Here is a 54985-nt window from a genome sequence, read left to right on the forward strand (position 1 = left end):
ATCCCGCGGAGCGGGATATGCCCCGGCAAGCCGGGTCATAGTGAATGAATTGCGCAAGCGCAATTCGAACTCCGGCGCAAGCGCCGGGACGGAATTCCGTAAACGGAATTCCGGGAGGGAATGCAATTCGCGCAAGCGCTCATTGCGGGCACCCGCGCAAGCGTGGTCGCCTGGGCTGGCAGCAAGGGGAGGTGCATCATGCGGGGGCCTGTGTAGGGCTTGGGGTTCCTGACCACCACCCCCGCAACGGATGTGACGGACTGTCGGCTCGATCGGATGCCGGCCTCGCCGCAGTGACGCGATCTGCTGCTCCACCCTGACCACTCCCCCCATCTTCGAAACTGCCCGGTCACACTCACCAATACCCCATCAGCATACAGGACAACCGGCCGCTTCGGGGTAAGATTCGGCCATGTATCACCCTGGGGGTGCAAAGTTGGCGCGTGGGTGATGCATCACGGGTCGCGCCTGTGTAGTGTTTGGGTCCAGACACCACAACCCGGGGGCCACACCATCGCGCCGGGACCTTCCATTCTGATTACGCGCGACATTCCGCGAAAAGGAGAACACGGGGACTGGCCGTGAAGTTGCGTGACCACCAGATCGAAGCCGTTGCCGCCATCGTGCGGGGCTTCGATATCCCGCCGGGCGGTATTCCCGTGAATGGCCTTCGCGGGCAGGTGCACGCCGCGTGTGGCACGGGAAAGACCATCATTGCGGCGACGTCGGCAAAGCGCATTGTGCCCAAGGGCCGCATTCTCGTTCTGGTCCCGACGCTGGACCTGCTGACCCAGACGGTGCAGGCGTGGCGCGAGGCCGGGCACGCGGGGCCGGCGGTTGCGGTGTGCAGCCTCACCGACGACCCGGAGCTGTGGAACCTCAAGGTGCGCTCCACCACGAATCCCGTGCAGTTGGCCCTGTGGCACAGCACCGGGCCGGTCACCATCTTCGGGACGTACGCCTCGTTGGGAGTCCTGGCGGAGGCGTTCGAGGGTGCCTACGGGCAGCAGCTGGCGCCGATGGACCTGACGGTGGTCGATGAGGCGCACAGGACAAGTGGCTCGATGGGTAAGGCGTGGGCCGATGTCCACAGCCAGGGCGTCATCCCGTCGCACCGCCGGCTGTACCTGACGGCGACGCCGCGGATCTGGGAGGAGCGGCTGAACCGCGAGGTCGCGGAGGGAGACGCGCGCCACCCGCTGCCGCGTGAGATGGCGGCCTCCATGGATGACGAGAAGGTCTTCGGGCCGGTCCTCTACAAGCTCTCGTTGGCGTCGGCCGTGTCGCGGAAGCTGCTTGCGCGGTACCAGATCATCGTCCTGGAGCTCCAGGACCCGGTCGTCACACCGGAGCGGCTGATGGGCGAGGAGCGGCACAGCGAGAAGGTGCGCGGGGAGCGCCTGGGGGCGCTCCAGGCCGCGCTGCTGCACACGATGGAGCAGCACAACCTCAGCACCTGCATCACCTTCCACCACCGGACGATAGAGGCACAGGCGTACGCGGAGGGCCTGGAGCGCGTCGCGGCGAAGCTGCACGCTGACCAGCCGGAGAAGTACCCCGCCCGGATCTGGGCGGACTGGCTGTGTGGCGAGCATGTCCCGGAGCGCCGGCGGGGAGTGCTGGGCGGCTTCGGGTCCACGGCGCTGCGGGCGGTGCTCTCGAACTGCCGGGTCCTGGGCGAGGGTGTCGACATCCGCGCGGTGGACTCGGTGGCCCTCCTGGACCCCAAGGGCGCTCCGCACGACATCGTCCAGGCCATCGGCCGGGCGCTGCGTCAGAAGCCCGGACAGGGGCAAGGTGGCCTCTTTGATCGTGCCGGTATTTCTCCAGCCGGGAGAAAAGCCGGGAGACATGTTCACCTCCGGATCGTATAAGCCCCTGGTGAAGGTATTGGAGGGTCTGCGCGCTCACGACGAAGAGGCAATCGAATTGCTCGCGATTCCGCAGGAGCCTCAGAAGGACGTCGTGCAGCCTTCCGAGTACATCGGTTCGCCGCCCGAGGAAGGCGAGGATGAATCCCGTCTGCTGCTTCGTTTTGCGGCTCCCCGTGACCCGGTGATGGTCGCGGACTGGATTTCCTTCAACGTGATCGACACGGAGCGCCAGGACTGGGGGCGCGGCTGGGCGGCGCTCAAGAAGTTCACGGATCGTGAGCTTCACGCCCGGGTTCCGTACGGGCACAAGGAGGGCGCGTACCCGCTGGGGCAGTGGGTCGCGGAGCAGCGACGGGCGTTCGGGGCGGGGCAGATGACCGGCCTGCGCGCCCAGCGGCTGGAGAAGCTGGGCATGGTCTGGAGCCTGACGGACGAACGCTTCCAGGAGAACCTGGAGGCCGCCAAGGCGTACTACGAGCAGCACTGGACGCTGTGTGCGCCCCGGTCCGCGACGATGCTGGACCGGCCGGTGGGGCAGTGGCTTTCGAATTTGCGGCGCGTGGGTGCGCTGGAGGGCCACCCTGAGTGGAAGACGGCGCTGGAGGCCGTGGATGAGCACTGGAACCCGGCGTGGCCGGCGGAGTGGCAGAGGCACTACGCCGCGCTGCGGGAGCTGCTGACGGACGAGGAGGACCACTCCGACGTCCTGCCGGGCTTCACCGTCCACGGCATGGACGTGGGCAAGTGGCTGGCGAAGCAGCGTCAGCACACGGTCTGGGCTGGCCTGATGGACGGGCAGCGCGAGCTCCTGGAGGCGGTGGGCGTCGTGCCGCTGCCCCCGGAGCAGGCGGAGCCCGCCAAGGCCCCCAAGAAGGCTGTGAGCGCCTTCGAGAAGGGCGTGGCGGCCCTGGCGCAGTACAAGGCCCGCGAGGGCTCTGTGACCGTCCCCAGGGCTCATGTGGAGCGGCTGGAGGACGGGAGTGAGGTGAAGCTCGGGGTGTTCCTCAGCAACAGCAAGAGCCGCCGGGCCAAGCTCACCGCAGACAAGCTCGCCACGTTGGCCGGCCTCGGGCTGGAGTGGGCGACGACGGAAGGGGCGGCGGCGTGATGAGCGGTGACCGCGGGGAAGAGCAGCGCGTACGGGAGGCCGTACGGCGGCACGGCCGGGAGAGGGCCTTCGCGGAGGCGGAGGACGTCATCTCGGCTGTGCTGTCCGACCCGGGGGTGCGGGCGGCCCGGGACCGGGTGGAGGCGGTGGAAACGGAGCTGGGCATGGAGCTGTGCGCCCGTCTCCAGCCGTTCCAGGACCGCTACGACCAGGCCGTGGCGGAAGGCGACGCGGACGGGCTCGCCGGGCTCTGTGGGGGCAAGCACGGCCGCTGGGGGCGGATCTGCGTCCTGCCCGACGGGCACGAGACGTCGATGGAGGAACCGCACTGGGGCCGCAACAGTGAGGGCATGCCGATCGCGTGGGTGGGCAGCGCACCTGACGACTGGTGAGTGCACCAGGAGCCGCCCTCGAACCGGAGTTGGGGCGGCGGGGCGGACAGGACCCCGGGCACGCTGGGCGGCCCGCGGTCCTTCGCTGTCCGGGGCCAGCGGCATCACGCCCCAGGCCCTACACGCACTGGAGTGCGATGCCCTGGGGTCCTGAGCGGCGGCATCGCACTGGTGTGCGTGTAGCCCCTGGGGTCTGGGGCCCGCTCCCCCTGTGGGTCAGGCGGGGAGTGCGTCGATCGCGGCCTGCCACGGGTAGGCGTCGAGGTCGCCGCGCTTGGGCTTGTGGGGCACGAATCCGCCTTCCCCGAGCAGCACGGTGACGCCCGCTTCGCGGAGGAAGGCGATGTGGCCGGCCACGGCGGGGTGTGCGGCCTGGGCGTCGTTGAAGTGGGGCAGGGCGGTGATCGGCAGGCCGAGGCCGATGCCCTCGGTGATCAGGCCGAGGGCGAGGGTGTCGCTGATCGCGGTGGCCCATTTGGCGAGCGTGTTGTTGGTGAGCGGGGCCACGAGGATCGCGTCCGGGGCGGGCAGGACGTCCGGCTGCGAGGGCAGCTTGTACTGCCAGCGGACCGGGTGTCCGGTCAGCTCCGTCAGGGCCTCGATCTCGCCTTCGGCGTCCTCGCTGAGCCACCTGTACGCGGACGGCGTGAGGATCACGCACACGTCCCAACCGGCCGCCTGGGCGGCGCGGACGGGTACGTGAAGGCGGCGGGTGGGCGGAGCGGCGCAGGCGATGAGGTACAGGGTGCGTGTGGTCACCGGGGCAGTCCACAACGATCAGCAAGTGCGCGCAAGCGGCTCTCGGCAGAGCCGGTGCCCAACAGGCGCAGGTCTTCCACGAGTTGCTTGGTCCTGGGGCGGCACAGGACTTCCTCGGGGGCCTCTTCCTCCGCTTTGAGGAGCGTGGCGACCGCTTCGGTGCGCAGGCCGGCCTGCTTCTCGCCGATGGCGCGGTCAGTGAGCAGGTGGGCGCGGCGCTCGCGCGGGAGGTCGGCGAGGGCGGCGCCGGGGATGTCCGCTGCGACGGCCACGGCGTCCGCGCCTTCGCTCAGCTGAACGTGGGCAGCAACCCGGTAGAGCTTGCAGTTGGTCGGGCCGAAGCTGGTCCACAGCTCGTTGCCGTCGAAGCCGAGATGGTCGGCGTGTTCGTCGGCCTGGTCCAGGAAGCCGGGCACCGAGCGGGCGAGTGCGGCGGGGCTGTGGTCGTCGGCTTCGGCGGCGGCGGCCTGCGCCATCGCGGCCTTGAGGAACAGCATGCCCAGCACGGAGAGCCCTTCGGGTCCGCGCCGGAGGAGGTCGGGCTCGAGGCGGCGGGCGGCGGCCGTGACGAACGCGACGGCGGCCGCGGCCTGGCCGTGATTGGTCATCGCGTCCGCGAGGTGACGGGCTGCGGACGCCATGATGACGACGTCTTCGGAGCGTTCGGCCGCGGCGACCGCTCGGTGGCCGGCCACGACGGCGAGTTCGGTGTCGCCCCATTTGATGGCGGCGGCCTCGGTCAGCTCCAGCGTCAGCGACAGCTGCCGGTACGCCTCCAGCTGGTCGTCGCCCTCGTGGCGTTCGGCGGCCCGGGTGGCGTCCACGAGCAGCTTGGGGATCTGCACCCCGAGCTGAGCGAAGTGCCCGGCCTGGAAGCCGGTGCGGGCCAGCCACAGATCGCGCTGCAAGGCGGCGACGGGGACCGGCTCGGTGCCGGAGCCATCGCACCGGCCGGTGATGACGTCGTGGCGCTGCAGAGCGCGGCGTACGGCGGCGATCTCCGAGTCGGCGGGACACAGCACCGCCGGGTCGTGCAACAGCCGCTCCAGTGTGATGCCCAGGCGCGCCGCGATCTCGGTGGCCACCGACAGGTTCGGGTCCGCCTGGCGGCGTCCGGCCTCGAGTTCCTCCACCCAGCGCACGGAGCGCTGCATCAGCGCGGCGAACTCCTGCTGAGTGTGGCGCCGGCGGTCTCGCCAGTAGGCGACACGGCGGCCGAACTGGATGCGGTCCATGGGGAGCTCCGGAGTGCGGAGTTGAGAACCCACACACATCGTGTGGGCTGTCTCCGGTATACCGCCCCTACCGTCCCGATATGGCCAACTCCCCAAAGCGGTCCACCCCAACGTGGCACGATCTCGCGCAGCCCAGCACCGACAAGCAGGCGCGGTGGGTGCGAGGGCTGAACCGCACCCGGTGGATCCCCTGCGGCAAGGAGTGGGACGCGGTGGCCATCGCCCCCATGGATCGGGGCCTGGACGTGCTCGCCGCACTGCGGATCGGCCCGCGGCGCGGGGCCCTGGTCCTGGCCGACCACCTGCGCGGCACGCTGTACGTGATGGTGGCCCCCGGCTCCGGCGACGTCCTGGTGGGCCTGCCCGGGGTGCGGGTGCTGTCCAGCGGCAGCGAGCTGCTGATGCCCGCCACGTACGAGGACACCACGGCGGTCGCGGACCTCATCAGCTACCCGCGCGGCGGCGAGCCGCCTGCCCTGCTCCCCGCCGACCGGCTCGCGCAGGGTCTGCGTGGTCTTCCTGTCGACGCACCCGAAGAGGCGCCCGTGTCATGAACGGCTACACCGTGCTGTACGACCCCGAAGGACACCTCGCCGCGGAACTGCCGCTCGATCGCACCACGCACGAGCATGTCGCCCGCGCCGTGCTGACGTGGTCCGATCCCGACGCGCTGGTGCCCGACGACTACGAACAGGTCGGGCTGCTGCTCGCCGGGGCCGCCCGCGCCGTCGCCGACGACGTCCGGGCGCTCGCCGTCACGCTGCCCGAGGACGACGGCCGGCGCCTGTTCGCCGAATTCGTGATGGGCCAGGCTGAGGACTGCCTGGCGCGGCCTTCGCGAGATCTGCTCCGAGTCCGGGACCGGGCCCGTACGCTGCGGGCTCTGTACGAGCGGCTGGACCGGCTCCAAGGCACCGCTCCTGCTGCGGAGACGACCACCACAGCCTCCCCCTGATCGTCGCCCGGCGCCGCCTCCCCCGTCGACGCCGGGCGACTCCCGCGAAAGCCCCCGGCGACCGCTGTACGCCAGCAGCCGCCGGGGGCTTCCCGGTCGGTCAGTCCTTTTCGGTCGCCGTGGCGGCGATCCCGGCGGCGGCTTCGGTGTCGGTCAGGAGCAGCACCTGCGTCGGGTGGGCGGTCCAGCCCTGCACGACGTGGACGTGGCCCGGCTGGGTGTTGGGCTCCGGGGCGGGGCGGAACTGCGGGGCGAGGCGCTTGAAGGTGCGGGTGGTCACCCGTCCCAGAACCACGGTGGAGAAGTTCTCGCGCCACTCACCGAGGACGCCCCTGTCGAGCTGGGCGCCGACGAGAAGGTGGATGCGGACCTCGCGTCCGGCGAAGAGCACGTACTCGAGGGCGTCGACGGCCGGGGACGTCTTGGGGTCTCCCTTCTCCCGGACGGTGTCCCAGTAGCGGGCCAGCTGCCCCAGGGTGGCGTCGGCGGCGTCGAACACCACCGTCAGGCGCGGCAGGTCGTCGATGTCACCGTCCTGGTTGATGAGGTGGAGGCGGCGCTGGAGTTCGGCCCGCAGGCCCATCAGGGCGTTGTGGATGTCGGCGATGTCGCGGCAGTAGGTGACGCCGGGCACGCCGGTGGCCCACCGGTGCGAGATCCGCTTGTGGTCGAGGACCAGGCCGTCGGAGCCGTCGTGCAGGAGCTGGGCGGCCAGGGTGCGCAGGACGGTGGTAGTGCCGCCGCCGGTGCCGGAGCAGACCAGGACGTGCGGCCCTTCGCCGTCCAGGTCGACGCAGACCGGCTGTCCGTCGTCGGCGAGGCCGATCAGGACCTGGGAGGCGGGCAGCGCCTCCATGTGCTCGCGGACGGCGGGGTCAGTCAGGCGCAGCGTCGTGGTCGTCTTCTTCGTCATGGTGCGGTGTTCCTTTTCTGTGCTCTGCCTGGCGAACCGGTTGTTCTTCCAGGCGGGGGGATCGTGTCGTCCGGACCGGACAGGGCCGGTTCGCGGACGTCGGCGGGCCGGGATGGTCAGCCCGGGTCGGTGGTGCCGGCGCGGGGCCGGTTGCGGGCCCACTTCTTGAGGTCGCCGACGCGGTAGAGGAATTCGGCGCCGCGTTTGTCGATCGGGCCGGGGAAGTCCGGGTCGTTCTGTCGGGCCCAGCGCAGGGCCTTGAGGCTGGCGACGATGTCCGACAGGTGGTTCTCGTACGCCTCGCGCAGGCCGACCACCGCTTCGTCCGGGTCGGGTACCGGGCCCGGGGCCGGGTCGGCCGGCGGCGTCACCGCGGTGTCAGCCGCCGGGGCTGGTGGTGTGAGGCTCCAGGCGTCGGCGAGGAAGACCGGATCGGCGGCGGGCGCGGGCGGGAGCTCGGGGGCGTCGGTGAGGAGGTCGACGGCCGGGGCGGTCGTCTTCTGCAGGGTGGGGCCGGTCTTGCCCTTGGCGTGGACGCCGGACATCGCCCACTCGCGGGCCTCCGCGTTCGACAGGTTCAGCACCTGCGTCTCCTGGGCGCGGCCGCGGGTGACGACTTGGACGCGTCCTGGGTGCTCGCTCGCCATCGGGATGGGGCTGACCTCGGGAACGAGCATGCGCCAGGCGTTGAGGGTGTAGCGGACCAGGATCCGGGTGGCGAAGTTCTCGCGCATCGCCGGGCCGCCGACGGCCTGGGCGGTCGCGGACTGGGCGACCAGGAGCACGTGCAGGCGGACCTGGCGGCCCATGAAGAGGATCTCGGCGAGCGCGTCGATGGCCGGGGACGTCTTCGGGTCGCCGCTCTCGCGGATCTTCGCCCAGTACCGCTTGAGCTGCGCCATGGTCGCGTTGACCTCTTCGAGGAGGATCACGATCCTCGGGCCGACCCGCCACGGCTCCTTTTCGAGGACGTCGTCGGCCAGGTCCTCCGCGAGGGCGAGTCGGCGCCGGCCTTCCTGGGCAAGGTGGACCAGGGCGTCGTGGATCTCGCCGATGTCGCGGCAGTAGGTGACGCCGGGCACGCCGCGCGCCCAGGTGTGGGAGATCCGCTTGAAGTCCAGGACGAAGGCGAGCGCGCCGTTGTGGACGAACTGGCAGGTGATGCAGCGCAGGATCGTCGACTTGCCGCCGCCGGTGCCTGCGGAGATCAGGACGTGCGGGGAGTCGGCGTCCAGGTCGACGGAGACCTTCTTCTTGCCCGAGCCCAGCCCGATCAGCGGCGCGGACTCGGGCATCTTCGCGAGGATCTCGCGCACCCCGGGATCGGACAGGCTCAGCTTCTTGGGCGGGGCCTTGCGCTTCTTGACGATGACGTGGGTGTCCTTGCCCGCCCGGCGCCAGGTGAAGGAGACGTTCTCCAGGGCGAGCTTCTTGACGATGAGGTCGGCGACCAGGTCCTCGTTGAAGCGCATGTGGGTGGGCACGTCGATGCGTATCTGGGCGTCGTCGTCGGAGAAGTCCCTGGGTACGTGGAGGTAGCGGCGCGGGTCGGTCAGCTCCGACATGCCCAGCGGCACGGCGAGCGCCTCGTGCAGCGGGGTCACCCACTCGCGCATGAACTCGCGGCGCTTGCGGGTCAGCAGCCCGTACGCGACGCCGCCGACCGCCGCAGCCGAAGCGACGGCGATGCCGCCCGTCTCCGCGGCCGCGATGGCGGGGTCGGGGTTCTCCCAGACGTCGCGCGCCGTGGCGAAGGTGGAGTCCTGGTTCTCCCACAGCGCCCAGTAGCCGGCCCCACCCGTCGCGGCCAGGCCGCTGACGCGGAAGGTCAGGCGCTGCCACCCGGCCCGGTAGGAAGAGCGGGACACCTTGCCTTCGACCTTGGGCAGGACGCGGGTGCCCTTGCGCCAGAACGTCGCGTTGGTCTTCCGCTCCCCGTCCATGGGGCGGCCGGCCAGGAACCGGCCGATGCCGAACGCCACTGATTCGGCGGTCTCTTCCACCTGCTTGTCGAACTTCGTCTGCGCCACGGCTGTCCGCCCTTCGTTCTGGTTGTGCGTGCGGGCGTGACGGTGTCGCGAAAAGCGGACACCGACGCTCAGGCACAGAACTTAGAAAGGTTCACCTGTGGATAAAGGCCGCGAACCCGGAGATAAAACCATCCCGAAGTGGGGCAAGTTGTGACGCCCTGACCTGTCAGGCATCGCGCGGTCCTGAAATTCTTCGCGTTCCGAACCGGCGGAGGTCACGGATCGGGAGTCGCCAACTCACGAAGTGGCTACGGTGGCGGGATGTCCTTTGATGAAGGGTTCGTGTCCGACATGGCGCAGACCGACGCACCGAGCGGAGTGATCGTCAACGCACTGCGCTGGGAGATCCTCAACGACTGGACTGAGTTCCAGCACGACGACAAGTTCGAGGACAAGACCGCCGAGATGTCGTACTGGTGGGGCTTCGTGAAGCGCGACACCGGCTTCGAGTCGCTGAAATGCCTCTGGGCCAAGCACGAAGGCAACTACCCCATGTTTGCCGAGGCCATCTGGCTCCTGCACCGGGAGTTCAGCGAGGGCACCGGGGCAGACCACCACCCGCTCTTCGCGAACGTTCCCCCGATCCCGGCCGAAGTCCTGTTCCAGAAGATCGCCAGCTGCTCCGCTCCGGTGTACCGCTCGCTCACCCAGGAACAAATGGTCGCGATCCTGCGCAAGGCGCCGCAGGACTACAGCCGCATGTCATAGCGCGTCGCTCCCGCCCCACGCTTGCGCGTCGTCCATCGACCCGGCTCGCCCCGGGACAGATCGCGCGAAGCAGCATGAGGCAATGGCCGCCCGAGCACGTGCGGCCGGTCGACGGCGTCGCACCGTCGTTCATCCGACCAGCCGCCCAGCCACCACCGACAGCGCGGCGGGGACGGCGACGGGCCCGGCCTGGGTGAAGGCCGGGCCCGTCGCCGTGGGCGGTACGGCTATCGGGTCTGGAAGGCGCCGCGGTCGATGAGGCCCTGAATGTAGGGCGGCCAGTCCCGTTCCAGGCTGGTGGTGATGGCGGCGTGAACGTCGGCGCGTACCTGCGGGGTGACGTGTTCGACGTCGCCGCCCGGGTAGTACAGGCGCACCCCGTCGCGGCTGGCATCGCACAGGATGGCGTGGGCCTTCTGCACGAGCGTCATGTAGAGCTGCGGGACCGGTGCCTTGACGAGTTCGTCGATGACGGCTTCGTAGTCGGCGCCGAAGTCAGCCCAGTCCTTGCCCTGCTTGTCGAGCCAGAGGGTGACGTCGGAGAAGAACACCGCTTTGCCCGGCCCGTCCTTCGGGTCGCGGGCCAGGGCGCTCGCGAGATCGAGCGCGATGCCGGCGCCCTTGCTGACGAGGTCGCGGGGGATCATCGTCGGGGCGATGGCCACCGCGCACTCGCCCCAGCCGTCTCGGGTCTGCTCCGGCCAGGGCAGTCCCAGTACGAGCCAGCCGTCTGGTGCCAGCAGCTTGTTGCTCACCGTGTTCTTCCCCCTCGGTCGTGGATGGTCCGCATCCGATCTTTCCGTCCCGGCCCGGCAGCGGACAAGACGTCCTCCGGCCGCCGGGCCGCGCGCGGCTACCGGCGGCGGCCGAACAGTCCGCGGTTCCTCTTCGCTTCCGCTTCGGCCGCCTCCCGGGCCGCGGCTTCCTCCGCCTGGCGCTGCGCGGCTCGTTCCGCCTGCACCTGCTCGTGGTGTTCGGTCAGGCACGGTCCGCACAGCTCGTTGAGCCGCTCAGCCCGGTACTGCCGGACCATCTGCCACCGGTCGTCGGTGAACTTCGCTCCGCAGCGCCTGCACACGGGCCGCTCCGCCTCGCGGTCCGCGGCTTCCCGCTCCTTCTGGCGCTTGCGGGCCTGCTCCGCCTGCACTACGTACAGCCGGTCACCGTCGGGGTTGTCCAGGGCGTCGGTCAGCGTCTGCCACTCATCGCGCCCGAGCCTGCGCCACACCTTCCCCGCCGCCCCATCCGGATCGGCCGTGATCCGCTCCAGCTCGGTGACGACCACGGGCAGCGCCTGGTGGTAGTCGACGGCCGTGATGTCACCGCCCGCGTACTTGACGCCGGCGAAGTAGGAACGGGCGGCCTGCTCCAGCCGCCGCATCCTGCTGGCCCGCTGCGCCTTCGTCTTACCCGTGAACACGAACGCCACCGGCACGTAGCCCTCGCGGCCGGTCGCCGGGTAGATCCGCGACCACAGCCGGAAGCCGTGCACCGCCGCCTCACCGGAGTAGCGGGCCGCCTGCGCCTTGACCTTGTCGGCCTTCGGCGCCAGGAGCTCGAACCACTCGGTGTAGCGGCGCACCTTGTCCACCAGGACGTCGACGGGCTCGTTGACGCGGTCGACCTCCAGGAGCATCGCGGGCACGTCGACGTCCGGGGCCCGCATCGTCAGGTCGGCGTACTGGGTGTACCCGTAGGGCAGCTTGTGGCCGATCTCGGTCTGCCAGGACAGCGGGGTGCCGAACCCGGCCCCGGTGAGGACCGCGGCGGTCATCGTGACGGCGGCCGCGTGTTCGTCGAAGCCCTCGCCGGCGACCGGCTCGCCGTCGTCGTCGACCTCGAGCTTGCGCAGCGCGGAGACCCGGACGTTCTCCGGCAGCAGCTGCTTGGCTTCCTTGTGTCCTCGCTCGGTGAGCACCCACAGCTGATGGTTCGACTCCAGGCGCGTCTCCACCCGGACCTTCCCCTCGCCCTTGAGGGCGTTGAGGGTGTCCCTCGTGCACCGGTCGTGCGAGTCGCCGGGGCGCAGCATCCGCCACAGGTGTTCAGCGGTAGCCCTCTGGAAGATCCCGAGAGCCTTCAGCACTTCCTTCTTCCTGGTGTGGGTTGGCTTCCATGTCTGCTTCGAAGACTTAGAAGGGTTGTCGAACGTGCCAGGGGCCCTGTTCTGCCGGGGCTGACCTGCGGATACGCGCCCGGCGGGCGAAGTAGCCGTGGAGGGGGCAATGGAGGGGCCCGTGGAGGGGGCCTGCGGGACCTGGTCGACGTCGCCGGCGGGCGCCTGGTCGTGGGTGTCGTGCGGTTCGCGGGCGGGGTCGGGCGTGAAGTCGGCGGGCACGGTGTCCTCGATTCCTCCGGCCTGCGGGCCGGGTCGGTGAGCGTCCGGCCCGCACGCGGAGGTGCGCACGAGCCGGGGCCACCGTCGGAAAGCACCCCTTGTCCGCTGTCTGACGCTCACCCCCGAGAGGTGTCCGTTTCCGCCTTGACTAGGTATTCACTGAGCGGTTTGTCCGTGAGCGACGCCACAGTCAGCCACCCCGTCCCGACAGACGGTTGAGTCGGCACGGAGCGCGGTGCCGGTGTTGCCACCGGTCCGTTTCTCCGTGCCGCTCGCCGAACCCGGCGTGCGCCTCTCAACGCACCGGGCTCTCCACGGAATCTGCCGTTCAGACGTGGTTGAGGGCCATCCAGGGGTTGGGGATCGTGTTGCCTCGGTAGCGGTATCGGGTGACCGAAACCGTTTGAAGGTCGAACAATTCGATCCCGTCCGCCGAGGGTCTGCGCCACCGGCCGTTCTGGTCGGTGAAGCGTCGACGGACGTCCTTCCACCTCCAGCGGTGCAGCACGATCCACCAGCTGATCACCCGGTGCCAGACGAATCTCTGGAGGGATTTCAGGGTGACTTTCGCAACCGCGTGCTTGAAGTAGTTGGCCCAGCCGCGCATGATCTGGTTGAGCCTGATCAGCACTTGACCTGGGTCCTGCTGCGACTTTCTGTTCGTCAGGGCACGGATCTTGCCCTTCAGCTGCCGGATGGGCCGGTCAGCGATGAAGGTGTAGACGTACCACTTGTCCGTTCCTCGCTTGCGGCGCCACTGGATGCGGAACCCCAGGAAGTCGAACCCTTCCGACATGTGCACCACCTGCGTCTTTGCCTCGGAGAGGCGCAGACCCAGAGGCCGGAGCACGTCGGTGATTTCCTCGCGCAGCGCTTCGGTGTCGTCACGGTTGCTGTCTCCGAGTACGACGAAATCGTCCGCGTAGCGGACGATCCGCCAGTTCGGCAGACCCTTGCGACGTCGGCCTTGGCGTCGGGATGCGGTGGACATCTTCCCGCTCGGCTTCCACGGGTCCATCAGGTGCTCATCGAGCGCCGACAGAGCGATGTTCGCCAGCAGCGGGGAGAGGATGCCGCCCTGCGGGGTTCCGGTATAGGAGGTCTCACGGACGGTGCTCTCAGTGAGAACGCCGGCCTTGAGGAACGCCTTGACCAGCAGCAGCACGCGCTTGTCCTTGACCCGTGTTCGCACCCGATCCATCAGGGCCGTGTGGTCGATCGAGTCGAAGCACGCCTCGATGTCCGCGTCCAGGACCCAGCGGTAGCCGTTGGTGCCATAGAAGTGGATCTCAGCGATCGCGTCGTGTGCCCGCCGCAGAGGCCTGAAACCGTAGGAGACCGGCTCGAAGTCGGCCTCGAAGATCGGCTCCAGCACCAGCTTGAGAGCGGCCTGGACCACCCGGTCGGCAATGGTCGGGATGCCGAGCTTGCGCACCTTCCCACTTCCGCCAGGCTTGGGGATCTTGCGTTCGCGCACCGGCAGTGGGCGAAATTCACCCGTCCGGAGTGCGCGACGAAGGTCCTCCAGGAACCCTTGAGTGCCAATTTCGCGCTCCACGTTGACGGTTGTGATGCCGTCGACGCCTGGGGTGTTCGCGCCCTTGTTGCCCGCGACCCGTTCGAACGCCGCAAGCAGCGTCGCCGGGTCGTGCACGAGGTTGAACAGATCGTCGAACCTGCGGCCTTTATCGGCCGCCGCCCAACGGTGAAGTTTGGCCTGCATCCCCGATACCCGCTGGTGAGACCCCATGGGGGCCTCGGGGGCACTGCTGTTCAGCAGTGCGTCTTTCGGCATTGCAGCCTCCTTCCCTTCTCGATTCCGCTGCCGCCCTTCCCCATGTGCCGGGCTTTCCCCGGCTCGGAGTACTACGGCGGCTCCGCCCCGTCCCGGCCCGATCGGCCGACGGTGGGCCCAGCCTCGAACACCACTGGACGTGTTGTCCGAGGTCAGGGCCGGGACGGTTCCCGTGTTCACTCGTTGTTCGATCGACGGATTAGGAGCCCGGCTCTACCCCCGCGGCATCGCCACAGTTACCCCGCAGCACTTCACCGTGGCCTCCCCGAGCCCCAGACCGATGGTTCTCGGGAAGTTTCCCGCCCCCTTATCAAGGCGGAAACGCACCGCATCCAGCCCATATCCACCAGATTCGAGCTGGTGTGGATTGAGGGAGCGTCAGCACCGGTTCCTCTCGTACTCCTTTCCGTCTCGCTTGCCGGACCCGCACCATCTGGCAGTGCTGGTACGTCCCGGCTTTGTCAGGGCCGCTTGCCACCCTCCCCGGCACCTCCCGGGTCGGGCTGCCCTCAGCTTCAAATCCCCTGCTGCGACAGGGGATTGGTGGTGGTCCTTCACCTCCACTCGAACAACGAGCGCCTCACGGCGCACCGGCCTCTGTCCACAGGGCCCGGCTTCGAAGGTGTGATCACCGGCCGGGCGCAGCAGGCGCGCGGCCTGTACGGAGAGGAATCGTCATGGAGACGACGTCGTCGAAGCTGCCCGCGCTCACCCCGGAGCAGATCTGGCGGGCCGCCGACTACGTGGAGCTGGTCTGGCACGACCAGGACACCGAGGAGGCACGGGCCCGCCTGGAGGAGTTCCACCGGGACGGCAAGGAGCTGGCGCATCTGATGGGCGAGTTCGGTGCGCTGCTGCTGGACCAGTACCTCACCGCCGTGCCCGACGAACACGCCGACTGCGAGTCCGCGTACGTCATGGACAAGCTCGCGGCGGTGGCGAGCCGGTACCTCAAGCGGTGGTGCTACTCGGGCGGCGGGGCAGAGGTCGCCTACATCGCGGCGGGGTTCCTGATCGAAGCCATGCAGGAGGTCGACCAGGTGAGCCAGTTCCTGTCCGACGTCCGTGGCGACGCTCCCCGGCGGCCGGCGGCCGTGGCCTCCTGAGCCGAGCGAAAGCCGGGACGGCGCCCGGGGACGGAGACTTCTCCCCCCTCGGGCGCTGTCCTGTTCGGGCGGGATGTCGCACGTAGCGAACCCGGTCAAGGAACGATGCACCCGTCCGGACCGCGCCGGTGTACATCGGATGCTGTGCACTCCCCACCACGATGTCGCGCACTCCCGAGCCGATGCAGGGCACTCCCACCACGATGTCGCGCATCGGATGCAGTGCATCGTCCGGACATCGGATGCGGTGGCGGACATCGGGTGCGGTCCACTCCGCACGGTGGCGTCCACTCCCGGGCCGGTGGTGCGCATCGCGATGCGGTGGTGCGCACCGGTGGTGCGCGCCGCGCGCATCGTCGGTGCGGTGGTGCGCGGCCCGGTGCGGTCGGTGCGCGCACCGTCGGCGCGGCCGCGGGGATGGTGCGCGCACCGACCGTCCCGTGGTGCGCATCGCGGCGCGCGGCGCGCTCCTGGGCAGCACGCGAGGACTCCGCCGCAAGGGCCGGATCAAGCGAAGTCCTCATATCACAGACCCCCTTGACTTCCGTCCCGCCAAAGTCCCAAATGCGCGTTATGGAATGCCTGACTGTGTGGCAGGTCACACAGAATCGGCGCGAGGGCGGTTCTGGTGCGCGCGTTTCGGGGTGGCAGCCGAGTGGTGCGCACCGGCTCGGGCAAGCGGTGCGCACGGTGCGCGCACCGATGATGTGGTGCGCGCACCCGGGTCGGCCGGTGCGCACCATCGTCTCCGTGCGCGCACCGGTGGTGCGGTGGCCGGGGCGGCGGCGCATCACGATGCGCACCGGGTGCGGCGGCCCGGGAGTGCACGACATCGTCGGTGCGCGCGATGGGCGCGATGCCGTACATCGTCGACATCGCGTGCGCGCACCGGATGCCGGGTGGCCCACTCCCCCGTCGGCCAGTGAATGCGGAGTGGGCTCCACTCCCATCCGGTGGACATCGCGGTGGGCTCCACTCCCCACTCGATGCGCGCCACGGTGGAGTCCACTCCCACTGGGTGGCGCACCACGATGGGCTCCACTCTCCGGGCGGTGCATCGCGGGCCGGCCCCGCCTTCGGGTCGACAGACGCGGGCGCCCCACAGACGGCTTGTCCGTGGGGCGCCCGGATGTGGTGGCGGTCAGCTCTCCCAGCCGCTGGCCGATTGGTGTCCTCGTCAGAGGCCCTGGCCCGCTCCCCTGCCCTGCTCGGGCTGCGTCGTGTGGTGCTGCTGCTGGCGGGCGGGGTCGTCCGCGTCCTTGGCCGGCTGCTGCGGCTGCGGTCGGTCCGCGATGAGGCGGGCGCGGGCTTCGGCGGCCTGGGTGTGGGCGGCCAGCCGGGCAAGGTTCTTCGGTGTGTGCAGCCACGTGGCGGGATCGGTCGTCCGGCCCTCCAGGTGCTCTTCGGGCATCGCGGCCTGCTGATGGGCGTGGACGGCGGCGGCCCGCTGCGCCGGGGTGAGGGCGGCGTCCCGGCCGGGGTGGTCGACGGCGTGCGGCGCCGCCTGGTCGTCGTGGTGGTGGTCGTCGGCGGCGTACGCGGTGGCCGACGTGGTCGCGGCCGGCGCTTCGTCCCGCGCGCCCGACAGGATCCGGGCGTCGCGGATCGCGTTCTGCAGGGCGAGGCTGGCGACCCGGGCCCGCTCGTACCGGGACGACTCCCGTGGCGGCTTCCCGTCGATCCCGGCGACCCACCACCGGTGCGGCCAGGCGAAGTCCGCGGTGTAGGTGAGCTGGTCCGGGGCGGGGGCCCGGCGGCCGGGCACGGGGACGGTGAGCTGACGGGCGTGCCGGGACAGGGCCGCATCCGCGATGTAGTCGTCCAGGCCGCGCGTGAAGCCACGGCCGCGCAGCGTCTCCAGCAAGTGCCGGCGCGCTTCGGCCAGGACGTGGCGGCGGGCGAAGGCCCGGCGCACCGTGAAGACGACCGCGGCGACGTCGACGGCGGCGAGCGCGGTGTCCACCACCGGCCTCACCCGGGCCCGGATCGCCTTCCCCGCTGCCTGGCACCGCTCCAGCAGCCCGTCGACCATCTCCTTGCCGAAGCGCAGGATCGCGGACGCACGCCACCACGCGCGCAGCTGCTCCAGCGGCTTCGGAGTCTTCTTCTCCCGGCGGGTGTCCTGCGCCGCCCACCACCCCAGTCCGTTACGGCCGCGCTCGCCGGGCAGCCGACCGTGCTTCTTGACGTACTTGTCGGTGATGCGCTCCAGCACCGGCGCCATCTGCTCGCGGCGAGTGGACGACCAGTCGATGAGGTCCTGCTCCACCCCGGCCACCTCCATCACGGGGCGCAGGCCCGCCGTCACCTCCCGGGGCACGGTCGCCAGACCCAACTCCTCACACACCTCGGTCGTCATGGTGAGCGTGTAGAGCGTCCCGGCCGAAACGAAGTTCTGGAAGAGGCGGCGGGTGTCGAGCGCGCCCCAGGTGCCGTCCGGGCGCTGCGCCCGGTTGAGGATCAGGCAGTGGTCGTGGAGCAGCGGAAAACCGTCGCGGTTGTCGAAGTGCCTCCACCGCGAGACCACCAGGGCCGGCGCCTTCGCACGCTTACGACCCGACGACCACCGGGTCTGTGCGACCTCATCCTCCAGCCACCGCAGCACCGTCTCGATGGCCCTCTCGTGCGCCCGCTCGATGACGCGCCGGGTGCGGTCGTCGCCCAGCGCCCACAGCACGACCAGGGACGCCTGCGGCCGGAAGACGAAGTCGAGCGCGAACAAGGGGGTCGCCTTGCGCCGCTCGATCTCTTCGACCGGCTGCCCCAGGACGGTCGCCAGCCGGGCCGTCTCCGGGTCGGCCCCGTCGTCCAGGAGCTCGCGCTCGATCCGGTCGGCATCCGGGTGCCGGCCTTCCCCGAAGACGAGCTCCATCTGCCGCTCGGTCACCTCCTGTCCGGCGGTGAGCCCGAGCGCGGCCAGGCCGCGCCCCATCCACACCCCGGGCGGTAGCCCGGCTATCTCCTGGGCGTCCTTCAACGCCTGACGGGCCGGACGACGGCCGTCACCGAAGGCGACACCACGTACGTAGTAGCGCCAGGCGTTCCGCTTCTGAACCTTCGCAACACTGAGCATCCCGGCAGCGAACACGGCTCTGACCTGCGAAGAAAGCCCGATCCCGTGAGGCGGGAGGGTTCACCAGAACTTCACCGCCGATCCCGCCGGACGGGCATCTGCGGCGACGCCCCGCCCGTCAGGCGAACACCTCTCAGGGCCAGGCAAATGCTGCGCGACAACCAGTCCCACACGCCTCAGAAACGCCAAGTAACCGACTCCACCGGTATACGGCGCACCTTCACGTGCCGCTCCCCCGGACGACGACCAACGACGCCCCACCCCGCACTACGTCACCGACTCCCTTCCACCCGAGCGAGACACCCACCGCCCCCGGCAACCCCGGGGGCTTCGTGCTTCCTGGAGGACCGACGTGCCGACCTACGAAGCCCTGCCCCGCTTCACCACCGATTTGGACCGCCTCACCCCAGAACAGCGCCGCCGATTCCGCCAGACCGTGATGGCCTTCGTCGAAGACCTGCGCGCCGGAGGACGATTTCGTGCCGGTCTCCGCGTCAAGCGAGTCCAGCGAGCACCGGGCATCTACGAGCTCACCTGGTCCATGGGCACCGGACCCGCAGGACGCGCCACCTGGCAGTACGGTCCGGCGCTCCGCCCCGGCACACCGCACGTGATCTGGCGCCGCATCGGCACCCACGACATCCTCACCGGCCCCTAACCCGAGGTCTCCCGGCTACTTTCACGCGTGAAACCAAGACGGTCCGGCTGAGGCCAGGGGCGTCTGGCCGCTAGGGTTCGGTCCGACAGGTTGCACCACCTCGGAGGACAAGATGACGACGCCGCTGCCTCGGCCGAAGCGTAAGAAGAAGGGCGAGGGCGGCGGTAGCGGCACTCTGCGAGCCGACCGTGAGAAGGCTGGCCTCACGGGCAGCCAGGACATCCACGCTCTGCCTCCCGAGGACGGCGAGCTCCTGGAGCTCGACCCGGAGACCATCTCGCCCAACCCGATGAACATGCGGCTTGAGCTGCGCGACATGGACGCGATGATCGCGGACGTAGGCGAGCGCGGTGTCCACACGCCGGGCATCGTGATGCACACCAAGGTCTTCGTGGAGTGCTACCCGCAGTGGGCATCCAGGGTGAAACACCCCGACCGGACCTTCATCCTCGGGCCTGGTCACCGGCGGCACGCCGCTGCGCTCGCGACGGGGCGCGTCATGCCTGCGGTCCTTCGCGATGATCTCGCCCGAGATCGCCGCGTCGAGGAAGAGCTGGTCTCCGAGAACAACAGCCGCGCCGGTCTTTCCCCGATCGAGCAGGCCCTGGCGATCGACCTGCTGCGCCAGCGCGTCCACGAGGACGAAGACCGGGCCCTCAGCTTCGACGAGGTCGTCGAGCGAGCCGGATACACCGCGGGGACGGTGTCGAAGTACCTCGCGCTCCTCAAGCTCCCCCAGGACGTTCAGCAGGCGATCCACATCGGGGACCTGTCGATGCGCGCCGGCTACTCGCTCTCGCTGCTCAAGGACGCCGACGGGAAGAAGGAGTCCCCCGAGGCACACACCCTTCAGCTGCGCGGCTGGCAGCTGATGCGAGACGAGAAGCTGTCCGTGGAGGCCGCCAAGAACCGGGTGGCCCTGGAGGGGCAGCAGCAGTTTCACGCGGGAAAGTCGCCCGCGGCCCCGGTGGCTGTACCGGAGCCGCGGGAGGAAAGCAGCGCCCAGACCCGGGAGGACCAGGCTCCTTCCGGTGCGACGCCGAAGGCGGTGACGTCCCCCAGCGATGGCGGCGAGACGGGACAGGGCGAGACCGCTGCCGCCCCGGCCGCCGTCGCGGTCATCGAGACGGCCGATGGGGCCGCGCCCGCAGCTTCGCCGGCCCCGGTCGTAGATCCCGAGGTGCTCCGCAAGGCTGCGGCGGACCAGCGGGACTTGGCGTGCCGACTGCTGCTCGCTGAGGAGCGGTTCGCGAAGGGGGCGGAGTCGAACGCCCGTCTCGTCACTGTGGTGCTCAACCCGAACGAGTGGAAGCAGGCGGCGGCCAAGGCCCACGGATGGCTGGTGGAGCTGAAGAAGGGGCCGTCCAGCAAGAAGCGCCCCACCGACTACTTCGCGGCTGTCGCCGTATCCGAGGACTCCGGACTGATGCACCGTGCCGCCTTCGCCATCGGCTTGGCCGCCGACGAAGTGCGGGCCGCACAGCCGGACCGGGCGTGGGACGCTCGCGACGTCGCGCACGTTCAGTTCCTCGCCACCAGCCGCGCCTCGTACCAGCTCAGCGAGTGGGAGCAGCAGCAGGTGGAGCTACTTTCACGCGGGAAACAGTGACCGCCCGCCCCCGACAGGACGGCTCAGCCTCCACGGAGACCAGATGACCAGCACACTCGCGAAGACCAGGGCGCAGAACGTCAGGCGCGCCTACAAGGTGTTCATCTTCGCCCTCAAGGCCGGCGGCACGGCCAAGACGTCCACCACCACGGCCCTCGCCGTGCAGCTGGGCCTGCGCGGCTACCGCGTCCTCGTCATCGACCTTGACCCACAGTGCAACGCCACCCGAGTGCTGGGCCGCCGTGTGTTCAAGCCGGGACAGAAGAGCCTCACCGACGTGATGGCGGACAAGGCGCAGCTCAAGGACATCATCGTCCAGGCCCGGTACCGCACCGACCCGGACGGCGACGGCGACGACTCGTTCACCGAGATCCCGAACGTCTGGATCGCTCCCGGCGACCTCGATCACCCGGACATCGACGACGCAGAGCGGATCCTCAACGCTGAGGACGGGAACGTCTTCTGGCTCAAGGACGGCCTGGACGACCTGGCGGAAGAGTTCGATGTCGACGTCGTCCTCATCGACCCGCCGGCCACGTACGGACGCCTGACGGTCACGGCCCTCGTGCTCCTGGACGAAGAGACCGAGGGCGCGGTCATCCCGCCGGTGCTGTGCACCTACAAGGAGGCCGACGCGCTGGTCCGGCTGGAGAAGAAGCTCAAGGAGATCAGCGAGCGCCGCATGTACCAGCGGCGCGGGATCCGGCCGCAGATGAAATACGTGATGGCCTGCGCCGCTCCCACAGCCTCGTTCGGGACCGAGGAGCACTGGGAGACGTTCAACGAGCTCAAGGAGGAGTACGGCGACATACTGCTGCCGCCAGTGCACTGGTCCGGCGTCGCCACCAAGATCTACCGCAACGAGTGCGCGGTGCCGCTCCTCTCGCCGAACTCCCGACCGGCTCAGGACTACGCGAAGGTCGCTACAGCTCTGGGATTTCCGCAGCGCTGAAATCCACTTTCACGCGTGAAAGTACCGACCAGCTAGGCCCGGAAACGCACGAAGGCCCGTACCCCCTGCGGCATTCACAGGGAGTACGGGCCTTCGTGTTGGACGGGCTCAGGCGGCAGTCGCGCGTGGGGCTCGGGCGGAGCGCCGCAGCCTCCGGGCCTTCCGCTTCCAGCGGTCCCAGAGGGTGGGGTGGGTGTGTCGCCAGGCGACGCGGTCCAGGGCCACGGGGTCCGTGTGGCGCTGGGAGAAGCCGCAGGTGCACTCCAGGCCGTAGGGGATCGGCTGTGCGCCGTCCCGGGTGGTGGTGACGACGACGCGCTCCCCGTCGTGAGCGCCGTGGTAGGTGCCGACCCAGAGCTGTGTGAGCATCGCGATTCCGTTCTGTGAGGTGAGTGGCGCCGGGGCGGCCGGGCTCGTGGCCGGCGGCCGCCCCGGGCCTGTCTGCGGGCGGGGCGTTCAGGACTTGGTGGGGGCGTGGTCGGTGACCACGAGGAACTGGTCGGTGGCCAGGTCCATCACGACCTGGGCGTCGATGCCCTGGGCGCGCTGGGCGGCGGCGTAGTCGTCGGCGGGCCAGGAGCCGCGGGGGTGACCGGCGGGGAAGCGCTCCAGGACGGTGCGCGGCACGGTGGCGGTCGTCATCGCGTGTCACCGCCGTCCTCGTACGCGTCGATCAGGTCGAGGATCGTGTCGGGGCTGGTGGCCTCGCCGACCCAGGCCCCGTCCGTGGTGAAGACCGGCACGGTGTCCCGGTCCGCGTCGAATATGGCCGCGTAGCCGCCCCAGCGCTCCAGAACCAGGTCGTAGAGGACCGGGGCGGGGGCGGCCTCGATGACTTCCATGGCGTGGACGGTGAGCAGGGCCGGGTCGGTCGGGTCGTCGGGCTGGACGACGGTGCCGGTGACGCGCAGGAGGTCGCCGGGCTGGATCTCGTTCAGCAGGGCGTGGGCGATGCGCGGGTCGCCGGTGGTGCAGGCGTAGACGGTGTCCGGGGTGTCGGGCGCGATCCGGTCCGCGTTGTTGGGGGAGTGGACCAGGTCGAACGTCGCGGTGCCCCAGCGGGTGCCGGGGGCCGGGATGGCGTCGACGTAGCCGTCTATGGCGAGGTGCGTCTGAGAGGTCATGAGCGGGCCTCCGCCCGGGTCTTGGGGGTGCGCGGGGTGCGGGGTCGGGGGGTGTGCTGCGCGAGGAGCAGGAGTTCGTAGTTGCGCCGCCGCTGCTCGGGGGTGAGCGGCCGGGCCTTGGTGTCGTGCCGGTGCCAGAGCGGCGAGGCCGGCGGTTCGGGGTAGGCCAGGGCGCGGTCGACGTCGTGGGGCGGGGTGCTGTTCACGGGAGCCTCCAGGGGGAGGGATTCAGGCGTGGTCGTCGTCGCGCCGGCGCTTGGGCTGGACGTCGGAGGCGAACCTGCCGAGGCGGGCCTCGGTGGGGTGCTCGGAAATCCAGCGTTCGGCGCACGCCTTGTGGGAGGGCTCCCCGTAGTGGGAGCGCATCGGCGTGGGCTGCTCGCACAGCGCGCAGGGGCGGTCCTGCCAGCGGTCGAAGTGCTGGTTGTCGCGCCAGTCCAGTAAGCCGCCGGGGACCGGGATCAGGCCCGGCTCCCACAGCGGCTTCTTGCTGCTCCTGCGGGTCACGGCCGCAGATGGGGCAGCTGCTGGAAGACTTGGTCCACGAGGTCCTGTGTCGGCTTCCAGGCCGGGAGCGCGCCCGTGGCGTGCACGGGCAACGGCAGTTCGTGGACGTCGGCGAGGACCAGGTGGTGAACGCCGCGCTGCGCCCACGGGCTGATACAGCGCTCGGGCCCCCGGTCCAGGTGGCAGTCGATGAGCCGGGCGACGCCGATGACCGCGCCGCGGTGGAGCTCGCGGCCGTGGATCGCGGTGGCCACCAGCGGATCGCGCAGCACGGCGGGCTCCGGCTTCGCTTTCCCGGCGTGCAGGAGGACCCAGCCACGCCAAGGCCAGTTGACCGGCCTGTTCTCCGTGCGCTTCCCGGCGAGGATGCAGGTTGCCCAGGGCTGGCGGATGGTGATGCCGCGGATCCAGTCGCCGCCCTCGAGTTCGGCGGCGCTCACGCGGCACGCGCCAGAAGGTGCGTCCCACGGCGGCCGGCGCGGCGGCCGTTGACCGTCTTCATGTAGGCGTCGGCCCGCGTCGCGAAGTACGGGAACGTCGCCTCGCCCTCCTTGACCTTGTACATCGCGGCGTCCGCGCCGCGCAGGATGCGGCTCATGTCCTCGCCGGGCAGGTCCGCTGCGCGGGCGATGCCGATCGAGACGTCCAGGCGAAGCGTGTGGCCTTCGTACTGGAGGGGCTGTTGCAGCTGCTCGCGCAGCGCGGTGATCTCCGTGAGGGCGGCTGACGGCGGGAACACGGCGCAGACGGCGAATTCGTCGCCGCCCAGCCGGGCCGTGAGCGCCGTACGGTTCGCGCTCCAGCGGGCGAGGCGTCGGCCGATGGTCTGGATGACGGTGTCGCCCGCGGCGTGCCCGTAGGTGTCGTTGACGGCCTTGAAGTCGACCCCGTCCAGCATCAGGACGTGCACGGCGTCCCGGCGGCGGGTGCGCAGGAGCCGTTCGCCGTACGCGATGAACTCCGGCCGGCACGGCAAGCCGGTGAGCAGGTCCTTGCGGGCGTCGGCCAGGCGCCGGTGGAGCGTCAGGGCGTGGACGGTCCAGCCGGTCAGCGGGAGAGCGGCGGTCGTCAGTAAGAGGGTGCGCTGCCCGATCCGGGCCTGAAAGCGCAGGAGGGAGGACATACTTGGGTTCTCCGTCTCGTCTCGTACGGGATGGATGGGCCCGGGGCAGTCGTCAGCCGGTCAAGCAGGGCGGCTGTCCCGGGGCGGAGCTACTGCGTGCTGACGGGGTTGCGCCAGGGGCCGGCCTTCGCGGCGGGCCACTCCAGCGCCCATCCGGGCCGCAGCCCGCGCGCTCCCCAGCTGTCCGGCTGCTTGCCGGGGATCTCGAGTCCGGCCGTGTGCGCGGTGAGCGCGGCGTCGTACACCTCGTGGGCGCGGCGCAGGGCCGTGGTGGGGGAGTCCGCCTCGCCGGTGAAGACGTGCAGCCCCCGCAGGTCCGGGTTGGCGGCGTTGTGTATCGGGACGTCTACCTCGAAGAACCTGTGGTTCGGCATGACGCCCATCTCCTTCCGTGCCTGGTGTGTGAGGGGCCACCGCGCCGTCCTGTCCTCGGGGGCAGGGCGGCGGGGAAGCCCGTCATGTCGCCGTGGGGCGCAGACGGTGGAGCCGTCCCGGCCCGGCAGGGCAGCGGGGCCGGAACAGCTCCTGGAGGTTCAGTCGTTGGTGGCGGGCTGGTCGGCGGACCGGTAGCGCTTGGTCTGCCTCAAGATTTGGTTGCGCTTGACGTCCAGGGCGTCGGCGATGTCCTGCTGGGCGCCGTGGTAGCGGCTTTGCAGGGCGTCGATCGTCTGCCAGAACTCGGTCTCCACGCGCTCGTGCTCGGTGTCGCGGTGCTCGCTGGCCTGGGCGACCAGGTCCCGCAGTTCGGCGCGGGCCTGGTCATCGGGGCGGGGGGTCATGGCGTGCTCCAGGTGGGATACGAGGGACGATGTCTCTGCCCCCTGCTCCTCGTGGAGCGGGTTGGGAGGCCCGGGGCGGCCGGTGAAGGTTGGTCGCCAGAGGCGGCCGCCCCGGGGCGTCACCGGCTGCGGTGCTTGCCGGAGACGGTGCCCACGCGCTCGCGCAGGTGGCTGGTGCCGCGCGTGGTGACGTTGCCGGAGACCGTGTTGGCGTCGATCGAGCCGTTGGCGGCCGGGGTCGCGCTGACGTCGATGTCGCCGCTGACGGTGTTGGCGCGGAACTCGGTGCCGTTGTACGCGCCGATCTCGATGTCGCCGGAGACGGAGTTGACGTCGACGCGGGCGTCGACGCGGTCCACCTCGAAGTCGCCGCTGGTGGTGTTGCCGCGCAGGGTGTGCACGCCGCGGGCTTCGACGTCGCCGGAGATCGAGTGGACGTCCAGGACCTGGAGGTCGCCGTGGACGGTGAGGTCGGCGCTGGTGGTCTCCAGGCGGACCGAGGACTGGTCGCTGGGCAGCTTCACGTCGACGGTGATGGTGCCCATTCCGCCGCCGCTGACGACGGTGCCCTGCTCGGCGACGACGCGGCCGTTCGAGACGACCTTGCGGCCGCCGATGATGACGTCGCCGTTGCTGATGGTCATGCCGGTCACGGAGCCGGTGACGACGCCGAAGTTCTGGCCGACCACCATGTTGCCGCCGTTGAAGCTGAAGCGGGAGTTGCCCATCGTCATCGTGTTGCCCTGGACCTCGGGGACGCGGACGGTGAGGCAGTTGAGGCTCTGGTGCGTGCTCTCCTTCTTCGTGGTGCCGCGCACCGCGTCGGCGAGGGGGCCCTCGTCGTCGCCGGTGCTGACCGTGACGACCGCGTTCTTCAGGGTCGGGTCGATGGTGACGTTGACCGTGCCGACGTGGCTGATGACGTCGGTCCAGATGGCGCCGGCGGCGGTGGCGGTGAAGGTCTGAGTGGTGGTCAAGGCAGGCTCCTTGGTCGGAGAGTGCGGGGGCCGGGTGGCCCCCGCACAGCCAATAATGCATCCTTAGAGGATGCGTTTCAAGCATTTGGCATCTTTCGAGGATGCCTTTTCTGTTCGTGCAGATCAGGCGGCCACGGCCGGGACGGGGAGTCGAGGCCGACGCCGCGCAACGCGTCCAGGACGTACAGCTCGAAGCGGGCCTGGTGCTGGGCGGCGACCGCGCAGCCGGTGGCGCGGCCGTAGGCGTAGCAGCGCGCCATCATGCTGGCGTCGGTGTCGGCGAGGGCCTGGTCGACGGCGTTGCGCGCGAGGTGCTCGATCCAGCTCTGGGCGGCCGACTCGCGGCGGTTGTGCGAGACCGCCACGGCGAGGGAGTCCGCCCACCGGCCGCTGCCGCAAGTGGGGCCGCCGCACTGCTCCCAGTTCCACTTCCGGTCGCGCATGCCCTTGGGGTCGGCGTCCCAGTCCGCAGCCCAGCGCGCGGCCCGCTCGGGGATCTCCTGCTGGATGACGTTCAGGACGTCGCAGCCGGCGGGACCGAGCGCGCGGTGGGCGTCGGTCTCCTCGAGGACGCGGATCTGGTGGGAGAGCAGCCGGTAGGGGTAGTAGCGCTGGCTCCAGTTACCGGTCTCGCCCAGCGGCTCCACGCTCCACAGCCGCACGGGCCAGGTGACGGGCCACATGCCGGTGTCCTCCAGCGCCTCACCGACGCGCTTGACCATCCGGAAGTAGGAGAAGCGGCTCTCGTCGTACCACCTGTTGCGGCAGGGGTTGGGGTGGTCGATGACCTTGCCGACGTTGGTGGAGAGGTTCACCGGGGTCCCGGCCTCGCGTGACATCTCGATGATGCCGTCGGCGGGGGTGGCGATGTACCAAGTGACGGGCTTGCGGGCCATGCGGGCCTCCGTGATGGGGTGAGAGCGGCCGGGCCGCTCATAACTGGATGTTGATCTGGCGGCGCGGGTCGCCCGCGCTGGTGTGGACGGTGCGGCGGTGCGCGGCGAGGCCGGCGCTTCCGCCCTGGATCGGGAGGTGGCAGTCCGGGCACCCGTGCGCCCACTCATCCCCGGCCGGGAGATCGGCCGGGGTGAGCGGGTGCGGGTGCGGACCGTCGGCGGCGCGGCTCACTCGCGGACCGCGGCCGCGAACTGCTCTTCCAGGTCCGCGCGGCCCTCGGGGTCGTCGTCCTGGTCGTGGTCGTCGGCCTCCTGGTCGACGTCGTCGGGGCCTCCGTGGACGGGGCAGACGGCGTCCGGGTGCGGCCGGTCGCTGGTGTGCGCGACCAGCAGGTCCGTCACCGAGTACACGGGCTGCCAGGCGCGGGCGTCACACTCGTCGTCGTACGGGCAGCACACGAGCAGGTCGAAGCCGATGTCACCCTCGCCGTCGACGTTCGTGCGCAGGGCGAGCACGAGCCGGTCCTTGCCGAGGCGGATCTCACCGACGCGGTCGCCGCCCGCCAAGTCGCTGCCTTCGCGCCAGGTCCACAGCGGCAGCACGTCCGGGCCGAAGACGCGGCGCACCAGGAGCAGAGAGCCGAGGCCGACGCCGCCGTCCCAGCCCATGTCGCGGCGGCGGGCGTCGCTGGCCCGCTTGAGGAGCGGCTCCAGGCGGTGGATGTTGTCGGCGAAGACGACGTGGTCGAAGCCCTCGCCGCGCAGCTGCGGGAACGCGGCGACGGCATCGGCATGCTGGCGGCGTACGACGTCCTCGGGCACGGCGCGGTCCGGGACGCGGACGGCCTGACGCCGCACGCAGACGTCGGCCGGGGTCGCCACGAGCAGCGCGACGACGGGTACGCCGTGGGCGCGGGCGGTGTCGATCAGGCTTTTGCGGACGCGGGCGTCGGTGTTCGTGTCGCTGATGACCGTGGTGAGCCGGCGGGCCATGCGGGCCTTGAGCGCGGCGTGCATGACGGTGACCGCGGCCTCGGTGGAGGACTGGTCGCCGACCTGGTCCGAGACCATCGCCCGGAAGGCGTCGAGCTCCAGGACCTGGGTGGCGGGCCAGCTGCTCGCCAGCGTGCTCTTGCCGCTGCCGCTCGCCCCGATCATCACGATGAGCGACGGGTCGGGGATGGTCGTGTCGAGCGGCTGCATGGTGCCGGTGAAGGTGGTCTTCATGCGCGTTCTCCTTGCGGGTGGAGGGTGGAGGTGGCCAGGTGCAGGCGCATCCCGGCGGAGTCGCCGATGTAGGCGGCGGCCTCTTCGATCGCGCAGGCCGCGGATTCGGCGTCCTCGCCGTCCAGCGGCGTGAGCGCGGCGGCGCGGGAGGCCATCGTCAGGAGCTGGTTGAGCGAGCCGAGGACGCCGTCCTGCGGGAAGGCTTCGTCGAACAGCTCGCGCAGCAGCCCGGCGAGGAACTCGGCGTCGGCCGGACCGCCCAGTTCGTCCTCGATCTGCTGGACGGCGAGCTTCGCGATCCCGGCCGAAGCGCGCACGCGCTCCAGCCGGATGCGGGCGGCGGGGGTCACCGGCGGTCACCCTTGCGCAGGGTGATCCAGGTGGTGACCAGGGCGGCGGCCACCCCGATCAGGCGGTGGGCCGACTGGTCCAGCTCCATCAGCGCCGTGCCGGGACCGGAGACGTCCTGGACCGGCTCGGGGTACGCGGTGCCCTCGCCGCCCTGCTTGCGTACGACCGTGGCGTGCTTGATGTAGCCGGTCCTGCCCGCCTTCTCGGCAAGCCACAGGAGCGGGTCGCGCCTGTCCAGGATTCCGTGGGTGATCGCATTGATCGCGGCGCCGGTGAGGAGCGCGGCTGCGGGAACGCGGTAACCGACGGTGCGGGTGACGGCGAGCATCGAAGCGAGCTGCACGGCGCTGTAGCTGGCGACATGTCGGCTCACCGAGCGGCGGCCGTACGCGCTGGCGGTGCAGCTGCGGCCGTCCTTGCCGTGGCGCCACGGGTTCTCCTCAACCGGGGAGCCGTCGTTCTTGTAGACCAGGTGGGAGCCGTGCATGCCCTTGGTCAGTGCGTCGTGCTCCCGCTGCACGAACTGGTCCCCGAAACTGTGGACGCCGTCGAAGACGGCGGTCAGCGCGGCGGTCAGCGCGAGGCCCTCGATGGCGCGGAGGCGATCGGTCATGCTGGGTGTGCTCCTCATCTCGGATTCGGGGTGGGTGTGGGGCGGCCGGCCTCTTTGCCGATGCTGCGGGCGCCCCGTGATGCGCCGCCGCCCCCGGCCGGAGTCCGGCCGGGGGCGGTGGCGTTCAGAACGGCGCTGGTCAGAGCCATTCGAGTTCGTCGTCGTGGCACAGGACGTTGCCGATGAACAGTCCGAGCCCGGCCACGGTCCAGCGGAAGTCGGTCAGTTCGCCGGGCGGGACTTCGTCCAGGACGTAGCCGACGCGGCCTTCGGCACGGGGGTCGTCCTCGCAGGCGAGGACCAGGACCTCGTTGTCGCGGGCGCTCACGTCAGCGGGATGGCGCGGCAGGCGGCGGCGTGGTCGTTGGCGTCCGGCCGGATGCGGAACAGGTAGTCCCGCTCCGGGCTGCGGGAGGCGTCGCCGCAGCCGTGGCAGTTCCAGCGGTTCTTGTCGGAGTGCTCGCCAGAGCCGGTCACGTCGACGTAGCTGCCACCGGTGGTGACGAACCGGATCAGCAGGCCCTTGGGCCGGTCGGGCTCGGTGAAGGCGGAGGCGCGGACGGCGGTGGTCATGGGGCGGGTGTCCTCTCGGTTCATGCGGCCAGCAGGTGCTTGGCCAGGGGAGAGACGTAGCTGGCGGGGTCGGCGGGCGTGCCGTCGTAGCACTCCAGGCAGGACCCCAAGGTCTTGAGCGGGAGGCAGTGGAAATAGCGCCGGCCGCAGGGGCCGGGGCAGGTCTGGCGCGCGGCCATCGCCTTGTCGAGCGCGACTTCCTTCGCGAAGGTCATCGGGATCTTCGGCTTCGCCAGGTCGATCCGGTACAGCCACGCAAAGCGTTTGCCGCCACGGCATTCGATCCGGGCGACGGGCTCCTGGCCCCCGGGGCGCAGCCCCATGTCCCGCAGTTGGCGGCGGGTCGCGAGCTCCGTACGTCCGGCCTGCTTCCACCGGAAGACCGGTAGCGAGCCGTCGCCGGGGTCGTTCGGGTCGACGTCGACCAGGTCCTGGTCCTGGTCGGCCATCACCTGCTCCAGGAACCGGGGAGCCGACGCTGGGGCAGCGGGTAGCGGGGGCCGGGGATGGTGGGCCGCGGGCGGCCGATCCTGCGGCGGGGCCGGGGGATGAGCACGATGAACCCTTCCGTGTCGGTGACGTGGATGCGCCCGCCGCCTCGAGTTCGGGGCGGCGGGCGCGGGTTGAGCGTGTAGGCCGGTCGGCCTGCCCGGTCACCGGCAGCCGGCCGCCCGGGTGCGGGCGGCGGCGGCCGGTGGCCAGGCGGAGCGACCGGATCAGCGACCGAGCTGGCGGACGTTGTCCGGTGTGCCGCCGTCGGGCTGGGCGGGGACGTGGATCTGGGGCTGGACGGTGATCTGCGGGGCGCCGGTGGTGACGTGCGAGAACACGCGCGGGCGCAGGTTCAGCCCGCGCATCGCGAAGGCCGAACCGACCGTCCACGCGAGGACGGCGATGGCGGTGGCGACGGTGCGCGAGGCATCCGGAGTGGTCGTCCAGACCATCGCGATGCCCGCGAACCCCCAGCACGACCAGGTGAGCCGGATCCCGTTGCTGCGGGTGATGAACCCGCCGATCAGGGAGAACAGGCCGGTGACCTGCCACAGGGTGTAGACGGTGGAGGCGCTGATCGGCAGGCCCGCGGAGTGGGCGGCGATGTAGGAGCGGACCGGGTTGTCGATCGTGGCCCACACGCCGGTGGAGGTGTTGTCGCCGACCTGGACGTCCGGCACCGCGGTGAGGATGCGGTGCGTGGCGTCCAGCAGGACGTCGACGGCGCCGTTGAAGAGGAGGACGACGAACGAGAACACGGCGATGGCGGCGACGGCCTTGATCCAGTTGGCCATGCCGTGCCATCCGGCGTCCGGCGCGCGCCGTACGTCCTCCCACATCTCGTGGAGGGTGCCGCCTTCTTCCCACGCCTCGGTCCACCAGGCGCGGGCTTCGGCGAACCGGGCCTGCTTCGGCTTCGTCGTCGGGCGGTCGTTCTCTGCGGTCGGGGTGGGGTCGTTGGGTGCCAAGGTGATGCTGCTCCTTGTCGAGACGGGGCGGTTGGTGCGGGCCGGGCGGCCTGCCCCGTCCCCGGCGCCGGTGGGCGGGGCGGGGGCGAGGCAGGCAGCCCGGCTCATCCGTGGAACTTGTTGCGCCGGAAGACCGCCTTGCGGATGTTGACCGTGGTGCCGCCCCCGGCGCTGCCGCGCGAGGCACCGCGTACGGCGAGCGCGAGGAAGACCAGCACGAACAGCCCGGCCACACTCATCACGGCCTGGCCGGTCGCGGTGAGGATGGCGGGCAGCTGCGCGAGGGTCGGGGCGGCGGCGCCGACGCCGACTCCGGCCAGTGCGATGCCGCCGCCGGTGGAGAGGGCGATCGCGCTGTACTTCCACACGAAGGCCGGCACCGCGCGCTGCGGGGCGGCCGGAACGGCGGGCGGCAGCGCCGGGGCGGGAGCCGGGGCCACGATCTGGGAGTAGACCGGGACCGGGGCGAGCGCGGCCTGCTGGTACTGGGCGCGGATGTAGTTGAGGGCTTCCTCCCTGCGCACCAGGTCGTAGACCCGGGCCATGTACGCCTCATCCGTGGGCAGTCCGGCGGCGGCGTGCGGGGCCGGGGCGGGAAGGCCGCCGGGACGGGCTTCGGGGAACAGCTCCCAGATCTTCTCCAGGCCCTCGTACGGCAGGTCGACGGTCGGCATGCCGGTGGCGGGCGGGGTGGGCGGGGCTTGCTGGTACTCGGTGAGGGTGAGGTCGCGGGGGTCCACGGGTGCTCCTTGGCGGGGAGGAAGAGGGTGGGTGGGGAACGCGAAGGACCCGCCCTGCCGGATGGCGGGGCGGGTCCTTGGTGGCCCGGGTCGGGCCGAAGGCGGGGCGGTGAGGGGTCAGCCGAGGCTGTAGAAGGCGAGGAACGCGGCGAGCAGGACGCAGCCGACCTTCGCCCACCACGGGCCGATCTCCCAGGCGCCCCACAGCAGGGCGAGGGAGGCGCCGCGCAGGCCCCAGCGGGCGAAGAACCCCAGCGGCTGGTGCTGCTGGAGTTCCTGGATCCGGGCGGTGCGCCGGTCCATCTCCGACTGGAGGTGCGCGCGGGTGACAGCGTCGGTCTCGGAGGTGTTCCGGAACGTCTCGCTGTAGGAGTGCCGTTCGGCCTCCAGGCGCTCGATCTCCTCATCCGCGGTCTCGACCATGGTCACTGTCACTCCTTGGTGTGCGAAGCGGCGGCAGCCGCGAGGCCCATCGCGCCCAAGTCTCGGGCGGTGTAGCCGAGTTCGTCGGCCAGCCTCATCATTGTCGCCTCGAGGTCGTCCGTCGAGACCAGGATTTCGCGTGCCTTGGAGCCGTCGGAGGGTCCGACGATGCCCAGCTGGTGGAGGAAGTCCATCAGGTTCTGGGCGAGGGCGAAGCCGATGCGCAGCTTGCGCTGGAGCATCGACGCCGACCCGAACTGGGTGGACACGATCAGGTCGATGGCCTGGAGGACCAGGGCCGCGTCGATGCCCTCGGGCAAGGCTGCGGTCCCCGGTCCGGCCATGGCGGCCGGGGCGGTGCTGGGCTGCTGGGCGGCGGCCTCGCGGACGATGTAGCGGGTGTACTGCCCGGAGTCGTCCTTGATGGCCTTGTCGTCCTCCGCCCACTTGGTGAGCCAGCCGCCGACAGTGCGGGGCGCCGGGGCCTTGCCGATCTCCCGCTTGAGCATCTCCGCTTCGAGGGCTTCGTGCAGGAGCTTGGGCGTGTAGCCGGTCGCCCCGGCGGCGACCAGGAGCTCCCAGCCCAGCTCGCGCGGATCGACCGGGCGGGTGGGGCGGGGGAGCGGTGCCGCCTGCGGGGCGGCGGCCTGTGCCGGGACCGCGGGAACGGCGCCCGGCACGATGCTCGGGTCCAGCTGCGCGGTGACGGCGGCGAACAGCTCCGCCGCACCGCCGAAGCCCTCGAAGCCCGCAGGCACCACAGCCGCGGCGGCCGGGGCCGCCGCCCCGGTGCCGGCCGGGACCGGGTCGGAGGCGAGCAGCGTCGCGGCGGCGATGATCTCACCGGCGTTGTCGACGGCGTGCTGTGCGGACTCGGTGAGCTTCTGCCCCTTGTACAGGTCGGGCAGGGTGCGCGCCCACCGCTGCGGGTAGTGCTCGCCGATGTCGACGCCGGCGGACAGGTCATCGAGCTTGGGGCGCCGTCCGGCCGTGGCCGCGCAGATCGTGTCCATCAGCTCGTCGACCAGGCGCCAGACCTTCATCGCGGTGGGCTTCTTCGGTCCGAGTCGGGTGTGCATGTTCCACCCGGACCCGGCGACGGGCGCGTCCTTCGGGTCGATCTTGATGTAGCCGGGGAAGAGGTAGGCGAGCTCTTCCGGGTCGGAGACCGTCATGCCGACGCGCCACTTCGACATCAGCTTCATCATCGCGGTGATGGCGTCCTGCGTGGCGCGCAGCGCGGCAACGAGCATCCGCACGCGCATCGCGCGGCCCTCCTGCTCGATCTTGTCGATCATCTCCTTGATGTCGTACGGCAGGGAGGCGGTCTCGTCGGTGATGATGACGATGCCGGGGATCTCCGCGCTGATGGGGAGCTTGTTGTCGGACTTCTTCTCGCGCATCAGCTGCTGGTAGCCGGCCTTTCGGGCGGCGATGATCTCGGCGGCCATCTTGAGCATGAGGCGGGCTTCGTCATCGGTGTGCGCGATCCAGTCGACGATCGGCGCGGACGCCAGGCCCTCGGTGGCCCACGGGGTGATCCAGGGGAGGGCGACGCCGCCGCCGGTGGTGTCGATGGCCCAGATGATGGCGTCGGGCATCCGGGAGAGCTGGGCCGTGACCACGCGCAGGGTGTTGGTCTTGCCCGCGTCGGTCTCGCCGACCAGGATGCCGCAGTCGTTGCAGAGGCTGCCGAGCGCGAACTCGCCGTTGCGGTAGAGGCCGAACGGGAACCGCTCGGTGAGGCTGATCTCGGAGTAGTCCTCGGGGTAGGGGATGTCGGCGGTGATGACGTCCTTGAGGGTGACCTCGATCAGGATCGTGCCGCGGTTGGCGCCGGGGAAGACCTCCACGCCGCAGCCGTCGGCCAGGCGCAGGTCGGCGGCGAACTTCGGGCCGTAGCCGTTGAGGTCGTCCACGGAGGTGCCGCCGGAGGGCAGGTCCAGTTCCACGGTGTAGCCGACCCTGCCGGGCCAGTGCTGCACGTCCTTGCCCTGGCAGTTCTCGATCCGGGCGACGCGGGCCATGCGGTCTTCCCAGTCGCGCAGGATGCCGACGGACTCGCGGCGCAGCTTGAGGAGCTTCTTGCGCTCGGAGCGGGTGGACTCGGTGCGGTTCGCCGACGCGTTCGCGGCGATGCCGATGGTGGCCAGGCCCACGCCGGTCGCCCAGCCGGTGGAGGTCAGCGGCGCGGTCGCCAGCGCCCAGGACGCCCATGCGGACGCGGTCAGCCAGGAGACGGCGCGGGTGGTGAGGGTGCCCACCGTGGTGCCCACGCGCAGGTCGTGGACGGTCCCGGCCGCGGCCGCGCCGCCCAGGGTGAGGGCGGCGGCCTGCCAGGGCAGTCCGGTGATCGGGGCGAGCGCCACCGTGGAAATGGCGGTCTCAGTGGCGTATCCGAGGAAGGTGGTGTGGCCGCTGGGCAGCGACCAGTCCCAGTGACGCATCGACATGGGGAAGGTCTCCTGTTCGGTGAGGCGAGGGGCGGGTCAGCAAGGCGATAGGCAGCAAGGGAGCCGGTGGCCGGCCCCGGGTTCGGGGTCGGCCACCGGCTCCTGGTGGTGCGGGTCCGCTTTGGTCAGCGGGGGGTGTTCCACATGGACTCGGCAGCCGGGCCCTTGCGGGGGTTGACGTTGTGGCTGATCTCGCGGCTGTGGTCCTCCACGAACAGCTTCGCGGCCATGTCGGCGTCGTCGGACGCCGCCCGGATCATCGACACGAGCTTGCCGATCTCGTCCGTGACCCGGTCGTCGACCGGGTACAGCGCGTTGGTGCGCTCGTAGAGGACCTGGACGCAGTCGGCCAGGGCGGTCAGCCCGTAGGCGATGCCCTGGAACTCGGATCCGACCTGCATCATGTGGACCGGCTCGAACGTGCGGTAGAGCACGGCCATCAGGACGCACCCGGACTCGATGCGGCCGGGCATGAACATCGCGCCCTCGGGGGCGTCGGCCCCGTTCGGGGTGACGTTCCACATCCACTCGTTCGTCCTCGGGGCGACGATCCGCTCGATGTCGAACGCGTGGACCATGCGGAAGAAGGCGACCATGCCGTCCGCGCGGGCGGCGGCGGCGACCAGCTTCGCGCATGCCTCGCTCAGCTTGGCCAGCGCCTTCTTGCTGCACGGGTACTTCTGGTCGGCGTTGACGGCCATCTGCTGCACGGCCAGCGCCGCGGCCCGGATGCCGTTGGGCAGGCCCGCGTACTCGGCAGCGACCTCCATCATGCTGCGCGGGCTGTAGCCGGTGTAGGCGGAGTGCGCGGCGCGCATGGCCATCGCGAACTTGCTGGTGTTGCCGTCAAGCACCGTGGTGCCAGCGGTCAGAGAGGGTCCGGTCACGGGATCGGTGTCCTTCCTCGGGTTGTTGACCTTGAGGGTGAGCGTGTCCGCCTTGGCTTCCTTGTCATGGCGGGCCTTGGAGCGGCGGAAGAAGAACCGCCAGATCCGTCCGGCGGTCCGGAACGGGTACGCGAACCCGTGGAGCGGGTCGCGGTGCCGGGTGAGCAGACGCCAGGCGCCCCACAGGAGTCCGAGGGGCAGCGTGAGCAGCCCTCCGAGTCCGGCGAGGAATCCGGCGCCGGCGCAGCGCGCCCAGTGCCCGAGCTTGCGGGCGGCGACGCGGCGCATCCGGTAGAGACGGCCCGTGGTCGGGCTGCCGCTGCCGGAGCTGGTGGAGCCGCTCTTCTTCTTCGAGCGGCGCAGCTTGCCCGCCCAGCCGCGCATCTTCTGCAGCGCGCGCCCGAGGCGGGTCTTGGCGGGGGTCTTGGTCCCGGAGCCGGAGCCGCTCCCGCCGGTGCCCGAGCCCGAGCCGCCGGAGGAACCGGAGCCGCCCGAGCCGGTGTTCGCGCCGCCGTTGTTGCGGCGCATCTTGTTGCCCCAGCCCTTGAGGGTCTGCCACGCCTTGCCGGTACGGGACTGCTGACCGGCGCCGCCCTTTCCTCCGGGGCTGTTCTTGCCGCCGCCGGTGCCCTTGGGGGTGTTGGCGCCGGGGCTGTTCCCGCCGCCGCCCTTGCCGCGGTTGCCCTTGCCGAGCAGACCGCCCAGGCCGCCGCCGCCCCGGCCGTGCTTGCCGCCGCCCGACCCGCCGGGACCGCGCCCGGCTCCGCCGCCTGCGCCGTGGCGCCCGCCGCCGGGCCGGTTCTTGGTCCCGGCCCCGGTGGAGCCGGTGTTCATCCGGCCGCCGCGTCCGTTCATCCGGCCGCCGCCACCGGCAGCGCCGCCGCCTCCCCGGCCGCGACCACCGCCGCGTCCGAGCAGGCCGCCCTTGCCGGCGCCCCCACCGCCCCGGCCGGAGCCGCCGCCGGAGCGGTTCGCGGCAGCGGCCTTGCGTGCGGCGGAGACCTTCGAGCGCTTCTTCCCGGCCAGCGCGGCGACGCCGACGGCTGCTCCGGCCGCGCCGGCGGCGATGAGTCCGGGCACTCCGGCGACGCCGTAGGCGATGCCTGCGGCGATTCCGGTTGCGTTCGTTCCGTGGACCAGGAGGGGCAGCGCCTGGGGGCGTCCGCGGCTGGTCTTCGGCTTGTCCGGGGCCGGGTCGGTGGTGGCCTCGGGCTCGTTGACGACGGTGTATTCGGCGGTGTCCGTGCCCTCGGTGGTGGTGCTGTCGCTGGTGGCGTCCGGGGGCGCGGTCGCGGTGTCTGCCACGACGGATCTCCTCACAATGCGTAGCGGAGAGGCGAAGCGAGGCGACGCGACGCGGGGGCGGACACCCCCGTCACCCCCCGTATGGAGGGCTCAGCAGGGGGTTGGGAGGGGGTTTCCCCCTCGCGTCGCCTCGCTTCGCCTCGCCTCGCCGCTACTTTCCGTAAACGGCGGGGTCGGGGGTGCAAAAGGTGCTTTCCGGGCCGCTGACCGGGCCGGATGGTGCTGGGTGGAGCGGGTGAAGCGGTCGGCCTGGCGGCCGCGGCCGGCCCCCGCGACCACCCCGTCCGGCGGGTGCCGGAGAGGGTGGCGCGAGGGGCGACCGTGGGTGCCAGGAGGACCCGTTGATCAGGTTCCGTTTCAGGCTGCGGCCTGCTGCGGAGCCTCGGTGCCGCCTCCCTTGAGGAGGTCGACGGCCTTGGTCTTGCGGTCCTGTGCGGAGCCGGTGGAGATGCCCAGCTCGTCGGCGATGACGCGGACGGTGACCGCGCTCTCGCCCCGGGCCTGGATCATCGCGACGACGCGGTGCACGTCCCAGTCGACCTGGGTCATGCGGGCGAGCGCGGCGGCTTCAACCGCGGCCGCCTCGTGTTCAGCCGCACGCGCCCGGCGCTCAGCGGCTTCCTCGATCGCGGCCTCAGTGCGGGCCTTGGAGAGGGCGATCTCCTCGGTGCCGCGCTGTGCCTCCAGGTCCTTGTTCACCGCCGCAGCGCGCTGTTCAGCCTCCCTGCGCTCGTGTTCAGCAGCCTCTTCGAGGGCCTTCTTCTCTCCGGCGAGGGCCAGCGCCAGGCGCTGCTGCTGCTCCGCGAGGCCGGCCTTGCGGGCGACCTCGTCGCGCTGGGCTCGCGCGGCGGAATCGGCCTGGATGCGGCGCTCCTGCTCGGTGGCCTCGGTGGCCATCTGCTGCTGCTCCAGACCCCAACTGGCCTGCACCTTCTCCCGCTCGATCCGGGAGAGCGTGCGGCGCTTCTCGGTCTCATCAGCGAGGTCCTGCGCTTCGGCCGCGGCCTTGTCCTCCGCGAGCTTGAGCGCGTGCTGACGCTTGGCTTCGCGCAGTTGAGCATCGGCCTCGGCACGCTGAATCTCCGCCTGAGCCTCGCGTTCCGCTTCGGCTTTGGCGATCTTCAGCCGACCCTCGGCGCGGATCTTGTCGACCTCCGCTTGAATGCGAGCCTCTCCGAGTTGAACATCGGTCTTGACTCGCTGAATCTCGGCCTCGGCACGCTGAACGGCCGCGTGTGCCGCCCGCTGGATGTGCTTGGTCTCCTCATCCAGCGGCACGCCCAGGGCCCGCTCCACGCTGAACCCGAACGGGGCCAACTTGAACGGCAGCATCTCGTTCGGCGTCGCCGCCTTGCGCCAGGAGCGCCCGTCGCTGTCGTACTTCTGGCGCAGCCCCTCGCGGTAGATCCGCAACTGCTGGTGCTGGGCGGCGACCTCCTTGTACGGGAGGTTGTAGAGCCGCATCCGGCGAGCGAGGCGCGGCGTGGACAGCGGGGCGAGGATCCACCGGGTCAGCGGGACCGACCCGAGCGGGGTTTCGCCGGCCAGCAGGTCGGCCATCCGGCCGATGTAGTGGCGGGCGGCCTCCACGGCGATGATGAACAGCACCGGGATGACGCCGTGCATGGACGCGGCGAGCGGGTCGGCCGACACCGGCCCCGGCGGCGCGGCCGCGTTGAACGCCACGGTGGCGACGGTCAGGCCGTGCGCGGTCCAGCGCAGGATCGGCCAGGGCATCCGCTTGCGCATCATGTAGAGATCGAGGGCGAGCAACACGAGGATGCCCGCGTCGATCCCGATCGGGAACGCGTACGAGAAGGCGCCGAAGCCCTTGCTCTCCGCGAGGTGGCGCAGGGTGTTGTACGAGCCGGTGAAGCCGATCCCGGCGAGCACCAGGCCGCCGACACCGGCGACGATGGCGAGCAGCCGCATGGTGCGCGGGTCGCCGTCCGGCTCGGGGCCGGCCTCCGGGGCGGTGTCCTGCTCCGGCTCCTGGTCCTCGTAGTGGTCGTGGTCGGTGTGGTCGGCCGGGCCGGGGACGTTCCAGGAGTGCTGGTCGTCGTCGCCGTCCGGGCGGATCACGTCGGGCTTGCGGAAGTCGACGGCGGTCATGTGCTGCTCTCCGGGTCGTCGGTCGGGAAGAACGGGGTCAGGGCCAGGCCCACGCACAGCCGGACCGCGCCGAACACGGCGAGGCCGACGGCCAGGTGCAGGCAGGTGGGCCACAGGCCGTTCGCGAACAGGTCGAACAGGGCGAGGACGGTGGCGGCGACGGCGATGACCGTGGCCAGCAGCGCCGCGAGCGGGCTGTGCGCCGCGTACGTGTCGTCCGGTGTCGTCTTGTCGGGGGCCGGGGCTGTGGTCGTACTCACCGGGCACCCCCGCTGGTAGCGTTGGCCATGCGAATCGCTCCTTGTCAGCGGATCGCGAGAACAAAGGAGAGGCCCCCTGATCCGGGGCCTTTCTGCTTTGCCGAGCCGTTCCGGCTCTCCGACTCCGCCACGGCCTGGTCGGTCGTGGCGGAGCGGGAGAACCGCCGGCCCCGGCGCGGAGGTTGTCTCCGGCCGGGGCCGCGGCGTATCGGGCGGGCACCGGATCACGCGTCGCGGTGCTCCTTGAGGTACTGGGCGATCTGCACCTTCACCGTGGCCATGCCGGTGTAGGCGGTCATCGCGGGCCAGACACCGTGGTTCTTCTCGGCTTCCTTGAGCAGCCAGTACGCCTCCTCGACCAGCTTGTCGGGGTCAGCGTCTATGCGCCGCAACGGGCTGATGAGGCGCTGGAGGAACGGCATGGGGACTCCCTTGGAGCTCTGGCTCCTGGACTGTCGCCAGGAGTGGAAGGTGATGCAACGGGTCGGCCCGCGGTGCGGGCGCCCGAAGTACGGCGGTGCTGTGAGGCGGGCGGCGAACTTGCGGGCGCTCCCGCCGGGCGGGCGCGGTCAGGCCGCGCTGCGGACGACCAGGCGCCGCATGGCGCGGCGGTCACGTTCGTCCGTGCCGCCCCACACGCCGAACTCCTCGCCGCGCTCGAAGGCGCCCTCGAGGCAGGAGATCTGGAGCGGGCAGCCACGGCAGATGGCCTTGGCCGTCGCGGCCTGGAAGAGGGCGCGTGCACCGTCACCGACCGGGAAGAACAGGTCGGGGTCCTGGTCCTCACAGGCCGGGCGGGGCTTCGCGGGCCCGGCCGCCGTGGAGACCGAGTTGTAGTTCGCCGTGCGTACGATGGATCCGCGATTCATCAGGGCCTCCCAGAAGGTCCGAAGCGAAGAAGCAGCCCCGGGGCGGCCACCCCGGGGCTGTTGCGTGTGTGGCGGCCGGACGGCCGGAGCGGGCGGGAGTTCCCGGCGCTCTCCGCCGGCCCCGCCCGGGAAGGCGCGGGGACGACGGGCAGGGCCGGGTTCAGCGCTGCTTGGTCGTGCGAGCGGTCAGCGCCGGTTGTTCTCCGAGCGCTTGTTCTGCTCCTGGTTCTTGCGCGACAGCTCGTCGCGTTCGGCGTCGGTGAGGCTGGTGATCACGCCGCCACCCCCCAACCGGCCGGTACCGCAGCGGCGTTGGGGACGACCCACAGGACGACGTCGGGCCGGACGAAGTCCTCGGGCTCGTAGCCCTTGGAGTCGTCCTCGCGCTCGATGTCGTCGATGATCCCGGCGGTCGGCCGCGCCGCGCCGCGTGTCATGCTGTGCTGCATCAGGTCCTCCAGACAGGTCCTGGACAGCCCCGGGGCCCTAATCCCTGGGGCTGTCGTCGTTCTGGCTGCCGTACGAGCAGCCACGGCCCCGGCCTTCCCGCGCGGGGCGGGATGGCCGGGGCCGTGGGCGTTCGTCGCGGTGTCCTACCGGGTGAGCTGCTCTTCCTGCGTCGCGAGGAGCGTGATCGCGCTCATGAGGTCGGCGCGCTCCCAGTCGGTGAGCTGCGGGGCGTCGGCCTTGCGCGGGTTGAGCGTCTGGATCAGCGCGGCCAGGGTGTCGCGGACGCGCCGGAGGTCGGCGTCGGCGACCGGCTCGGAGACGTTCTGCCACTGCTGCTCGTGCAGCAGGCGCAGGCCCCACGCGCGGCGGTCGTTGAAGTCCTCGCGGTCCATCTGCGCCTTGCGGCGGGAGGGGGCGAGGCGCTTGGTGTGCGCGGCGAGCTGGGCGAGGCGGCGGCCGTCGGTGCACCGGGAGGTGAGGTCGGCGGCGCGCAGGAGGTTGCCCTTGTCGTCCCTGATGGAGCAGGTGGAGCAGCCGCGGACGTGGGCTTCGTCCAGCTTGCGGGCCGTCTTGTCGTCGACGGTGCCGCCGACGATCTGCATGACGGCGGGGGCCGAACCGGCCTTCGGCTTGCGGATCACGCGGGTGGAGCGGCGTCCGTTGGTCTGGGTCAGGCCCTCTTCCAGCCGCTGGAACCACTGGTCGGGGGTGAGGTTGACGGTGACCAGGCGGTGGCTGCCGGGGCAGCGGATCGGGTCGTCGGTGCCGGCCTTCTCCGTGTGGTGGGGGACCAGCTTGGGCCGCGAGCTGTGCGGCTCATTGATCGGCACCCAGGTACGGCAGGTGGGGCAGACCAGCGCGGAGTAGGCGAGGTCGACCTCGTGCGGCTTGAGGCTGGAGACGACCAGCGGGGGGAGGGTGCTGATGGCGCGGGACCGGGCCCGGCGCGGACGCTTCTGGGCGGTGAGGTCGCGGGTTCGCGTGGACGTAGACATGAGCGCTCCTTCGTACGGAGGGTCAGGGATGCGTCGCGGGTGCTCTCTCCGCCTCTCCAGGCCGCACGGCGAACCGGCGTCCTGAAGGACGGACAACGCATCTGCGCTGCGGGGTGGTACTCGCTGCAGACCATGGGCGGAGGAGTTAGAGGTGCCTCGGGCTCCGGCCACCGAGATGGCTAGGGCTTTGGACTCCGGCCACCGAGGTGGCGATCTGCTGCGTGGTGCGCGAGGGCCTGGGACCTGGCGGTCCGTCACCCCTCGTTGGACACCTATGGTTCCCTATGGTTCCCTAGGGTGTCAAGCGGTACAGTACGGACCCTAGGATTCGATAGACAGAAGGAGGCGATGGAATGGACCGGGCCGACAACAGGCCGCCCTACGCACGCATCGCGGGGCACTACAGAGACCTGATCGAGTCCGGCGCTCTGTCGCCAGGAACTCTGCTGCCAAGCATCAAGGCACTCTCCGAAGAGTGGTCCGTCAGTACCGCCACTGTGGAGAAGGCCTTGCGCAAGCTCCGAGAGGAGCAGCTGGTCAGGGGCATCCACGGAATCGGCACCGAGGTGATCGGCGTACGTGTCCCCATGTCCTCGGGGGCGGAGCGACACGATCGCAGCAGCATGACCCAGTCGTCCTGGGGCACCGGGGAAAAATCCTCCGGACACACTGCCGGCATAGTGCCCGCCCCTGCTGACATCGCAGGTGTATTCGGCATTTCCCCTGGTGAGGACGTCATTCGACGAAGCCGCGTATACCGAGACGCTCATGGGATCGTCTCCCATTCCACGTCCTGGATTCCGGCGGAGTTCGGACAGGCGGTCCCCGACCTGGCGCGCAGCGAGCGCCTCAAGGGCGGCCTCTCCCTGGACCTGATCTCGCGTGCCACGGGACGGCAAGTCGTACGGCGCGTCGACGATGAGGGGGCCCGCATCGCGACCGCTGAGGACTTGAAGCTCCTGGAGCTGCAACCCGACATGGTCGCCGCGATCCTTGTCCTCACCGCGCTCTTCCTCGATGCCGACGGTGAACTGCTGGAATACGGAGTCGACTTGGGAGCGCCCGGACGTACCCGACGCACAACATCCGAGGTTCTGCGGTGACCGGCACCGGAGCGTTCATCTTGGATGACACCCTTGTCCACTGCCTTGAGAGCCGACTCGGTGTGCTCCTGGACGCGGAGCGCCTCGACACGCTGACCTTGGAAGGACGGTTCGAGATCAACCGCATCAGCCAGGCGCTGTCCGGCCGTCCGGGGCCAGCGCCTCGCGCCGTCCTCATGTCCGGCCTTCAAGGGTCGGGCAAGACGACCTTGGCGCGAGCCCTGGTAGATGCCGGGTTCCGGCGACTCTGCCCGGATGAGGAGATGTTCCGGCGCTACGGTCACTACGGCCGCGACTTCCCTCGCGGCGAGTTCCTTGTTCGGGAAGCACCGGTCCTCAAGGACATCGCCCTCGAACTCCAGCGCCTCCTCGCCAAGGGACACGACGTCGTCGTCGACCACGGCTTCTGGACCCCAGAGGAACGTGGCCAGTGGGCGGCAACCGTGATGGAAGCCGGCGGCAAGCCGGTGCTGGTCTACCTGCCTGCACCCCACCAGGTGCGCTGGGAACGGATCCAGAAGCGCAATGAGCAGTCCCTTGTCGATCCGAACAGCATCGAATTCAGCGAAGAGGACCTGCTCCGGCACGCGCGCCGCTTCGAACCTCCTACCAACGACGAACCGCACATCGCCTTCAACGGCCACGTAGAAGACCTCGTGGCCACGCTCCGGCGGAGTCCGAGCAACCACCACGACGACCTCCCTTCCGACTAGCCCCGATACCTTTCTTCGGTTCTAGCTGCGAAGATCCGCGATCTCTAGATCTGCCATGTGGCCGACTCAACTGGCCACATCCGCCACATGATTGGGGGCACGATGGCTCAGCAACCCAGGCAACTCACGCCTTGGGCGTCCCCCCTGCACGAGTGGGGATACCAGCTGCGCGAGCTGCGGAACGCGCGGGGTCTGAGTCTCCGAGCGCTCCAGAAGCGGGCGCACATCGACCACTCCCACCTGGGGCGATTCGAACGGGCGGAGCGCATGCCCGATCGTGCTCAGGCGAGGGTGTTGGACGACGTCCTGGGCGCTGGCGGCATGCTCTTCCGCCTGTGGGATCGCATCGGAGACGAGCGTGGCCATGTGGCCAATTCACCGGTTCATGTGGCCAAGTCGGCAGTCGATCTAGCCCTGGCCGTCACTGACCAGGCAGCGTCGGACGATGAGGGGATCTCGGTCCCGTGTCGTCTCGCTGATGGGTCGGTGGTCTGGGTGGCTATGGATCGGCGCGCTTTGCTGCGCACGGGAATGGGAGTAGGGGCTGCCGCTGCGGTCGGCGCGGGGTCGCCAGCGATGGCGGAGAGCCGTGTGCCCGATCTTGCGCGCACAGCGCGGGCGGCTGCGGCGTACGGATCGACACCCGTAGAGCATCTGCGCCGGGCCCGCCGGCATCTGATCGACGGCGACAACCTGCTCGGTCCGCGTCACTCGCTGCGAACCACGCGCGACTACATCGAGGTCATCAAGCAGCTGCGCCTCGATGCGAAGGGGAGCGACCGTCGCGACCTGATGGAGTTGCAGACGATGTATGCCGAGTTCCTGTCCTGGCTCCACCAGGACTTGGGGAACCCGGAGGCGGCGTCGTCGTGGCTCGACAAGGCGCTCCAGTGGTCGTTCACGGTCGGCGACGACGACCTGACCACCTACGTCATGGCACGCAAGGCACAGCTGGCCGGTGACACCCACGACCTGGTCGACGTCGTCGACCTCGCCGAAGCCGCCCAGCGCAAAGCGCGGCCGCGCAGCCGGCTGGCTGCCGTGGCCCGCACCTACGAGGCGTACGGGCACGCGCTGCGCGGCGACGCCGACGACAGCGAGCGCGCCATCGACTCCGTGCGCAACGCCCTGGACGGCATCGGCTCCGACCCGACCCCCTGGGGCGTGTGGCTGAACGCCTCGTACGTGGAGGTCCACCGCGCGCAGGGCCTGGAGGCCCTCGGCAAGCATGACCAGGCCGTCGACGCCTTCGCCGACGCGATCCGGCTGATGCCCGACGGCTACCACCGCGACCGCGGCGTCTACATGGCGCGGCAGGCCGTGGCCCTGGCCGGCGCCCGCGATCCGGAGCGGGCCGCGACGGTCGGCATGCACGCGCTGACCGTCGCGGCCGACACCGGCTCCGGTCGGATCACCAACGAGCTCGCCCGGCTCGACACGGCCCTGATCCCCTGGCAGCGCGAGGCCCCGGTGGCCGAGTTCCGTGCCGCCTTCGATTCCACCCTCGCCCACGAGACAGAAACGGATGTCTGAGCAGATGACTGCCCGCCCGTACGTCGTGCTGTCGGCCGCCATGTCGGTCGACGGCTACCTGGACGACACCAGCCCCGAGCGGCTGCGCCTGTCCAACGCCCCGGACTTCGACCGCGTCGACCAGGTCCGCGCGGAGTCCGACGCCATCCTGATCGGCGCAAACACCATGCGGCGGGACAACCCGCGCCTGTTGGTCAACAGCGACGAACGCCGTGCTCAGCGCGTCGCCGACGGCAAGTCGGAGTTCCCGCTCAAGGTCACGGTCACCCGCACCGGTGACCTCGCCGCCGACCTGAAGTTCTGGCACCACGGTGGCGACAAGTTGGTCGTCACCGTCGACAGCGCGGTGGAGAAGCTGCGCGCGACGCTCGGGGACCTCGCCGACGTCGTCAGCGTCGGGCCGGACCTCGACTGGGGCCTGGTCCTCGATGAGCTCGGGCGCCGCGGGGTCAAGCAGCTGATGGTGGAGGGCGGCGGCACGATCCACACCCAGCTCATGGCGCAGGACCTCGCCGACGAAGTGCACCTGGCCATCGCGCCGCTGCTGGTCGGTCAGCCGGAGGCCGCCCGGTTCCTCGGGGCCGCCGACTACCCGGGCGGGTCGACCGCGCGGATGCAGGTCCTCGAGGTCCGCGCGATCGACGACGTCGTCTTCGTCCGCTACGCCCCGAAGGGACGCGCCTGATGTACGCGCCCGACCGATGGCAGGACATGCAGTGGATGAGGCGGGCGATCCGACTTGCGGAGATGTGCCCGCCAGCTGCGGGTGCCTACTCGGTCGGCGCGCTCATCATCGACGCGGACGGCGTCGAGATCGCGGCCGGCTACTCCCGGGAGGCCGACCCGCACGAGCACGCGGAAGAGGCCGCGCTCGGGAAGCTGTTGGTGGACGACGCGCGACTCGCCGGGGCGACGATCTACAGCACGCTGGAGCCCTGTTCCCAGCGGCACTCGCCGCGTACCCCGTGCGCTCAGCGCATCCTGGCTGCTGGGATTCCGCGTGTGGTCATCGCCTGGCGGGAACCGTCGCTGTTCGTCGACGACTGTGTCGGCTACGAGCAGCTGGTGGAGGCCGGGGTCGTGGTCGTGGAGCTGCACGAACTGGCGACGGCCGCGAGGGACGTCAACGCGCACTTGGGCGGACTGGCCTGATGGAGCCTCAGCGACTTACCCACTGGGTGACCCACCTCGGTCACGACTTTGCCGTCAAACACCGCAATTCTCCTGGCATTCGCGACTTCTGGGGCACGTTGCGTTTTCGGCCCCGCAATGTGTCGTCACAGGGGGTTAGGGTGATCACAGATGTGATCCATAACGACGAGAACCCCGGGACCGGGCCTGGTCCGCGGGGCCTCGAACGGGGCAGCGCCTCGTTGGGCGACACCTGGAAAGGAGGTGATCGCGGAATGAAGGTTACCCGCGTCTGCGGAACTACATGCGCAGCTACGCCGTTCCACCATCGCGATCACGCCATCGGGTGCGCCTCCGGGCACGCTGACGCCAGCCTCCGTGTTCAGGGGGTTGGGATGACCTAGCTGGCCATCAGCCGCGCGCGCCAAAAAGCGGACTGCAATCCGCTGTGGCCTTGCGCGGCCCGTCTCGCCGCCGCCCAGACTCACTGTCCAGGTCGGCCGCCCAGCCTCCGGTTCGTACCCGGATCTGGGCTCAGCTCATCGAGCTGGTCCTTCTTCTCAATGCAGTACCCCGCCTTTGACAAGCGGGTCGTTCCACTCGGTCTGACAGCCGAGCTGCTCCACCCGGTCCGACAAGACCGAGCTTCACCGCACCACCTGGTCCGCGAGGACCACGCAGTACCGCAGTCGCCCCTTTGACAGGGGGCTTCTGCACGCTCCACCGGCCCTGACAAGGCCGCTGGAACATCCGTTCGACTCACCGAAAGGAAGGAGACCCGCCTCTGGTTCATCGTCCGGCCGCCCGCTCCTCACGGAGGGGGCTCACCAGTACCCGCCACACGCACCAACGAGGTCGGTCCCCGCGAGGGGGCCGGTCCGTGTTGATCCATATGGAAGTTGGTTATCGCCATAGTGCACGAGCTCAGCGCGTCTTGTCTTGTTGACCACGACCTGGGGGAACCCCCCTGTGTCCTCATTGCCGCAGGTTGTGGTGTCCCCTCCATTGCGAACGTGACATACATCACATCCCGAAAGGGTCACGAAGGTGCCGGTGCGCCGGTAAGCCGCTTGACCTGGGGGGTGTCCGTGAGGGCGGGTTCGGCGTCGGCTGCCGCGCTCGTGCACTCTCGCTCGGAGTTCGTCAGCAACTCCGTCGACCAGGTGTCGCGGCGGGACGTCGTCCCGTGCGGCGGGACGGCATTCAAGATCGTTTCTCACGGTGCGGGAGCGCCGGAGGGTGCCGGGGCTTTCCGGCCTCTGTCCACAGGCGGACCGGTGCAGGGTCGGCGGGTGGATGACGAGACGAGGGTCCTGACTGCCCCGGGCGGCGGTGTCCGCTTTGGCGTATACACCGGCCCGATGACGACACAGACGATCTCGGTCCTCGCGGTGTCCACCGCTCCGGTCGGATCGGTGGGCCGATGAGCGCGGGTACGGCGGCCGCCGTGCTGGACCACCCTCTGTGGGACGACGTCGACAACTCCGTCGACGAGGCCGTGCTTCCCGGGCAGCGGAACCGGCTGCGGTCGGTGCCGGCCTCCGGGCAGCCCGACAGTGGCGGCCTGGACGACCCGCTGCGCCTCGGTCGCACGATGCGGCTGCGGCTGCTCGCCGCGGTCCAGGCGCTGCTGGCGGACCCGTCGATCGCCGGGTTGAAGGACGCGCCGAAGCTGGCGGCGGTGGTGCTGTACGCGAAGTCGCGGGCGCCGAAGGGGGAGGAGGACGACCTCCAGACCTCGATCTGGGGCGCGGAGCTCGGCCGGTGGATGGGCATGAAGGAGTCCACGGTCCACCACAAGGTGCTGCCGGTGCTGCGCGGCTCGGACGCGGTGCACACGCAGGTGGTGAGGGACGGGAAGGGGCACCCGACCGGGCTGGACTGCCTGGTCATGCCGCTGTGGCACGCTCACCACGGCGGGGGAGCGGGGCACCCGCTGGCGTTGACGAAGGCGGAGCTGGCAACGCTGCTGCACCTGTGCGAGGCGCTGTTCGGGCACGGCTGGACGCCGAAGGACAAGGAGCCGACGCCGCCGGGGCTGCTCGCCGGCCGGACAGGCAAGGGCGCGGCGACCGACCGGCTCGGGCTGCTGCTGATGGTGCTGAACACGCGGGCGTCGGGCTGGCTGCAGTTGGTCGGCGGCTCGGTGAAGAAGCGCGAGGGGCGCGGGGCGGCGACGCTGGCCCGGCTGTTGGGCTGCTCGCCGTCGGGTGCTCGGAAGGTGCTGGCGCGGCTGACGGAGGCCGGTGTCGTGGCGCGGCAGCACCGGGAGACGTCGACACGGATGCGCGGCCGGGGCCGGGTCATGCTGCTGCCGGTCGCCCGCGCGTATGGCCGCCGCCTGGCCTCTGTGGAGGCTGTTTCGGGGGCCGGGTCGGTGTTTTCGGCGCGTCCTGATGGTGCGTGCGGAGATCATGCTCCGGCCGGTGCCGCTGGTGCCCTTGGTACGTCTGGGATCGGCGGTGTTGAGGGCCCCGGGGATGCGGAGGATCGGGAGCGTCCCGATGGTGCAGAGCTCCACGCAGACCACGCTTCTGGGGTTACTCCCGTCGTTCCTCTGCAGCTTGATTGTGGTTTTTCCGGCGAAGGCCGTGGGGGTGAAGGCCGTCTGCCGGAGCGCGTGTGCGTGCGCGAGGACCAGGCCGTCGACGGCGAGACCGACGCTGCCGGGACCGGGTCGACGGTGGCGGAGGGCGGCCCGCTGCGCGGGGAAAAGCCGAATGAGTCCCCGGTCGATGAGCGGGTGGGGCAGCGCACTGCCGTGGCTGGTGCCGGTAGCCGGCCGAAGGCCGCGGGGTGGGAAAAGGCGCAGCAGCAGAAGCGGGTGGCCCTTCCGGCTGATCTTCGTCTGCGGGTAGCCCTGGGGCCGGTCTCCTGGCTGTGGGAGCAGCTGTCCGGCTGGCAGCAGGACCAGGTGGAAGCCGCCGCGAAGACCGAACTGGCGCAGCTTGCGGGCCTGGGAGTGGCGCCGGAGGGTGCGCCGCGGCTGCTGGCCGACCGGCTGACCGACCGCCTGGCGGAGACCGGCGGCGAGGCCCTGGTCGACAAGCCGTTCCCGTGGCTGATCCGCCGGGGTCTGCCCCAGCGGTCGGCCTGCTCGCACCGCAAGTGCGACGACGGGGTCCGGCTCGACACGGGCGAGGACTGCGAGAACTGCGGCAACGTCATCCACCTGCGCCGTGCCTGGCGTGCCCGGATCGGCGCGGACATCGACCGGGAGCTGCCCGGCCTGGACGACGGCGAGCGCCGGCGCGTCCTCGAGGAGCGGCTGCGTGAGCGGGCCGCCATCGAGGCGGAGGACCTCGCGTGGCGCCAGGAGCAGGCCCGCGCGGAGCGGGCCCGACGCGATGCGGCCCGTGCGGCAGCCGCTGAGCAGGCGGAACACGAGCGCCAGGTTGCGGCCGCCGCCGAAGCGGTCCGCCGGGCGCTGGCGTGCGAGGACTGCGGGCGTGGCCAGGCGGCCGGGCTGTGCGAGGCGTGCGACCACCGCCGTCAGACCGAGGCCCTGACCGGTGAGGCCGGTCTCCTTGCGGCGGCCGGGTCCGCCGATCTGAGCGACCGGGGCAGCATCGCGGCCGCCGTCGCCGGGGCCCGGACGGCCATCGGTGAGAGCATCGCCGCCGCGTGGCAGGAGTTCCTGGAGATCACCGACGTAGCCACCCTGGAGGCCGATCCGGAGGCGGCTGCGGACGCGTACGCGTTCACCGCGTTCCAGACCGCGCAGCAGGCCGTCGGGGAGTTCCAGGACACCGCGCTGGCGATGCTGGGCCGGACCGAGCAGGCGGAAGCGGAGGCCCGGCGGGCGTACAAGACCGAGCAGGGTCGCCCCTGGTTCAAGCACAACCCGACCGGCGCGGACGCCGTCGCGGCGGCGACGAAGGCCGCCGACACCGCCCGGGAGCGCGTGGCCGAGTGCCTGCTCGCGGCACGGCTGGAGCAGCTGCGCGAGCAGCGGGCGGCGCGCACCGAGCAGGCCGCGGCTGCCGCGTGGACGGATCGGCTGCCCCGACTCGCTGCCCGCGCCCTCGATGGCGACGCCACCGGGGTGGTGATCGCATGACCACCGAGCTGAGCGGAGTCGACCTCGCCCGCCAGGCGCTGGTCGCGGCCCGGGAGGCGGCGAAGAAGAACGGCTCCGCCACCAGGAAGCCGAAGCGGCGTACCACCACCGTCGTGTCACGGGACGGGCGTGAGCCGCTCGGCTTGGGCAGCGCGATCAGCCGCATGTTGACCGAGCGCGGCATGGTCGCCCCGGCCGCCGGCGGCAGTGTCCTCGCCCAATTCGACGCCATCCTCGCCGCGGCCGTGCCCGAGCTCGCCGGGCGCGTCCAGGGTGTGGCGTTCGACGCGGAGATCGGCCGCCTGGACGTCGTCCCCGACGCCCCGGCCGTCGGCACGAAGCTGCGCTGGAGCGCGCCGAAGTTGATCGCGGCGGCCAACGAGCGGGTGCGAGGCGCGAACGTCCGCGCCCTGCACGTCCTGGCGCCCGCACCCGTGAAGGCCGGCCCCGCCACGGCGGCCGCCGACTCGGCACCGCAGCCGGCCACGCCCGCCGTGCCGGTGGAGCGCCGGACGCCGCCGGATGGGTACCGTCGCGCGATCGAGGCGCACCGCCAGGCCGCGTCGCCGCCTCGGGTGGATCCGGGTATCGCGGAGGCGGTGGAGCGGCAGACCGCCGCGATGCGGGAGCTGTCCCGCCGTGCCTTCCCCGAGCCGCCCTCTGTCCCGGACGATGCGCCGGCCCCGATTGACCAGGCCCGCATCGAGCGCCGCCGCCAGGCCGCGGTGACCGAGGCCGCCGCGCTGCGCAGGGCGCGGCAAGAACGCGCGGGTGTCGCCGTGCCACAGGCCGTTGCACTGCGCACGACAGCGTGAGGGGCCTTCCGTACGGCACCGGGGCTCGTTGTTTCCCGCGGGAAACAACGAACCATCGCTCCCTTGGTGCTGAACTGGGTCCTGTTCAGTCGGCTGTCGCGGCGCGGGGCTGCAGAAGGACTCCGTGGGCGGCAGCGGTGTCCCCGGGCCGCAGTGTCCACGGCACGGACGGGATCTCTGCCAGCCACCCGTCGGCCAAGAGCTGCTGGACGATGATGCCGCGCAGCTTCGGCGGCCAGCCCAGGCCGGAGCAGAGCTGGCCGTACGAGGGGCCGTGGCCGTGCCTGGTCCGGAACACGGCGGTGGCCTGCGCGGCTTGCAAGCCGTGGCCGGGATGGCCCTTCGCCCAGGCGTCGTACGCGTCGCGTACGTGCCGCGGCGTCTGGCCGGTGTGCCGGGTTTCTGTGAACGCTGCCGCCACCTGGAGGCGGGGGAGGCGGCACACGGCGCAGTGTTCGACCGCTTCGGCGTTCTTGCGCACCGTCGGGCGGGCTGCCTGCTTCCACTGCGCCCATTCCGCCTTGGTGGTCCGGGCGTACCGGGGGACCTTCCACGGGCCCTTGCGCGGCGGGGAGTCGTCCGGGTCGGCCCGATGGGGGAGACGTCCAGTGAGGTGCTGCATGGAGGAGTCGAGTCGGTACCGGTCGCCTTCGAGGCGGGTGAGGAATCCGTCCGTCACCAGGTCGAACGTCTTCTCGCGGCAGGCGTGCGGCAGATCGTGGGGCAGCGTGCCGTTCAGGTGGGCGGAGGCGTGGCCCGTCAGGAACAACGCGGCGAGCCGGGCGGCCGGCGGGCCCTGGGCGACCAGCGGGGCGGACAGGGTGCGCACGATCCAGCCCGACAACCGCGACTGCGGCTCCTTCGCGAGGGGAAGCGGGTGGTCGTCCGTTCCGGCCGCCAGGGCCGGCACCGTCAGCAGTGCCGGGGCGTCGGCGTCCTGGTCCAGGAGCTCGTCGGGAACCTGCCAGCCCAGAGCGCGCAGCTCAGCGACGGCCCCGTCCGCATCGTCCAGCCGCAGTGCCCGTACCGCTGCGCCCCGGATCTGGCCTGTGCCGCCCCTCGCGGTCCTGACGGCGATGACCACGGCGAGCAGCAGGGCGTCGCAGGAGGACAGCGGCAGGGCGGCCGTGTAGGAGAGGAGACGTCGGACGGCGTGCCCCTGCGGGATGGTCAGCAGGAAGGACGCCGCCGGCGCTGGAGCAACAGCGGGCTTCGGCATGATCGGGATTGTCCCCCGGATGCGGCCACCGGGGAGTCAACTCACGCCGCAACAGAGTCTTCTCAGCCATTGCCGGTGTCGAATCGGGCAGGTCGGAGCATCTGCGGTGTGGCGGAGTTCCGGCCGTTCCATGCTCTGCGGCAGCGGGACGCGACGGGCGGTCCTGGTGGCAGGGGGAGGTACCCAGTGGCAGTGACCGAGCTGTTGGTCGCGGACGAGATTATGACCCGGCTGTCGGACAAGGCCCGCCAGGAAGTGGCGCTCAACCTGCACAAGCGGGACTGCCAGACCTGCGGGGCGCCGCTCGGTGAGCAGACGCCGGCGCTTGTCGTCGACGACTGCGGTCCGTTCCTGAGCGCGACGCTCAACCACCAGGACTGCCGCCCCTCGGGCTGGTACGAGCTCCGCTCGCTCATGGTCGGTGCGCACCTGTCGTGGACCAGCCGGTTCTTCACCCTGCCGATGGACGAAGGCAACGGCCGCCCCCCGCGGCCGGTGTTCATCGTCTGTCCGCACCTGGAGGCGGTCCACCTGGACCAGGACGGCGGCGACGGCTGGAGCGTGAACACCGAGCGGCACTGGCGAGCCCGCGGCTTCCGCCCGATGGGCCGCGAGCTGATCGTCGACAAGTGGGTGGCCGACCAGGCACCGCCCAAGGCCCGGCTGACCGGAGCCACCATCCACATCGACGCGGGCCTGGAAGGGCAATGGTCGTCGTCGGCGAATCTGGACACCGTCAAGGCGTGCCGGGAGCTGGGCGGGCTGCTGCTGGGCATCTCCACCGCGTGCGAGCCGACCTCCACGACCGGCCCCAACGACATCCTGCGCTACGGCGCCGCCGGCCACATCTACCTCGGCTGGGTGCCGCTCACCTGACGTCCGGCAGAGCCGGTGCGTGGCCAGGATCAGCAAGAGAATGGGGAGAACACGATGACGGAGCAGGACCGCGTCTACCACGGTGTGCGGCTGGTCGGGGATGACGACTGGCAGTGCCGGATCCTGGTGGAGAAGAGGAAGCTGGGGCCCACCGAGCGGCAGGTCGACGACCTCGTCCTGTACGAACTCGCCCCGAAGGACGCGGAGGGCCTGGGCGGGTTCGACTGGGGATACAGCGGGTCCGGCCCCGGCAGGGCCGCCAACGCGATCCTCGCCGACGCCTTGGACCTGGGCGATCCCTGGAGCTGCGGCTTCGAAGGGGGGCCGATCGACCCGGTCCTCCAGGCGCTGGGCGTCGACTTCGCCGCCGACGTACTGGTCCAGTGCTGCTCGGAGTGGCGGCTCAGCCGCCCCGGCGTCCTGCGCTGGTGCCGCGGCTGGTACGCGCAGCAGGGCGTCAATGATCTCCCCGCTGCCCTGGTCGATCTTCCTGAACTGATCAGCAGCAGCCTGTGACGATTGGCTGAACCTAGGAGCCTCACACGACGTTTCCGCAGGTGGAACCGCTGTGGCGTGATCCTGTGAGTTGTGAGATCGAAGGCCGTCCGACGTTCGTCGTGTCCTGTCTCAGCTAGGTCCGGGCATCTGGGGCCCTCTGACCTGGGGTGCCCGGAGAACTCTGAGACGTCCGGATCTGGGATCGTCTCAGTTTGCTCCGGGTAGCTGTCCTACTGTGGCGGCATCCGTAACTTGCTCGACTTCGAGACAGCCCGGACCGTCGCCGAGATTCTCAGACCGCGGTCCCAATGGCCGGGCTGCATCGATTCCTGTCAGCGAGTGCATGGCTGCCGGGAAGGCCCAGTCGATCCATGCCGACGTCAAAGGCCCTTCAGGACACGATCAAGTGCGGACCGGCCTGCGGGCCCCCAGTTCGACTTGCCGCCAGGCAGGCCGCGATCCCCGGCTTGGCCCATCGCCATCAGGAACAGGCTCCTCATCGCGGCCAGTCCGCGCGCCCGTCGCACCGCTGCCTCGTCCGCCTGTGCGTAGCTGTCGAAAAACCGTGCGGCGCCGCCCGCGGGGAGTAGCAGCCAGGCGGCCGCGAGGTCCCACGCCGGGTCGCCGGCGACCAGCGCGCCGAAGTCGACGACACCCGCCAGTGTCCCGTCCGCGACGACGACGTTCGCGGGATGCAGGTCGCCGTGCACCCACACCGGTGGGCCCTCCCACCCCGGGGCCGCCACCGCTTCACCCCAGACTTCACGGATCTCGTCGGCGAGGTCGGCAGGGGCAACGTCCTGGAAGAAGTGCTCGAAGCCGTCCGTGCAGTCCTTGGGGTGAGCGCCGAAGTCCGAAGCGGTAGGTGCGTCGGTGGGCGCTTCCACGTGCAGCGCCCTGAGGAAGTCCGACAGCGTCTCGGCCGCGTGGTCGCCGCGAGTGATCGAGCCGTGGTCCAGAGGCGTGCCGTCGACCCATGTCATGACGGTCCAGATCTTGGGGAAGCGCTCGGATGGTGCACCGTCCCGCAGGGGGACAGGAATCGGCAGCGGCAGGCGCGCTGCGAGAGTCGGCAGCCACCGGCGCTCCTTGAGCTGCAGATCGGGGCTCGTGTCCATCCGCTGCATCCGGACGGCCAACTCGTCACCGAGGCGCCACATTTGGTTGCCCCAGCCGCCCGCCACTTCGCGGATGGGCAGCTCGGCCAGGTCTGGATGCTGTTCCCGAAGCAGGTCGCGGACCAGATCCTCGCTGATCTCAATCTCGGATTCGATCATGCCGAGTCACCGTACTTGAGGTAGGTGGAGGCCACCTTGCACTTTGGGAGATCCAGCTCCCCGGCTGGATCTCCCGAGCTCTTTGAAGACTCGCAGGCAAGCGCTGCCGCTATGGCCTCCTCGATGCGTAG

At 70.7% G+C, this 54985-nt stretch carries 57 protein-coding genes and 1 pseudogene (1 of these 58 cut by a window edge); 18 read left to right on the forward strand and 40 right to left on the reverse strand.

The window, feature by feature from the left end; genetic code table 11:
• Positions 1–575: 575 nt before the first annotated feature.
• Together ABR738_RS37090 and ABR738_RS37095 are read left to right on the forward strand one after the other, a co-directional pair.
• A pseudogene (locus ABR738_RS37090) lies at positions 576–2982 on the forward strand (helicase associated domain-containing protein).
• Positions 2982–3374, forward strand: coding sequence for a hypothetical protein (locus ABR738_RS37095; RefSeq protein WP_350234913.1), 393 nt, complete (start codon positions 2982–2984; stop codon positions 3372–3374). The pseudogene ABR738_RS37090 and the gene ABR738_RS37095 overlap by 1 nt, the downstream one beginning before the upstream one ends.
• Positions 3375–3590: 216 nt before the next feature.
• Here the strand turns inward: ABR738_RS37095 and ABR738_RS37100 are convergent, their stop codons facing one another.
• Both ABR738_RS37100 and ABR738_RS37105 read right to left on the reverse strand, forming a co-directional pair.
• Positions 3591–4133: a flavoprotein gene (locus tag ABR738_RS37100; protein WP_350234915.1), complete on the reverse strand. Its 543-nt coding sequence runs from the start codon at positions 4131–4133 to the stop codon at positions 3591–3593.
• Positions 4130–5368, reverse strand: a complete 1239-nt coding sequence (locus ABR738_RS37105) for a helix-turn-helix domain-containing protein (protein WP_350234916.1) — start codon at positions 5366–5368, stop codon at positions 4130–4132. The genes ABR738_RS37100 and ABR738_RS37105 overlap by 4 nt, the downstream gene beginning before the upstream one ends.
• An 80-nt stretch (positions 5369–5448) precedes the next feature.
• On the opposite strand from ABR738_RS37105, the gene ABR738_RS37110 reads away from it, so the two are divergent.
• Entirely contained in the window at positions 5449–5922 is a 474-nt protein-coding gene (locus tag ABR738_RS37110) for a hypothetical protein (RefSeq protein WP_350234918.1), read from the forward strand.
• A complete protein-coding gene (locus ABR738_RS37115; protein ID WP_350234919.1) occupies positions 5919–6323 on the forward strand; it encodes a restriction endonuclease in 405 nt (134 codons plus the stop codon). The genes ABR738_RS37110 and ABR738_RS37115 overlap by 4 nt, the downstream gene beginning before the upstream one ends.
• Positions 6324–6423: 100 nt before the next feature.
• On the opposite strand, the gene ABR738_RS37120 is transcribed toward ABR738_RS37115, so the two are convergent.
• On the reverse strand, positions 6424–7236 hold the full coding sequence (locus tag ABR738_RS37120) for a hypothetical protein (RefSeq protein WP_350234920.1): 813 nt from the start codon (positions 7234–7236) through the stop codon (positions 6424–6426).
• A gap of 116 nt (positions 7237–7352) precedes the next feature.
• Positions 7353–9266: a pRL2-11 gene (locus ABR738_RS37125; RefSeq protein ID WP_350234921.1), complete on the reverse strand. Its 1914-nt coding sequence runs from the start codon at positions 9264–9266 to the stop codon at positions 7353–7355.
• Between the two features lie 261 nt (positions 9267–9527).
• Between ABR738_RS37125 and ABR738_RS37130 the strand changes: the two genes are divergently transcribed.
• A complete protein-coding gene (locus tag ABR738_RS37130; RefSeq protein ID WP_350234922.1) occupies positions 9528–9974 on the forward strand; it encodes a hypothetical protein in 447 nt (148 codons plus the stop codon).
• Positions 9975–10201: 227 nt separating this feature from the next.
• Here the strand turns inward: ABR738_RS37130 and ABR738_RS37135 are convergent, their stop codons facing one another.
• The 3 genes from ABR738_RS37135 to ltrA all read right to left on the reverse strand — a co-directional run bounded on the left by ABR738_RS37135 (position 10202) and on the right by ltrA (position 14107).
• Positions 10202–10729 carry a hypothetical protein gene (locus ABR738_RS37135; RefSeq protein ID WP_200719425.1) on the reverse strand — a complete coding sequence of 176 codons (528 nt, stop codon included), beginning with the start codon at positions 10727–10729 and terminating at the stop codon, positions 10202–10204.
• 98 nt (positions 10730–10827) lie between these two features.
• A complete protein-coding gene (locus ABR738_RS37140) occupies positions 10828–12060 on the reverse strand; it encodes a replication-relaxation family protein (protein WP_350234923.1) in 1233 nt (410 codons plus the stop codon).
• Positions 12061–12640: 580 nt separating this feature from the next.
• Entirely contained in the window at positions 12641–14107 is a 1467-nt protein-coding gene (gene ltrA / locus ABR738_RS37145; RefSeq protein ID WP_350234924.1) for a group II intron reverse transcriptase/maturase, read from the reverse strand.
• 677 nt (positions 14108–14784) lie between these two features.
• On the opposite strand from ltrA, the gene ABR738_RS37150 reads away from it, so the two are divergent.
• Positions 14785–15213, forward strand: a complete 429-nt coding sequence (locus tag ABR738_RS37150) for a hypothetical protein (protein WP_350234925.1) — start codon at positions 14785–14787, stop codon at positions 15211–15213.
• Between the two features lie 1177 nt (positions 15214–16390).
• Here the strand turns inward: ABR738_RS37150 and mobF are convergent.
• Complete coding sequence (gene mobF, locus ABR738_RS37155; protein WP_350234926.1) at positions 16391–18286, reverse strand: MobF family relaxase; 1896 nt, start codon at positions 18284–18286, stop codon at positions 16391–16393.
• Positions 18287–18638: 352 nt separating this feature from the next.
• Here mobF and ABR738_RS37160 point away from each other — a divergent pair, with 352 nt between their 5' ends.
• The 3 genes from ABR738_RS37160 to ABR738_RS37170 all read left to right on the forward strand — a co-directional run bounded on the left by ABR738_RS37160 (position 18639) and on the right by ABR738_RS37170 (position 21505).
• Complete coding sequence (locus ABR738_RS37160) at positions 18639–18944, forward strand: hypothetical protein (protein ID WP_350234927.1); 306 nt, start codon at positions 18639–18641, stop codon at positions 18942–18944.
• Between the two features lie 112 nt (positions 18945–19056).
• Positions 19057–20553 (forward strand): ParB/RepB/Spo0J family partition protein, encoded by a 1497-nt coding sequence (locus ABR738_RS37165; protein ID WP_350234928.1) that lies wholly within the window; start codon positions 19057–19059, stop codon positions 20551–20553.
• A gap of 43 nt (positions 20554–20596) precedes the next feature.
• The gene (locus ABR738_RS37170) at positions 20597–21505 is read left to right on the forward strand and encodes a ParA family protein (protein WP_350234929.1); all 909 of its coding nucleotides are present in this window, start codon (positions 20597–20599) and stop codon (positions 21503–21505) included.
• A 108-nt stretch (positions 21506–21613) separates the two neighbouring features.
• Here the strand turns inward: ABR738_RS37170 and ABR738_RS37175 are convergent, their stop codons facing one another.
• The 29 genes from ABR738_RS37175 to ABR738_RS37315 form a co-directional block, all read right to left on the reverse strand.
• Positions 21614–21874 carry a hypothetical protein gene (locus ABR738_RS37175; RefSeq protein ID WP_350234930.1) on the reverse strand — a complete coding sequence of 87 codons (261 nt, stop codon included), beginning with the start codon at positions 21872–21874 and terminating at the stop codon, positions 21614–21616.
• A gap of 87 nt (positions 21875–21961) precedes the next feature.
• The gene (locus ABR738_RS37180) at positions 21962–22147 is read right to left on the reverse strand and encodes a DUF8839 family protein (RefSeq protein ID WP_350234931.1); all 186 of its coding nucleotides are present in this window, start codon (positions 22145–22147) and stop codon (positions 21962–21964) included.
• Positions 22144–22629, reverse strand: coding sequence for a hypothetical protein (locus ABR738_RS37185; protein WP_350234932.1), 486 nt, complete (start codon positions 22627–22629; stop codon positions 22144–22146). The genes ABR738_RS37180 and ABR738_RS37185 overlap by 4 nt, the downstream gene beginning before the upstream one ends.
• On the reverse strand, positions 22626–22835 hold the full coding sequence (locus ABR738_RS37190; protein WP_350234933.1) for a hypothetical protein: 210 nt from the start codon (positions 22833–22835) through the stop codon (positions 22626–22628). The genes ABR738_RS37185 and ABR738_RS37190 overlap by 4 nt, the downstream gene beginning before the upstream one ends.
• A gap of 22 nt (positions 22836–22857) precedes the next feature.
• Complete coding sequence (locus ABR738_RS37195; protein ID WP_350234934.1) at positions 22858–23136, reverse strand: hypothetical protein; 279 nt, start codon at positions 23134–23136, stop codon at positions 22858–22860.
• Positions 23133–23576 carry an ASCH domain-containing protein gene (locus tag ABR738_RS37200; protein WP_350234936.1) on the reverse strand — a complete coding sequence of 148 codons (444 nt, stop codon included), beginning with the start codon at positions 23574–23576 and terminating at the stop codon, positions 23133–23135. Before ABR738_RS37200 ends, ABR738_RS37195 begins: the two co-directional genes overlap by 4 nt.
• Entirely contained in the window at positions 23573–24259 is a 687-nt protein-coding gene (locus ABR738_RS37205) for a GGDEF domain-containing protein (RefSeq protein ID WP_350234937.1), read from the reverse strand. Before ABR738_RS37205 ends, ABR738_RS37200 begins: the two co-directional genes overlap by 4 nt.
• A gap of 89 nt (positions 24260–24348) precedes the next feature.
• Complete coding sequence (locus ABR738_RS37210; RefSeq protein WP_350234939.1) at positions 24349–24633, reverse strand: hypothetical protein; 285 nt, start codon at positions 24631–24633, stop codon at positions 24349–24351.
• 159 nt (positions 24634–24792) lie between these two features.
• Positions 24793–25038 carry a hypothetical protein gene (locus tag ABR738_RS37215; RefSeq protein WP_350234941.1) on the reverse strand — a complete coding sequence of 82 codons (246 nt, stop codon included), beginning with the start codon at positions 25036–25038 and terminating at the stop codon, positions 24793–24795.
• Positions 25039–25157: 119 nt separating this feature from the next.
• The gene (locus tag ABR738_RS37220) at positions 25158–26015 is read right to left on the reverse strand and encodes a DUF4097 family beta strand repeat-containing protein (RefSeq protein WP_350234942.1); all 858 of its coding nucleotides are present in this window, start codon (positions 26013–26015) and stop codon (positions 25158–25160) included.
• Positions 26016–26092: 77 nt separating this feature from the next.
• Positions 26093–26911, reverse strand: coding sequence for a hypothetical protein (locus ABR738_RS37225; protein WP_350234943.1), 819 nt, complete (start codon positions 26909–26911; stop codon positions 26093–26095).
• Between the two features lie 37 nt (positions 26912–26948).
• Positions 26949–27143 (reverse strand): hypothetical protein, encoded by a 195-nt coding sequence (locus ABR738_RS37230; protein WP_011039410.1) that lies wholly within the window; start codon positions 27141–27143, stop codon positions 26949–26951.
• The gene (locus ABR738_RS37235) at positions 27140–28138 is read right to left on the reverse strand and encodes an AAA family ATPase (RefSeq protein ID WP_350234944.1); all 999 of its coding nucleotides are present in this window, start codon (positions 28136–28138) and stop codon (positions 27140–27142) included. Before ABR738_RS37235 ends, ABR738_RS37230 begins: the two co-directional genes overlap by 4 nt.
• The gene (locus tag ABR738_RS37240; RefSeq protein WP_350234945.1) at positions 28135–28488 is read right to left on the reverse strand and encodes a hypothetical protein; all 354 of its coding nucleotides are present in this window, start codon (positions 28486–28488) and stop codon (positions 28135–28137) included. The genes ABR738_RS37235 and ABR738_RS37240 overlap by 4 nt, the downstream gene beginning before the upstream one ends.
• Positions 28485–29102 carry a hypothetical protein gene (locus tag ABR738_RS37245; RefSeq protein WP_350234946.1) on the reverse strand — a complete coding sequence of 206 codons (618 nt, stop codon included), beginning with the start codon at positions 29100–29102 and terminating at the stop codon, positions 28485–28487. Before ABR738_RS37245 ends, ABR738_RS37240 begins: the two co-directional genes overlap by 4 nt.
• 139 nt (positions 29103–29241) lie before the next feature.
• Complete coding sequence (locus tag ABR738_RS37250; protein WP_147992451.1) at positions 29242–29430, reverse strand: hypothetical protein; 189 nt, start codon at positions 29428–29430, stop codon at positions 29242–29244.
• Positions 29427–29675 carry a hypothetical protein gene (locus ABR738_RS37255; protein ID WP_350234947.1) on the reverse strand — a complete coding sequence of 83 codons (249 nt, stop codon included), beginning with the start codon at positions 29673–29675 and terminating at the stop codon, positions 29427–29429. The genes ABR738_RS37250 and ABR738_RS37255 overlap by 4 nt, the downstream gene beginning before the upstream one ends.
• A 20-nt stretch (positions 29676–29695) precedes the next feature.
• Positions 29696–30124, reverse strand: a complete 429-nt coding sequence (locus ABR738_RS37260; RefSeq protein WP_350234948.1) for an RRQRL motif-containing zinc-binding protein — start codon at positions 30122–30124, stop codon at positions 29696–29698.
• Between the two features lie 267 nt (positions 30125–30391).
• A complete protein-coding gene (locus ABR738_RS37265) occupies positions 30392–31135 on the reverse strand; it encodes a hypothetical protein (protein ID WP_350234949.1) in 744 nt (247 codons plus the stop codon).
• A gap of 104 nt (positions 31136–31239) precedes the next feature.
• A complete protein-coding gene (locus ABR738_RS37270) occupies positions 31240–31875 on the reverse strand; it encodes a hypothetical protein (protein WP_350234950.1) in 636 nt (211 codons plus the stop codon).
• 117 nt (positions 31876–31992) lie between these two features.
• Positions 31993–32298: a hypothetical protein gene (locus tag ABR738_RS37275; protein ID WP_073739688.1), complete on the reverse strand. Its 306-nt coding sequence runs from the start codon at positions 32296–32298 to the stop codon at positions 31993–31995.
• A gap of 8 nt (positions 32299–32306) precedes the next feature.
• Positions 32307–34751 carry a DNA translocase FtsK gene (locus ABR738_RS37280; RefSeq protein WP_502964265.1) on the reverse strand — a complete coding sequence of 815 codons (2445 nt, stop codon included), beginning with the start codon at positions 34749–34751 and terminating at the stop codon, positions 32307–32309.
• 125 nt (positions 34752–34876) lie between these two features.
• Positions 34877–36943: a hypothetical protein gene (locus ABR738_RS37285; RefSeq protein WP_350234952.1), complete on the reverse strand. Its 2067-nt coding sequence runs from the start codon at positions 36941–36943 to the stop codon at positions 34877–34879.
• Positions 36944–37300: 357 nt separating this feature from the next.
• The gene (locus tag ABR738_RS37290) at positions 37301–39055 is read right to left on the reverse strand and encodes a DUF2637 domain-containing protein (protein WP_350234953.1); all 1755 of its coding nucleotides are present in this window, start codon (positions 39053–39055) and stop codon (positions 37301–37303) included.
• Positions 39052–39315 (reverse strand): hypothetical protein, encoded by a 264-nt coding sequence (locus tag ABR738_RS37295; protein ID WP_200719400.1) that lies wholly within the window; start codon positions 39313–39315, stop codon positions 39052–39054. Before ABR738_RS37295 ends, ABR738_RS37290 begins: the two co-directional genes overlap by 4 nt.
• Before the next feature lie 224 nt (positions 39316–39539).
• Positions 39540–39737, reverse strand: a complete 198-nt coding sequence (locus ABR738_RS37300) for a hypothetical protein (protein WP_350234954.1) — start codon at positions 39735–39737, stop codon at positions 39540–39542.
• A gap of 147 nt (positions 39738–39884) precedes the next feature.
• Complete coding sequence (locus ABR738_RS37305) at positions 39885–40184, reverse strand: WhiB family transcriptional regulator (RefSeq protein WP_331719979.1); 300 nt, start codon at positions 40182–40184, stop codon at positions 39885–39887.
• 272 nt (positions 40185–40456) lie between these two features.
• The gene (locus ABR738_RS37310; protein WP_200719397.1) at positions 40457–40633 is read right to left on the reverse strand and encodes a hypothetical protein; all 177 of its coding nucleotides are present in this window, start codon (positions 40631–40633) and stop codon (positions 40457–40459) included.
• Between the two features lie 144 nt (positions 40634–40777).
• Entirely contained in the window at positions 40778–41629 is an 852-nt protein-coding gene (locus ABR738_RS37315; RefSeq protein WP_350234955.1) for a hypothetical protein, read from the reverse strand.
• Positions 41630–41982: 353 nt separating this feature from the next.
• On the opposite strand from ABR738_RS37315, the gene ABR738_RS37320 reads away from it, so the two are divergent.
• From ABR738_RS37320 to ABR738_RS37355, 7 genes are all read left to right on the forward strand, one after another.
• The gene (locus tag ABR738_RS37320; protein WP_350234956.1) at positions 41983–42732 is read left to right on the forward strand and encodes a GntR family transcriptional regulator; all 750 of its coding nucleotides are present in this window, start codon (positions 41983–41985) and stop codon (positions 42730–42732) included.
• A gap of 17 nt (positions 42733–42749) precedes the next feature.
• On the forward strand, positions 42750–43445 hold the full coding sequence (locus ABR738_RS37325) for a P-loop nucleotide/nucleoside kinase family protein (RefSeq protein ID WP_350234979.1): 696 nt from the start codon (positions 42750–42752) through the stop codon (positions 43443–43445).
• A 102-nt stretch (positions 43446–43547) separates the two neighbouring features.
• The gene (locus ABR738_RS37335; RefSeq protein WP_502964266.1) at positions 43548–44978 is read left to right on the forward strand and encodes a helix-turn-helix domain-containing protein; all 1431 of its coding nucleotides are present in this window, start codon (positions 43548–43550) and stop codon (positions 44976–44978) included.
• Entirely contained in the window at positions 44971–45663 is a 693-nt protein-coding gene (locus tag ABR738_RS37340; protein WP_350234957.1) for a RibD family protein, read from the forward strand. Before ABR738_RS37335 ends, ABR738_RS37340 begins: the two co-directional genes overlap by 8 nt.
• Positions 45663–46130: a deaminase gene (locus ABR738_RS37345; protein WP_200719392.1), complete on the forward strand. Its 468-nt coding sequence runs from the start codon at positions 45663–45665 to the stop codon at positions 46128–46130. Before ABR738_RS37340 ends, ABR738_RS37345 begins: the two co-directional genes overlap by 1 nt.
• 1402 nt (positions 46131–47532) lie before the next feature.
• Positions 47533–50169, forward strand: a complete 2637-nt coding sequence (locus tag ABR738_RS37350; RefSeq protein WP_350234959.1) for a hypothetical protein — start codon at positions 47533–47535, stop codon at positions 50167–50169.
• Positions 50166–50984 carry a DciA family protein gene (locus ABR738_RS37355; protein ID WP_350234960.1) on the forward strand — a complete coding sequence of 273 codons (819 nt, stop codon included), beginning with the start codon at positions 50166–50168 and terminating at the stop codon, positions 50982–50984. Before ABR738_RS37350 ends, ABR738_RS37355 begins: the two co-directional genes overlap by 4 nt.
• A gap of 85 nt (positions 50985–51069) precedes the next feature.
• Here ABR738_RS37355 and ABR738_RS37360 read toward each other — a convergent pair whose 3' ends face one another.
• The gene (locus tag ABR738_RS37360) at positions 51070–52203 is read right to left on the reverse strand and encodes a hypothetical protein (protein WP_350234961.1); all 1134 of its coding nucleotides are present in this window, start codon (positions 52201–52203) and stop codon (positions 51070–51072) included.
• A 192-nt stretch (positions 52204–52395) separates the two neighbouring features.
• Here ABR738_RS37360 and ABR738_RS37365 point away from each other — a divergent pair, with 192 nt between their 5' ends.
• Complete coding sequence (locus ABR738_RS37365) at positions 52396–53079, forward strand: hypothetical protein (protein WP_350234962.1); 684 nt, start codon at positions 52396–52398, stop codon at positions 53077–53079.
• A gap of 54 nt (positions 53080–53133) precedes the next feature.
• Positions 53134–53595 carry a DUF6166 domain-containing protein gene (locus ABR738_RS37370; RefSeq protein WP_350234963.1) on the forward strand — a complete coding sequence of 154 codons (462 nt, stop codon included), beginning with the start codon at positions 53134–53136 and terminating at the stop codon, positions 53593–53595.
• Positions 53596–53957: 362 nt separating this feature from the next.
• On the opposite strand, the gene ABR738_RS37375 is transcribed toward ABR738_RS37370, so the two are convergent.
• Both ABR738_RS37375 and ABR738_RS37380 read right to left on the reverse strand, forming a co-directional pair.
• Positions 53958–54854 (reverse strand): aminoglycoside phosphotransferase family protein, encoded by an 897-nt coding sequence (locus ABR738_RS37375; protein WP_350234964.1) that lies wholly within the window; start codon positions 54852–54854, stop codon positions 53958–53960.
• Positions 54851–54985, reverse strand: partial view of a hypothetical protein gene (locus tag ABR738_RS37380; protein ID WP_350234965.1) — the 3' portion only. It continues 837 nt past the right edge of the window; 135 of the gene's 972 nt are visible here — the last part of the coding sequence; the start codon falls outside the window, past its right edge; the stop codon is at positions 54851–54853. Before ABR738_RS37380 ends, ABR738_RS37375 begins: the two co-directional genes overlap by 4 nt.

Source organism: Streptomyces sp. Edi4 (genome assembly GCF_040253615.1).
In the GTDB taxonomy this organism is placed as follows: Bacteria; Actinomycetota; Actinomycetes; order Streptomycetales; family Streptomycetaceae; genus Streptomyces.

What these genes read in the sequence shown, in the direction of transcription:
- ABR738_RS37095 (WP_350234913.1), top strand. Translation starts at nt 2,982, where the DNA reads ATGAGCGGTGACCGCGGGGAAGAGCAGCGCGTACGGGAGGCCGTACGG.
- ABR738_RS37105 (WP_350234916.1), bottom strand. Translation starts at nt 5,368, where the DNA reads ATGGACCGCATCCAGTTCGGCCGCCGTGTCGCCTACTGGCGAGACCGC.
- ABR738_RS37110 (WP_350234918.1), top strand. Translation starts at nt 5,449, where the DNA reads ATGGCCAACTCCCCAAAGCGGTCCACCCCAACGTGGCACGATCTCGCG.
- ABR738_RS37115 (WP_350234919.1), top strand. Translation starts at nt 5,919, where the DNA reads ATGAACGGCTACACCGTGCTGTACGACCCCGAAGGACACCTCGCCGCG.
- ABR738_RS37120 (WP_350234920.1), bottom strand. Translation starts at nt 7,236, where the DNA reads ATGACGAAGAAGACGACCACGACGCTGCGCCTGACTGACCCCGCCGTC.
- ABR738_RS37130 (WP_350234922.1), top strand. Translation starts at nt 9,528, where the DNA reads ATGTCCTTTGATGAAGGGTTCGTGTCCGACATGGCGCAGACCGACGCA.
- ltrA (WP_350234924.1), bottom strand. Translation starts at nt 14,107, where the DNA reads ATGCCGAAAGACGCACTGCTGAACAGCAGTGCCCCCGAGGCCCCCATG.
- ABR738_RS37150 (WP_350234925.1), top strand. Translation starts at nt 14,785, where the DNA reads ATGGAGACGACGTCGTCGAAGCTGCCCGCGCTCACCCCGGAGCAGATC.
- mobF (WP_350234926.1), bottom strand. Translation starts at nt 18,286, where the DNA reads ATGCTCAGTGTTGCGAAGGTTCAGAAGCGGAACGCCTGGCGCTACTAC.
- ABR738_RS37165 (WP_350234928.1), top strand. Translation starts at nt 19,057, where the DNA reads ATGACGACGCCGCTGCCTCGGCCGAAGCGTAAGAAGAAGGGCGAGGGC.
- ABR738_RS37170 (WP_350234929.1), top strand. Translation starts at nt 20,597, where the DNA reads ATGACCAGCACACTCGCGAAGACCAGGGCGCAGAACGTCAGGCGCGCC.
- ABR738_RS37175 (WP_350234930.1), bottom strand. Translation starts at nt 21,874, where the DNA reads ATGCTCACACAGCTCTGGGTCGGCACCTACCACGGCGCTCACGACGGG.
- ABR738_RS37180 (WP_350234931.1), bottom strand. Translation starts at nt 22,147, where the DNA reads ATGACGACCGCCACCGTGCCGCGCACCGTCCTGGAGCGCTTCCCCGCC.
- ABR738_RS37185 (WP_350234932.1), bottom strand. Translation starts at nt 22,629, where the DNA reads ATGACCTCTCAGACGCACCTCGCCATAGACGGCTACGTCGACGCCATC.
- ABR738_RS37205 (WP_350234937.1), bottom strand. Translation starts at nt 24,259, where the DNA reads ATGTCCTCCCTCCTGCGCTTTCAGGCCCGGATCGGGCAGCGCACCCTC.
- ABR738_RS37210 (WP_350234939.1), bottom strand. Translation starts at nt 24,633, where the DNA reads ATGCCGAACCACAGGTTCTTCGAGGTAGACGTCCCGATACACAACGCC.
- ABR738_RS37215 (WP_350234941.1), bottom strand. Translation starts at nt 25,038, where the DNA reads ATGACCCCCCGCCCCGATGACCAGGCCCGCGCCGAACTGCGGGACCTG.
- ABR738_RS37225 (WP_350234943.1), bottom strand. Translation starts at nt 26,911, where the DNA reads ATGGCCCGCAAGCCCGTCACTTGGTACATCGCCACCCCCGCCGACGGC.
- ABR738_RS37235 (WP_350234944.1), bottom strand. Translation starts at nt 28,138, where the DNA reads ATGAAGACCACCTTCACCGGCACCATGCAGCCGCTCGACACGACCATC.
- ABR738_RS37245 (WP_350234946.1), bottom strand. Translation starts at nt 29,102, where the DNA reads ATGACCGATCGCCTCCGCGCCATCGAGGGCCTCGCGCTGACCGCCGCG.
- ABR738_RS37255 (WP_350234947.1), bottom strand. Translation starts at nt 29,675, where the DNA reads ATGACCACCGCCGTCCGCGCCTCCGCCTTCACCGAGCCCGACCGGCCC.
- ABR738_RS37260 (WP_350234948.1), bottom strand. Translation starts at nt 30,124, where the DNA reads ATGGCCGACCAGGACCAGGACCTGGTCGACGTCGACCCGAACGACCCC.
- ABR738_RS37275 (WP_073739688.1), bottom strand. Translation starts at nt 32,298, where the DNA reads ATGGTCGAGACCGCGGATGAGGAGATCGAGCGCCTGGAGGCCGAACGG.
- ABR738_RS37280 (WP_502964265.1), bottom strand. Translation starts at nt 34,751, where the DNA reads ATGTCGATGCGTCACTGGGACTGGTCGCTGCCCAGCGGCCACACCACC.
- ABR738_RS37290 (WP_350234953.1), bottom strand. Translation starts at nt 39,055, where the DNA reads ATGACCGCCGTCGACTTCCGCAAGCCCGACGTGATCCGCCCGGACGGC.
- ABR738_RS37300 (WP_350234954.1), bottom strand. Translation starts at nt 39,737, where the DNA reads ATGCCGTTCCTCCAGCGCCTCATCAGCCCGTTGCGGCGCATAGACGCT.
- ABR738_RS37305 (WP_331719979.1), bottom strand. Translation starts at nt 40,184, where the DNA reads ATGAATCGCGGATCCATCGTACGCACGGCGAACTACAACTCGGTCTCC.
- ABR738_RS37310 (WP_200719397.1), bottom strand. Translation starts at nt 40,633, where the DNA reads ATGCAGCACAGCATGACACGCGGCGCGGCGCGGCCGACCGCCGGGATC.
- ABR738_RS37315 (WP_350234955.1), bottom strand. Translation starts at nt 41,629, where the DNA reads ATGTCTACGTCCACGCGAACCCGCGACCTCACCGCCCAGAAGCGTCCG.
- ABR738_RS37320 (WP_350234956.1), top strand. Translation starts at nt 41,983, where the DNA reads ATGGACCGGGCCGACAACAGGCCGCCCTACGCACGCATCGCGGGGCAC.
- ABR738_RS37335 (WP_502964266.1), top strand. Translation starts at nt 43,548, where the DNA reads ATGGCTCAGCAACCCAGGCAACTCACGCCTTGGGCGTCCCCCCTGCAC.
- ABR738_RS37340 (WP_350234957.1), top strand. Translation starts at nt 44,971, where the DNA reads ATGTCTGAGCAGATGACTGCCCGCCCGTACGTCGTGCTGTCGGCCGCC.
- ABR738_RS37345 (WP_200719392.1), top strand. Translation starts at nt 45,663, where the DNA reads ATGTACGCGCCCGACCGATGGCAGGACATGCAGTGGATGAGGCGGGCG.
- ABR738_RS37350 (WP_350234959.1), top strand. Translation starts at nt 47,533, where the DNA reads ATGAGCGCGGGTACGGCGGCCGCCGTGCTGGACCACCCTCTGTGGGAC.
- ABR738_RS37355 (WP_350234960.1), top strand. Translation starts at nt 50,166, where the DNA reads ATGACCACCGAGCTGAGCGGAGTCGACCTCGCCCGCCAGGCGCTGGTC.
- ABR738_RS37360 (WP_350234961.1), bottom strand. Translation starts at nt 52,203, where the DNA reads ATGCCGAAGCCCGCTGTTGCTCCAGCGCCGGCGGCGTCCTTCCTGCTG.
- ABR738_RS37370 (WP_350234963.1), top strand. Translation starts at nt 53,134, where the DNA reads ATGACGGAGCAGGACCGCGTCTACCACGGTGTGCGGCTGGTCGGGGAT.
- ABR738_RS37375 (WP_350234964.1), bottom strand. Translation starts at nt 54,854, where the DNA reads ATGATCGAATCCGAGATTGAGATCAGCGAGGATCTGGTCCGCGACCTG.